The organism is Mogibacterium sp. CM50 (assembly GCF_000293155.1).
GTDB lineage: Bacteria > Bacillota > Clostridia > Peptostreptococcales > Anaerovoracaceae > Mogibacterium > Mogibacterium timidum.
Genome location: NZ_ALNL01000043.1, coordinates 57672 through 115342, shown reverse-complemented (window position 1 = coordinate 115342; position 57671 = coordinate 57672). Strand labels below are relative to the sequence as shown.

The 57671-nt window shown below is 46.3% G+C and carries 56 protein-coding genes (2 of these 56 cut by a window edge); 51 read left to right on the top strand and 5 right to left on the bottom strand.

Annotated elements, in window-relative coordinates:
* From HMPREF1152_RS07370 to HMPREF1152_RS07345, 6 genes are all read left to right on the top strand, one after another.
* Positions 1–462, top strand: the 3' end of a protein-coding gene (locus tag HMPREF1152_RS07370) for a hypothetical protein (RefSeq protein ID WP_009644567.1). 1107 nt of this gene lie to the left of the window's left edge; the window shows 462 of its 1569 coding nt (coding positions 1108–1569); its start codon lies beyond the left edge, outside the window; its stop codon occupies positions 460–462.
* A 15-nt stretch (positions 463–477) separates the two neighbouring features.
* Positions 478–843, top strand: coding sequence for a hypothetical protein (locus tag HMPREF1152_RS07365; RefSeq protein WP_009644500.1), 366 nt, complete (start codon positions 478–480; stop codon positions 841–843).
* A gap of 1057 nt (positions 844–1900) precedes the next feature.
* On the top strand, positions 1901–2473 hold the full coding sequence (locus tag HMPREF1152_RS07360; protein ID WP_009644477.1) for a nitroreductase family protein: 573 nt from the start codon (positions 1901–1903) through the stop codon (positions 2471–2473).
* 29 nt (positions 2474–2502) lie between these two features.
* The gene (locus HMPREF1152_RS07355) at positions 2503–2805 is read left to right on the top strand and encodes a hypothetical protein (protein WP_009644581.1); all 303 of its coding nucleotides are present in this window, start codon (positions 2503–2505) and stop codon (positions 2803–2805) included.
* Positions 2806–2949: 144 nt separating this feature from the next.
* Positions 2950–3273, top strand: a complete 324-nt coding sequence (locus HMPREF1152_RS07350) for a PadR family transcriptional regulator (protein ID WP_009644589.1) — start codon at positions 2950–2952, stop codon at positions 3271–3273.
* A complete protein-coding gene (locus HMPREF1152_RS07345; RefSeq protein ID WP_009644571.1) occupies positions 3266–3652 on the top strand; it encodes a DUF2812 domain-containing protein in 387 nt (128 codons plus the stop codon). The genes HMPREF1152_RS07350 and HMPREF1152_RS07345 overlap by 8 nt, the downstream gene beginning before the upstream one ends.
* Positions 3653–3694: 42 nt before the next feature.
* Here the strand turns inward: HMPREF1152_RS07345 and gpmI are convergent, their stop codons facing one another.
* Complete coding sequence (gene gpmI, locus HMPREF1152_RS07340) at positions 3695–5212, bottom strand: 2,3-bisphosphoglycerate-independent phosphoglycerate mutase (RefSeq protein ID WP_009644579.1); 1518 nt, start codon at positions 5210–5212, stop codon at positions 3695–3697.
* A gap of 282 nt (positions 5213–5494) precedes the next feature.
* Here gpmI and HMPREF1152_RS07335 point away from each other — a divergent pair, with 282 nt between their 5' ends.
* From HMPREF1152_RS07335 to HMPREF1152_RS07270, 14 genes are all read left to right on the top strand, one after another.
* Positions 5495–9196, top strand: coding sequence for a UvrD-helicase domain-containing protein (locus HMPREF1152_RS07335; RefSeq protein WP_009644555.1), 3702 nt, complete (start codon positions 5495–5497; stop codon positions 9194–9196).
* A gap of 132 nt (positions 9197–9328) precedes the next feature.
* Positions 9329–9850: a hypothetical protein gene (locus HMPREF1152_RS07330; RefSeq protein WP_009644548.1), complete on the top strand. Its 522-nt coding sequence runs from the start codon at positions 9329–9331 to the stop codon at positions 9848–9850.
* Between the two features lie 130 nt (positions 9851–9980).
* Positions 9981–11714, top strand: a complete 1734-nt coding sequence (locus tag HMPREF1152_RS07325) for a sortase B protein-sorting domain-containing protein (RefSeq protein ID WP_009644568.1) — start codon at positions 9981–9983, stop codon at positions 11712–11714.
* A 284-nt stretch (positions 11715–11998) separates the two neighbouring features.
* The gene (locus tag HMPREF1152_RS07320) at positions 11999–13282 is read left to right on the top strand and encodes an ABC transporter permease (protein ID WP_009644498.1); all 1284 of its coding nucleotides are present in this window, start codon (positions 11999–12001) and stop codon (positions 13280–13282) included.
* A gap of 12 nt (positions 13283–13294) precedes the next feature.
* Entirely contained in the window at positions 13295–13939 is a 645-nt protein-coding gene (locus HMPREF1152_RS07315; protein ID WP_009644558.1) for an ABC transporter ATP-binding protein, read from the top strand.
* 11 nt (positions 13940–13950) lie between these two features.
* Positions 13951–15327 (top strand): ABC transporter permease, encoded by a 1377-nt coding sequence (locus tag HMPREF1152_RS07310; protein ID WP_009644475.1) that lies wholly within the window; start codon positions 13951–13953, stop codon positions 15325–15327.
* Positions 15328–15339: 12 nt separating this feature from the next.
* Positions 15340–15996 carry a response regulator transcription factor gene (locus HMPREF1152_RS07305; RefSeq protein WP_009644476.1) on the top strand — a complete coding sequence of 219 codons (657 nt, stop codon included), beginning with the start codon at positions 15340–15342 and terminating at the stop codon, positions 15994–15996.
* The gene (locus HMPREF1152_RS07300; protein WP_009644480.1) at positions 15993–17318 is read left to right on the top strand and encodes a sensor histidine kinase; all 1326 of its coding nucleotides are present in this window, start codon (positions 15993–15995) and stop codon (positions 17316–17318) included. The genes HMPREF1152_RS07305 and HMPREF1152_RS07300 overlap by 4 nt, the downstream gene beginning before the upstream one ends.
* 269 nt (positions 17319–17587) lie before the next feature.
* Complete coding sequence (cdaA, locus tag HMPREF1152_RS07295; protein ID WP_009644511.1) at positions 17588–18436, top strand: diadenylate cyclase CdaA; 849 nt, start codon at positions 17588–17590, stop codon at positions 18434–18436.
* Positions 18426–19625 (top strand): CdaR family protein, encoded by a 1200-nt coding sequence (locus tag HMPREF1152_RS07290; protein WP_009644489.1) that lies wholly within the window; start codon positions 18426–18428, stop codon positions 19623–19625. The genes cdaA and HMPREF1152_RS07290 overlap by 11 nt, the downstream gene beginning before the upstream one ends.
* Before the next feature lie 323 nt (positions 19626–19948).
* The gene (glmM, locus tag HMPREF1152_RS07285) at positions 19949–21301 is read left to right on the top strand and encodes a phosphoglucosamine mutase (RefSeq protein ID WP_009644490.1); all 1353 of its coding nucleotides are present in this window, start codon (positions 19949–19951) and stop codon (positions 21299–21301) included.
* 96 nt (positions 21302–21397) lie between these two features.
* On the top strand, positions 21398–23230 hold the full coding sequence (gene glmS / locus HMPREF1152_RS07280) for a glutamine--fructose-6-phosphate transaminase (isomerizing) (RefSeq protein WP_009644514.1): 1833 nt from the start codon (positions 21398–21400) through the stop codon (positions 23228–23230).
* Positions 23231–23303: 73 nt separating this feature from the next.
* The gene (locus HMPREF1152_RS07275) at positions 23304–25004 is read left to right on the top strand and encodes a phospho-sugar mutase (protein ID WP_009644524.1); all 1701 of its coding nucleotides are present in this window, start codon (positions 23304–23306) and stop codon (positions 25002–25004) included.
* 1 nt (position 25005) lies between these two features.
* Positions 25006–25803: an NYN domain-containing protein gene (locus HMPREF1152_RS07270; protein WP_009644537.1), complete on the top strand. Its 798-nt coding sequence runs from the start codon at positions 25006–25008 to the stop codon at positions 25801–25803.
* Between the two features lie 48 nt (positions 25804–25851).
* On the opposite strand, the gene HMPREF1152_RS09620 is transcribed toward HMPREF1152_RS07270, so the two are convergent.
* Complete coding sequence (locus HMPREF1152_RS09620) at positions 25852–26025, bottom strand: hypothetical protein (protein ID WP_009644583.1); 174 nt, start codon at positions 26023–26025, stop codon at positions 25852–25854.
* Positions 26026–26140: 115 nt separating this feature from the next.
* Here HMPREF1152_RS09620 and HMPREF1152_RS07265 point away from each other — a divergent pair, with 115 nt between their 5' ends.
* The 7 genes from HMPREF1152_RS07265 (at position 26141) to HMPREF1152_RS07235 (ending at position 32640) form a co-directional block, all read left to right on the top strand.
* The gene (locus tag HMPREF1152_RS07265; RefSeq protein WP_009644561.1) at positions 26141–27031 is read left to right on the top strand and encodes a hypothetical protein; all 891 of its coding nucleotides are present in this window, start codon (positions 26141–26143) and stop codon (positions 27029–27031) included.
* A 145-nt stretch (positions 27032–27176) separates the two neighbouring features.
* Positions 27177–27791 (top strand): TetR/AcrR family transcriptional regulator, encoded by a 615-nt coding sequence (locus HMPREF1152_RS07260; protein WP_009644584.1) that lies wholly within the window; start codon positions 27177–27179, stop codon positions 27789–27791.
* A gap of 70 nt (positions 27792–27861) precedes the next feature.
* Complete coding sequence (locus HMPREF1152_RS07255) at positions 27862–28458, top strand: MptD family putative ECF transporter S component (RefSeq protein WP_009644539.1); 597 nt, start codon at positions 27862–27864, stop codon at positions 28456–28458.
* Entirely contained in the window at positions 28459–29163 is a 705-nt protein-coding gene (locus HMPREF1152_RS07250) for an energy-coupling factor transporter transmembrane component T (RefSeq protein WP_039883815.1), read from the top strand.
* On the top strand, positions 29160–30623 hold the full coding sequence (locus HMPREF1152_RS07245; RefSeq protein WP_009644542.1) for an ABC transporter ATP-binding protein: 1464 nt from the start codon (positions 29160–29162) through the stop codon (positions 30621–30623). Before HMPREF1152_RS07250 ends, HMPREF1152_RS07245 begins: the two co-directional genes overlap by 4 nt.
* Positions 30620–31207, top strand: a complete 588-nt coding sequence (locus HMPREF1152_RS07240) for an L-2-amino-thiazoline-4-carboxylic acid hydrolase (protein ID WP_009644473.1) — start codon at positions 30620–30622, stop codon at positions 31205–31207. The genes HMPREF1152_RS07245 and HMPREF1152_RS07240 overlap by 4 nt, the downstream gene beginning before the upstream one ends.
* A 53-nt stretch (positions 31208–31260) precedes the next feature.
* Positions 31261–32640 carry an MATE family efflux transporter gene (locus tag HMPREF1152_RS07235; protein ID WP_009644585.1) on the top strand — a complete coding sequence of 460 codons (1380 nt, stop codon included), beginning with the start codon at positions 31261–31263 and terminating at the stop codon, positions 32638–32640.
* Positions 32641–32762: 122 nt separating this feature from the next.
* Here HMPREF1152_RS07235 and trxA read toward each other — a convergent pair whose 3' ends face one another.
* Positions 32763–33071 (bottom strand): thioredoxin, encoded by a 309-nt coding sequence (gene trxA, locus HMPREF1152_RS07230; protein ID WP_009644509.1) that lies wholly within the window; start codon positions 33069–33071, stop codon positions 32763–32765.
* A gap of 187 nt (positions 33072–33258) precedes the next feature.
* On the opposite strand from trxA, the gene HMPREF1152_RS07225 reads away from it, so the two are divergent.
* The 3 genes from HMPREF1152_RS07225 (at position 33259) to HMPREF1152_RS07215 (ending at position 36771) form a co-directional block, all read left to right on the top strand.
* A complete protein-coding gene (locus tag HMPREF1152_RS07225) occupies positions 33259–33891 on the top strand; it encodes a hypothetical protein (RefSeq protein ID WP_009644525.1) in 633 nt (210 codons plus the stop codon).
* Complete coding sequence (locus HMPREF1152_RS07220; protein ID WP_009644540.1) at positions 33891–36149, top strand: Tex family protein; 2259 nt, start codon at positions 33891–33893, stop codon at positions 36147–36149. The genes HMPREF1152_RS07225 and HMPREF1152_RS07220 overlap by 1 nt, the downstream gene beginning before the upstream one ends.
* Positions 36150–36258: 109 nt before the next feature.
* Positions 36259–36771: a nitroreductase family protein gene (locus tag HMPREF1152_RS07215; RefSeq protein ID WP_009644576.1), complete on the top strand. Its 513-nt coding sequence runs from the start codon at positions 36259–36261 to the stop codon at positions 36769–36771.
* Positions 36772–36964: 193 nt separating this feature from the next.
* On the opposite strand, the gene HMPREF1152_RS07210 is transcribed toward HMPREF1152_RS07215, so the two are convergent.
* Positions 36965–38392 carry an NAD(P)/FAD-dependent oxidoreductase gene (locus HMPREF1152_RS07210; protein ID WP_009644531.1) on the bottom strand — a complete coding sequence of 476 codons (1428 nt, stop codon included), beginning with the start codon at positions 38390–38392 and terminating at the stop codon, positions 36965–36967.
* A gap of 103 nt (positions 38393–38495) precedes the next feature.
* Between HMPREF1152_RS07210 and HMPREF1152_RS07205 the strand changes: the two genes are divergently transcribed.
* The 21 genes from HMPREF1152_RS07205 to HMPREF1152_RS07115 all read left to right on the top strand — a co-directional run bounded on the left by HMPREF1152_RS07205 (position 38496) and on the right by HMPREF1152_RS07115 (position 57190).
* Positions 38496–39284, top strand: a complete 789-nt coding sequence (locus HMPREF1152_RS07205) for a ZIP family metal transporter (protein WP_009644562.1) — start codon at positions 38496–38498, stop codon at positions 39282–39284.
* 159 nt (positions 39285–39443) lie between these two features.
* Positions 39444–40037: a uracil-DNA glycosylase family protein gene (locus HMPREF1152_RS07200; protein ID WP_009644546.1), complete on the top strand. Its 594-nt coding sequence runs from the start codon at positions 39444–39446 to the stop codon at positions 40035–40037.
* A 138-nt stretch (positions 40038–40175) separates the two neighbouring features.
* On the top strand, positions 40176–41309 hold the full coding sequence (locus HMPREF1152_RS07195) for an aldo/keto reductase (RefSeq protein WP_009644577.1): 1134 nt from the start codon (positions 40176–40178) through the stop codon (positions 41307–41309).
* Positions 41310–41486: 177 nt separating this feature from the next.
* Positions 41487–41795 (top strand): hypothetical protein, encoded by a 309-nt coding sequence (locus tag HMPREF1152_RS07190; protein ID WP_009644494.1) that lies wholly within the window; start codon positions 41487–41489, stop codon positions 41793–41795.
* Between the two features lie 481 nt (positions 41796–42276).
* Positions 42277–42711, top strand: coding sequence for a metal-sensing transcriptional repressor (locus HMPREF1152_RS07185; protein WP_009644501.1), 435 nt, complete (start codon positions 42277–42279; stop codon positions 42709–42711).
* Between the two features lie 96 nt (positions 42712–42807).
* Positions 42808–45468 carry a heavy metal translocating P-type ATPase gene (locus tag HMPREF1152_RS07180; RefSeq protein ID WP_009644479.1) on the top strand — a complete coding sequence of 887 codons (2661 nt, stop codon included), beginning with the start codon at positions 42808–42810 and terminating at the stop codon, positions 45466–45468.
* A 75-nt stretch (positions 45469–45543) separates the two neighbouring features.
* Positions 45544–46734 carry a pyridoxal phosphate-dependent aminotransferase gene (locus tag HMPREF1152_RS07175; RefSeq protein ID WP_009644582.1) on the top strand — a complete coding sequence of 397 codons (1191 nt, stop codon included), beginning with the start codon at positions 45544–45546 and terminating at the stop codon, positions 46732–46734.
* 243 nt (positions 46735–46977) lie between these two features.
* Complete coding sequence (locus HMPREF1152_RS07170; protein ID WP_039883838.1) at positions 46978–47445, top strand: S-ribosylhomocysteine lyase; 468 nt, start codon at positions 46978–46980, stop codon at positions 47443–47445.
* Positions 47429–48223 (top strand): 5'-methylthioadenosine/adenosylhomocysteine nucleosidase, encoded by a 795-nt coding sequence (locus tag HMPREF1152_RS07165; protein ID WP_009644569.1) that lies wholly within the window; start codon positions 47429–47431, stop codon positions 48221–48223. Before HMPREF1152_RS07170 ends, HMPREF1152_RS07165 begins: the two co-directional genes overlap by 17 nt.
* 27 nt (positions 48224–48250) lie before the next feature.
* Complete coding sequence (gene cysK, locus HMPREF1152_RS07160) at positions 48251–49186, top strand: cysteine synthase A (RefSeq protein WP_009644474.1); 936 nt, start codon at positions 48251–48253, stop codon at positions 49184–49186.
* Positions 49187–49436: 250 nt separating this feature from the next.
* Positions 49437–49865, top strand: coding sequence for an RrF2 family transcriptional regulator (locus HMPREF1152_RS07155; RefSeq protein WP_009644565.1), 429 nt, complete (start codon positions 49437–49439; stop codon positions 49863–49865).
* 24 nt (positions 49866–49889) lie between these two features.
* A complete protein-coding gene (locus tag HMPREF1152_RS07150) occupies positions 49890–50582 on the top strand; it encodes a LytR/AlgR family response regulator transcription factor (protein WP_036381855.1) in 693 nt (230 codons plus the stop codon).
* A gap of 17 nt (positions 50583–50599) precedes the next feature.
* A complete protein-coding gene (locus tag HMPREF1152_RS07145; protein WP_156791983.1) occupies positions 50600–51619 on the top strand; it encodes a hypothetical protein in 1020 nt (339 codons plus the stop codon).
* A gap of 23 nt (positions 51620–51642) precedes the next feature.
* Positions 51643–51786: a hypothetical protein gene (locus HMPREF1152_RS09615; RefSeq protein WP_009644478.1), complete on the top strand. Its 144-nt coding sequence runs from the start codon at positions 51643–51645 to the stop codon at positions 51784–51786.
* 338 nt (positions 51787–52124) lie between these two features.
* The gene (locus HMPREF1152_RS07140; protein ID WP_009644499.1) at positions 52125–52337 is read left to right on the top strand and encodes a FeoA family protein; all 213 of its coding nucleotides are present in this window, start codon (positions 52125–52127) and stop codon (positions 52335–52337) included.
* 69 nt (positions 52338–52406) lie between these two features.
* The gene (locus HMPREF1152_RS07135; RefSeq protein ID WP_036381889.1) at positions 52407–52637 is read left to right on the top strand and encodes a FeoA family protein; all 231 of its coding nucleotides are present in this window, start codon (positions 52407–52409) and stop codon (positions 52635–52637) included.
* 148 nt (positions 52638–52785) lie between these two features.
* Entirely contained in the window at positions 52786–54942 is a 2157-nt protein-coding gene (gene feoB, locus HMPREF1152_RS07130; RefSeq protein WP_009644573.1) for a ferrous iron transport protein B, read from the top strand.
* A gap of 203 nt (positions 54943–55145) precedes the next feature.
* Complete coding sequence (locus HMPREF1152_RS09395) at positions 55146–55313, top strand: FeoB-associated Cys-rich membrane protein (protein ID WP_009644522.1); 168 nt, start codon at positions 55146–55148, stop codon at positions 55311–55313.
* A gap of 51 nt (positions 55314–55364) precedes the next feature.
* On the top strand, positions 55365–55613 hold the full coding sequence (locus tag HMPREF1152_RS07125) for a heavy-metal-associated domain-containing protein (protein ID WP_009644513.1): 249 nt from the start codon (positions 55365–55367) through the stop codon (positions 55611–55613).
* 281 nt (positions 55614–55894) lie between these two features.
* A complete protein-coding gene (locus HMPREF1152_RS07120) occupies positions 55895–56887 on the top strand; it encodes an SPFH domain-containing protein (protein ID WP_009644532.1) in 993 nt (330 codons plus the stop codon).
* A 105-nt stretch (positions 56888–56992) separates the two neighbouring features.
* Complete coding sequence (locus tag HMPREF1152_RS07115; protein ID WP_009644560.1) at positions 56993–57190, top strand: PTS ascorbate transporter subunit IIC; 198 nt, start codon at positions 56993–56995, stop codon at positions 57188–57190.
* 152 nt (positions 57191–57342) lie between these two features.
* Here the strand turns inward: HMPREF1152_RS07115 and HMPREF1152_RS07110 are convergent, their stop codons facing one another.
* Positions 57343–57671, bottom strand: the final stretch of a protein-coding gene (locus HMPREF1152_RS07110; RefSeq protein WP_009644551.1) for a hypothetical protein. Its footprint extends 499 nt past the window's final position; only the last 329 of its 828 coding nucleotides appear in the window; the start codon falls outside the window, past its right edge; it ends in the stop codon at positions 57343–57345.

Sequence of the window (57671 nt, the reverse complement as noted above, 5' to 3'; positions counted from 1 at the left end):
AATGATGTTGAATCTATATCTGCAATACATATACTACGTCAAGGCAAAACATTTAAAAAAATAGAAAAATGCAAGGCATTGTTTGTAACTACAAATCATAGCTTGGTTTATGCTACCCAAGAATTTATTAACAATACTTCTAGTTCAGTACCACTATTAATAAGTGATTTGGAGTTAACATCGCTTTTGTGGTTAAAAAATCCAAAAAGATTTTCTGATTTTCCAACATTAAAATTAATTGAAAGCGCACGCATATCATTAGAACCTACAGAACAAATTCGTACTGAATTCATTAAGAAAATTGAGCAATTTAAAAATGAGCCTACTGTAACCGAAGAACGTGCAGCAGCTTATAGGCAGTTAATATATACTGAAAAAGAGAAATTAATGGAACTTATAGACGCAAACCCTGAAAATATTTCAAATATACAACTTGCAGATTTAGAAGATATATCTCGATAGCATTATAGTTCGCAGTTGAACGATGAAAACAAAAAATTAAAACAGCAGCTAGAAGAAAGAGCGAGAAAAATACGAATAGAATCAAATGAAAAAGTAGAGCGTGTCAGGGAGATTACAGCAAAAATATTAAAAATTATCATTTGGATATTTTTTGCAATTGTGTTTATTGTGGGCATAATATCAATATATACTCAATGGAAAGAGAGTAATAATAACTACCGTTCATTTATTTTATTAGGATTTATTTTATTAGGAATTATAGATGCAATAGTTCCACGTTGTCGACGTGTTAACAAACTGATAATGATATTGGCTAATAAACGTAAAATGCAGGTTGCTAGAAAAGAACAAGAACGTATAAAAAAAATACTTGAAAACTGAGCATTAATTTTTCTGTGATAGAAAAGACTGAAAGGACATAGTCCCAGTTTTCCGGAAGTGAAAGCATTTGAGAAAGCAAGCCCTTTGCCTTTAAGGTCAGTTCCTTGTTTCGCAGGTGGTGATTGCTCATGACGGTATAGCCCTTGTTTTTCTCTACTCTGAAAACTGCCATGATCTCTGCTCCTTTCATTTTTATTTGTTACGCAGTTAAAGGGCGATTTTGAAAGAAAAGGTATATTCCCTTTGCTTTGTCAAAATCGCCCTCAAAAAGCCTTGTATTTCAAGCCTGTATATGCCTCTACTTCGTAACATGGGCATGAAAAAAGCGGTGTCCTTATGCTTCCTTTACAGAAGCAGAAGATCACCGCTTTTACGATTTCCTATTTAATTTTGATCTCTACAATATATCTTTTGTATCTGTGTAAAATACTTTTATCTGCAAGAGTTTTTACAGCACATCAAGGCTTTTTCCTCAAAAGTAGTAAATTGGTAGTAAATTCAACTTGTTCTCTTGCAAATATCCTTGTATTTCAAAGGGTTTGAGGGTTAATTATTAAAGTTTCATAATAAATTATATTGACAGTCGGTATTAAAGGAAACGTAAAGTGAGCATTGTTCTTCTTTTAAGTAATTGCGGAGGATAATTAAAAAAAGGCGTGAGGATAAAAACATGGACACATATTAAGATTCTAAAATGGGTAGACATATGTATTCAAGTTAACAACGAACAGAAGCGTTGAAGATGTATCATAGGAGAGGAGCCGTCACGGAGATTGCGTATTAACTTTGTTATCCAGGTCGAAAGCAAGTGTATTTTTGGACGAGCATGTGGGTACAGAATCGGTTGATATGTTTCTGCAAACAAATGAAACTTTTTTGATATCTTGCAGCATAATCAATGTAAGTTTCCAGTGACTGTCATCAATCAAGGACTATCGAGACAGTTCGTAGGGGAAGTTCGAGTACAATAAAGTCGTAGGATTTGAGACTGATTAAGAGATGGATAGTGTCAACTGATCTATGAAAACCGAGACATGATCGATTGGAGGAGTCAGATATGGATATTTACAAGGAACTCAAGTTGAGGCGGAGCTATTACCGGCTGGATAAGCAGCTGCCTGTCGGCAAGGATGTTGTGCAACAGCTGATCGAAGAGGTTACGGAGCTCGTCCCGGACGCGTTCAATATGAAGAGCGCGCGGGTTGTGGTGGCGTTCGGCAGCAAGCAGGATGAGCTGTGGGACGGCATTTATGAGACTTTTGGCGGCAAGGTGCCGAGGGATAAGATTGACGGATTTAAGGTGGCGGCCGGTACTGTGCTGTATTTCTATGACGAGGCTGTCGTGGAGAATATGCAGGGTAAATTTCCGCTATATGCCGAGAATTTCCCGACTTGGGCCAATCATGCAAACGGCATGCTGCAGATCAGCGTTTGGAGTGCGCTCAGGAAGCTCGGGATTGGAGCTAATCTCCAGCATTATAACCCGGTGATTGACAAGCTCGTGTGCGAGATGTTCGGCGTGCCGGAGAGCTGGAAGCTGGTGGCGGAGATGCCGTTTGGCGGAATCGTGGCTGAGCCGGATCCTAAGGAGAAAGAGGATATAAGCAAGAGGGTGAAGTTCTTCGAGTAACCATCATGAAACGCAAGTAGGGGTGAAGCATGTATCCGGGTATATTAATTGTGACGATAATTGCCGGTGTTATTTTTTATCTGGCATTTCAAATCGGTAAAGGGCATACGAACTTGATACATGATTATCATGTTAGAAATATAAAAGAGAAGGATATGCCTAAGTATGCAAAGCTTATTTCAAAGGGTTTGTATGTAATTGGTCTGGGGAGCTTGTTATCTGGGGGATTCATGTATTTGGAATCTGTTGTGGGGGTTTTGACTTCTATTTTTGCGGGACTGTTGATTGGCATAGTAATTATTGCCAATGCTCAGAAGAGGTTCAAGAAATGACGAGGCGGATAAGTTTAATATTAATTTTATTAACGTCGGAACTGCAGAAATGCAGTTCCTTTTTTATTTGACAAATATATCGAAGTGCGATATATGATATGCATCGAGGATCGATATATCGAAATTTGATGTAAGGAGGAATACATGGACTCAAAGCTTAAGAGGGTGTACATGCCTATGTCAGAGACGGCGTTTTATATATTGTACTGCCTGCAGAGCCCACAGCATGGGTATGGGATTAATCAGGAGGTTAATTCCATGACGGACGGGGAGGTGAGCATAGGTCCGGGAACGATGTACGGTACATTGTCTAAGATGGAGAAAGATGGCCTGATACGATTCGTGAACGAGGAGAGTAAGCGCAAGATTTACGAAAGCACAGACCTGGGCCGGGAGATACTGAGCCTGGAGCTGAAGAGGATCAAGAGATTATACTTAAACAGCCTTGGAGGAGAATATCATGGGTAAAAGGACGACAAAAGTAAGAGTCTTTACAATAGCAGACTACATTGAAGAGCAACAGTGGCTGGAACAGCAGCACAGGAGAGGATGGAGATTGGTAAAGGTCGTGCCGCCTTGCTTCTTCGTGTTCGAGGCATGTGAGCCTGAGGAGAGCGTATACCGGATCGAATACCATAACCGACGTGCGGCGGCCGATTATATTCAGATGTACGAGGACTATGGCTGGGAATATGTGTGCTCGTGTATGGGTTGGAATTACTTCTGCAAGAGCACCTGCGATATATCGGATGCGCGCGACAAGGAGATATTTTCGGATGCAGAGGATAAGCTGGCGATACACTGTGCCAGGAAGCTCCGGAAGCTGAGGAAGGAGCTGGAGAAATAGTTGCTGTAAACATGTAACGCGAAGGCGCGCGCATAACCTCTATTACACCAGCACCTCGCCCTTCATCTCCTGAGGCACATCCAGCCCCATCAGGGTCAGCAGCGTCGGAGCTATATCCGCCAGCTTGCCGTGAGATACATTGAATGGCCTTGGCTCATTTGCAATATGGCAGAGCGGCACAGGAGACAGCGAGTGCTTGGTCACCACATTGTCGTTGTCATCCAGCATGTAGTCTGCGTTTCCGTGATCTGCAGTGAGCAGTATCTGACCATCCTTGGACAGTACCCTTTCTGCGATTTGCTGCACTAGTCCGTCGAGCGTCTCAATAGCACTGACTGCAGCGTCAAATACTCCGGTGTGTCCTACCATGTCCGGGTTTGCAAAATTCAGGATTATCAGGTCATACTTATCCGAGTCGATTGCATCGAGCACTTTCTCGGTCAGGATTGGCGCACTCATCTCCGGCTGCAGATCGTAGGTTGTGACCTTAGGTGACGGCACGAGTATCCTGTCTTCACCTGCGACCGGAGCTTCAACGCCTCCGTTGAAGAAGAATGTCACATGCGCATACTTTTCGGTCTCCGCTATGCGGAGCTGTGTCAGGCCTGTGGCCGATACTACGCCTCCCAGCGTTGGCTCTACTACCTCCGGCGGGAACGCGACCTTGACATTCGGCATAGACACGTCGTACTCGGTCATGCAGACGTATGTGAGATTCTGTGGGAGCTTCTTTCTGTCAAATCCGTCAAAATCAGGATCCACGAGTGCCCGGGTTATCTCGCGTGCACGGTCAGGCCTGTAGTTAATGAACACGACGGAGTCACCGTCCCGGACAGGGGTGGCATCCACGACTGTCGGGCGCACAAATTCATCCGACTCGTTCTTGCCGTATGAAAGCCGGATGGCCTCGGCTGCGCCGGATGCATGTACACCTTCGGAGAGAGTGAGCGCGTCGTATGCCGACTCGAGCCTCTCCCAACGCTTATCTCTATCCATAGCATAGAATCTGCCTGAGATGATGCCTATTCGTCCGACACCGAGCTCATTGCATTTATCCTCCAGTGCACCGAGATATGTCATCGCACTGCGAGGCGGTACGTCACGTCCGTCGAGATAGCAGTGGATAACGACGTTTTTTACTTTTGAGCGCTTTGCCATCTCGAGGACTGCATATAGATGCTCGAGCTTGCTGTGAACTCCACCGTCAGAGCAGAGACCCATTATGTGGAGAGTGCAGCCGGAAGCTGCATTTTCCATAGCCTCGAGCAGCACCTTGTTGGTGTAGAATTCGCCGGTGCTGATCGACTTGTTGATGCGAGGCAGATCCTGCAGCACCACATTTCCGGCACCTATGTTGGTGTGTCCAACCTCGGAGTTGCCAATCTGCCCGTCGGGAAGTCCGACGTATTCACCGCTGGCTTCAAGGGTGATGAAAGGGTATTTGGCGAAAAGCCTGTCAAGGTTAGGCTTGTTAGCGGCAGCAATTGCGTTGCCGTGCGATTCCTCGCGGATGCCGTATCCGTCGAGGATCATCAGTATTGTTGGTCTATGCTTAATCATTGCTTACCTCCAAAGTGTGAAGTGTTTTTTTAAGCTCTCTGTGTTGGGCCGTAAGTGCACCTTTTCATAGCAATATATTTTAAATTCTGTTCATAGCAATATGCTTTAGAGTCTTTCTTGACTATTTACCGGATTGCTATACACACATAAGTATACACAAGAGGGGCAGGCTTTTCCAGGACTTCGAGTATGCGTGATTAAGTGCCTGCGAAGGATTCCCCGCTTGAACCTGCCGCTGAATAAAAATATAATATTATCATCATTGGGTAAGGAGAATTTACCATGGCAAACGTCAGATTTACACCGGATCAGCAGAAGGCTATAGATACGATAGACAAAAGTATCCTTGTATCGGCAGCCGCCGGCTCCGGCAAGACGGCGGTGCTTGTCGAGCGCATCATCAACATAATAGTGCAGGGCAAGGCGGACGTTGACCGCATGCTTGTCGTGACTTTTACCAACGCGGCAGCATCCGAGATGAGGCTCAAGCTCATCAGGGCTATCAACAAGGAAGTCAAAGCATGCAAGGATACTGACCCTGAACGCGCTGCCAGGCTCAGGCGGCAGCTCGGCAGGATGTACAGGTCGTACATTTCAACCGTGCACAGCTTCTGCAATCGCATCATCAAGGAATTCTTCTACCTGACCGACCTCGAGCCTGACTTTCGGATCTGTGATAATCTCAAGGCGGAGATAATGAGGAAGGAAGCGATTGAGGAGGTGTTTGAGCGTGGATTTGAGAAGGATGACTTCATTGAAGGGTGCTCTTTCCGCGATTTTCTGGACCGTTACAGCAAGGAGCGCGACGATAAGCTCCTTATGGAGGAAATGATAAAAGCGTATGACAGTCTGCGCAGTATGCCCGACTATTTTGAATGGGCGGGCCGTATGGCTGAGCAGCTGCGACTACCGGAGAGCGGTGATTACCGTGACAGTGAAATTTTTCACTCTATATGGGATGATGCAAAGGCGCTTGTGGACGAGACTCTCAATGAGGCGCTGGGCCTGCATGAACGGCTAACCGGCTATAAGCTTCCTAATACCGCAGCCAAGCTGGACCGGGAGATTGCCGCATTTCGCAGCTTAAATGCGGCGTTGTCCGGAGACATTTCGACAACAGATAAAATGCGAGAAGCCGAAGCAGCCGCCATGCAGGTATTGCAGACTGATATATTTGACACGTTTAGTTACGGCGCTAAAGAGAAGGACGCATACAATCAGGTGAAGGATTCCTGTAAACCTGTCAGAGATGCGTATAAGGAGAAATTTAAGGATTTCTTTAAGAGGAACAACTTCGCTACACTCGGTACGCTATTTGAAGAGCAGGCGGAGACCTACAAGTATACGATGTATTATTTGGAGCTGCTCAAGGAATTTGAGAAGATCTTTGACGCCGGGAAGCGCGAGCAGAAGGTCATTGACTACGGCGACATGGAGCACATCACGGCGGATATCTTGAAGAACGAAGAAGCGTGTAAGGTGCTGCGTGACAGGTTTGAATTCATATTTGTGGATGAATATCAGGACGTCAATTCTCTGCAGGAGTTCCTGGTGTCGCAGGTGTCAAGACCTGACAACGTGTTCAAGGTGGGCGATGTCAAGCAGAGCGTCTACAGGTTCAGGCAGGCCGAGCCGCACATATTTGAGGAGACAGCTGGGGAGTATAGGGATGAGAACAACACGGACGCAATTCAGATAAATCTCAATAGAAATTTCCGCAGCAACGGCGCGACGATAGATTATATCAACTATGTGTTCAAGGATCTCATGACCGGTTATGATGAGGACGAAAAGTTATATCGAGGGCTGCCCGGCAGTGATGAGTACAATTTCAAGCCGGAGGTGCACCTGCTGCTCACAGACGCAAAGGATCCGGACAGCGGTTATTCCGATGGAGACAACGAAGACGGCGAAGGCGTGGATCAGATCGGTATGGATCTTGAAGCTGCCGGAACTGTGGGAATCATGACTGATGACGATTCTGAGTCAGAGGCCGATGATGAGCTAAAGGCTCTGTCAAAAGCAGAGACGGAGGCTGTGCATGTTGCAAATATAGTCAGTCAGATAATCGGCAGCGAGTTTTACGACGGCAAGACCGGAAAGGTCAGGGCTGCTACCCCTAGGGATATAGCCATTCTGCTTCGCTCGACAAGAAATAAGTCGGACATGTACTACAAATCCCTGATGAGTAAGAGCATCTCCTCGCACATCGCAGATGACGGTGGATATTTCAACACTGTCGAGGTTGCTGTTGCGATGGCTATTCTCAAGGTTGTGGACAATCTGCATCAGGATGTTCCTCTTATAGCCGTGCTGCGATCGGAGATTTTCGGGTTCACACCGGAAAACCTCGCCGAAGTGAGGGCTTTTGCGAGGGAGCAGAATCAGCGCGAATGGACAGAAGCTGCGGACAGGGGTGAAGAGGTGACACGCAACCAGATGACCTACTGTGAGGCACTTAAGGCATATGCCGAGGCTGGGCTCGACGAGGAGCTCAGAGATCGTGTAAATGATGCGCTCGAGACTATCGCGAGATGGCACGTACGCGGTCAGATGATGCCTCTCGACGATTACATCTGGTATCTGCTCAACGACTCGAATTATTACATGTACGCAGGCGCGATGTACGGTGGCCGCCAGAGGCAGGCCAATCTGCGTGCCCTTGTCGAGAGAGCGAGAGCATTCAGGCAGTCGAGTATAGCTTCGCTTAGCAGCTATATCAGCTATCTCGAGGTGCTCAGAACGAAAAATGTCGAAATGGGACAGCCTTCCATGGTCAGCGAGGACGACGATGTCGTGAGGATCATGACCATTCACAAGAGTAAGGGTCTCGAGTTCCCGTTTGTAATAGTCGCCGGCATGGGTAATAAGCTGCAGTATTCGAAGGGCAGCCTGGGCTTCCAGTTCCATAACGAACTCGGTATAGCGCTCGGCTACGTCAATCCGGAGCAGCACTATTGGCGCAGGACGCTTATGCAGCAGCAGATTACCGCCAGGATCAGGGATGACGAGTATCAGGAGCAGCTCAGGGTTCTGTACGTAGCGATGACACGTGCAAGAGAGAAGCTATATCTAATCGGCTGTGACAAAAAGGAAGACTTTATATCTAATAATCTCCGCTCCAAGACAAGCTTTTTCAAAATCATGGGCAGTCTCTGTGATTCGGACACATTCAATGAGTACAAGTCCGTGGAAATGCACAAGGTAATGCACCCCGGGCTTCCTCGAGGACTTAACAATTTCTTGACTACAGACAAGCTGCCGATGGATATAGAGCTGAGTGAGGAATTTGCAGAAGTCAAGCGCAGACTCGATTACGAATATGCATACAAGGATGACCTGAACAGCAAGGCAAAGTATTCAGTCAGCGAGCTGCAGCGCGAGGCAAACGAAGCTCGGCATTTTGACAACAGAATAGAGGACAGAAGTACACGTGTGAAGCGCAGATCTACTGCGGATGCTGCCAACATCGGTACGGCCTATCACAGGATAATGGAATTCGTGGATTTCAAGCAGGCCGTAGGCGAATCCGGAGACGTGGATAGAACCTATATAGATGAAAGAGCCGCGAGGCTGCGTGACAATGGAGCCATTACCGCGCCTGTGTTTGCAGCGCTCGAGCTAGGCAAGATATATTCGTTCTTCGAATCGGAGATAGGCAGACGTGCAGCTGCCGCCGCCGGAGACGGCACGCTGGAAAAGGAAAAGCCCTTCACTCTACGGGTCGAGCACAATGATAAACAGGTGCTGGTGCAGGGTATTATCGACTGCTACTTCCGGGACGGGGACAAGCTCGTGCTGGTGGATTACAAGAGCAACCGCCTGAGCAGGAAGAATCAATCGGCAGATCTCGAACGCATCAAGGAAGACTATCGGGAGCAGATTGAACTATATAAGCGTGCCCTCGAGGAAGGGACAGGCTCAAGAGTCGAAGAGGCCTATCTCTATCTGTTCGATAAGCACATGTGTATTTCAATGATATAAGATCATATAGCTACGTGGAAAACAGAACGGTGCTTCAACCCTCTCATCCGGGCTTGATGGCTGAGAATGTTTAATTTAATATCGAATAATATCGAAAACGGGGATTATTGTGTTAAAGAGGAGGATGTAATTATGGTTATATTGACTGAACAGATTAATATTCCTGCGCCGTTCGAGAAGCTCTGCCTGTGGGCGGATAATTTTGAAGAGGAATTTGTCAAATGGAGTCCTTACCACTTGGCATGCCAGCTATTTGATGGCGGAATAAATGTCGGAGACAGGGTTCGGTTCTATGAGATTGTAATGGGGCTTGACTATGATGTGACCGGTAAGATAGTACATGCTGAGAGAGATGCGGATCACTTCATCTTTCAATTTGAAAGCGATAAAAAGACCGCTGTAATAACTTTTGAGGGAACCCGAACCCCTGAGGGCTGCCATTTCCGCCATACTGAAGCCTTCGGTATGCAGACTCCGGTCATAGGGGCAATCATAAATTTTCTGATATTCAAGGTGTTTTATAGAAAGAAGGCTAACTGGCAGCTTATTCGTGATGACATGATTTTGGATAATAAGTACCTTTCCGATATTTTAACGGAAGGCAAATATCCGGAGCGCATTTCCCCGGATGCTTTAAGGAATTCGGCAAAGTAGCAGATACTGTTTCAGCATATTTTTATTTGCTAATATCGGCAATTTTATATATTGCATATTTGCTTGTATGCAGAAAACAAGTATAATGTTCGTAATGGATATCGTATATTTATTTTGAGAGGAGAATCAAATGAGAACTTTGCATAGTTATGGCAAGAGCATGGCGGTGATTATAACCTTCTTGCTGGCACTAATGATGTTGATGCCGCCTAATATGGCATATGCAGCAAGCACCTATACGGCTACCGGAACTGAGTCAGGTGCAGATATTGCGGCGATAATTGCCGGCACTAAGCCGGATGCCTCAGGCAACCCGTATGACAGTGTTGAGTTCCCTGCAGGAAATTATAAATATGATCTTCCTGACCCCGTTATTATAAGCAGACCGGTAAAGGTAAAGGCTGACACCGGTGCCAAGGTTGAATTTAAGGGCGGAAGCTTTAGAGCGCATAACAATTCAGCAGACATTACCTTTACAGGTGCAGGCAGCTTTGAGATGAACAATTTGAACAGTTATGGCTTTTTTTCAAGCAATGTGAATGCTAAATTTAATTTCGACCACACTGATTTCACTATAGATGGAGCTAAGAATTTCGGAATTTATGCTTTTGGCGGTTGCACAATGAACATAAAGGGTGGAAGCTTTACCGTTAAAAACTGTTCCAATACAGGCAATGAAGGTGGGATTGAATTTGATAAAGGCAAGCTCAATGTTTCTGATGGAGCACAGTTGATTGTTGAGAATAACGGTAACGGTAATTTTGGTGATATTTACATGAATGGTGCAATGGAGGTTACCGGAGCTAAAACCAAGGTGATAATCAACGAGAGTAAGGCAGGTTTTTCAGGGTACGGTATGGTGCTTGCGGGAGGCGGAACGCTCAAGGTTGACGCCGGCTCAGTTGATATCAACACGAGTGCTGCAGGAAGAGGTATCAATGCAGGCAGTAACGCAACCAACACCATTGATCTTGTAAACGGTGCCAAGCTGAATGTCACAGCTAATGGCGGTATAGCTACGAGCGGCATAAGACGTGCAAAGGTATCCGTTAAAGGAGGCAGCGTCCTTGCTGTCAAAGGGTATTCTTATGCTTTTGACGGTAGCTTGCTCGAAGCTTCGGATCGTGCATTAGTTACGCTTAACGGTAAGGTTATGGATAATGCTTCCCTTAAGGTGTTTACAGGCGGTACTAACGGTTCGACCATTATGGGCGGCTCGGTTTTAGAAAACTACAAGACAAGCGTAGTTAACGGAGTAGTTACTGAAAATCCTGCCGGCAATCATCTCGACAATCAGCCTGTGAATGCAGCCGGTGAGAAGCTGATGCGTTTTGACCTCAAGAATTTCGAAAATTCAAATATTGATATCACAGCTGATCCGGGTAATGCAGCTCATCCTGCATATACGTACAGAGTAGGTAAAAATCATGACGGTACAGCGTACGTATGGGCTCCTGCAGTAGAGGTCAGATTCTGGCAGAGCAAGGAAGCTCTCGACAAAGATGAAGCTGATAAGATGATCGCGAGTCTGTCGACTATACGTGGCAATAAGCTCGGCTTTGTCGGAGCAAAAGTTCCTGAAGCACCAAAAGCTCCTGCAGGCAAAGTGTTCTCGCATTGGGTTAATGCCAATACAGGCAGAGCATTTGATTCTAACGCTGCTTTCAGCGAACAGCGCACAAATGTATATCCTGTATATAAGGACGTGCCTGCAGGTGGTAACAACTCAACGAAGAAGGTTGTTAAGGTTCACAAGGTAAGCCCTAGAACCGGAGATGCATCGATGATTTTCCTATATGGCGGATTGGTTGTAGGTGCCGTTGTGGTACTTATGGTTCTAATTAAGATAAGACGTCGTGCGTAGCTTGCGTTAGAGCATGATTGTAATAGGTAGAAGGACGGAATCTTCGGGTTTCGTCCTTTTAAATTACCTGCAGCAGATTAACCGGATTATACACAATTTTGAAGGCTCATCAGAAAGTTAAATCGTATAACGGGCGGATGCCTGATTAACAATTGATATACAAGCAATAAAATAATTTATTTTCCGATTTCATAAACGTTTCATAAATCTTCTGTAATATGCTCTTCGTAAAGAGGATATTCTCAATTTAGATTAAGAATTATTTAGAAGGAGTGATGTGTAAGGTGATTAGAAACGCGATAGCTTACGTTCTTAGGCGAAGGTACAGAACGTTTATAATCCTCATAATTTTGACCTTGGTTCTCACATGTATACATGTGTGCTTAAGCATAAAGAAATCAAGTGACAATCTGGAAAGGTCTCTCTACAAGACCTCAAATTCTTCATTGTCCATAACCGGGAAGGAGAACCAAGGTGCTTTTGAAATTGACAGGTTTAAAAGCTTAAAAAAAATCAATGGTATCAAGGAGATAGTTCCCGAGTATGACGGACTGGCTCGATTATCGGACAGTAACGTAATTGAGAGCAACCAGAAGGTAAAGCGAGATGATCTGCCGGGAGATTTAAAAAATATTGTATCGGTACAATTGACAAGTAATTCCGAAAGAAGCCTTTTATTCAACAGCGGGGTTTTTACGATGCAGAAGGGAAGGCATCTTAGGAAAAATGATGTAAACAAGGTACTCGTTCACAGCGAATTCGCCAAGAAAAACAATCTGAAATTGCATGATAAGGTGAGTCTGGGGTTCTTGAGTGAAAATAGAACCGACAGCAACGCCGGAAATCGGGAGTTTGAAATTGTCGGGATATTCAGCGGTAAAAAACAGGAAAAACACACAGGCCTGTCGTCAGATCTGAGTGAGAATACGATGTTTGCCGATTATGATTCCGGACAAAGGGCAATGAATCCGGCCGGCAATAGCAGAATTGCAAATAAACTGTCCATATTCACAGACAGCCCTGAAAATATGAATACTGTAATGAAAAGGATCAAGAAGCTCGATATAGAGTGGCAGAAGTATAAGGTGGAGAAGGATACGAGTGCCTTCAAGGAGGCCATTGCTTCATTAGCAAGCATCAAGCATATTATCAGAATCATGACATATTCTATAATGATAGGCGGATTGATAGTATTATCTCTGATCTTAATCCTGTGGCTGCGGGAAAGGATATATGAAATAGGGATACTGCTGTCTATCGGGATAAATAAAGCAAAGATTATGGCGCAATTTATATCAGAGCTGGTGCTCATATCTATGCCTGCGGCGATTATATCGCTGGTGCTTGGGAATGCTGTGTTTAAAAAAGTTATAGGCGGATTCGCCGGTGCAGATGGCAATGCGTCGATTACAAGCAGCTTTATAGAGAATGAAAGCATAGGCGATAATTTACTGACATTTGTGCAGAGCTACGGACTTCTGCTACTTATAATCGTCATATCTGTCGCCGCAACATCAGGGATAATTTTAGTAAGAAAACCGAAGGAAATTTTATCAAAAATAAGTTAGGGGAGGAAGATAATGGAGATACTCAGAATTAAGAATGTGACGTATAGCTACATAGGATCAAGAGAGAAAATTCTCTCATCAGTAAGCCGGAGCTTTGAGCTCGGGAAATTCTACGCAATCACCGGAAAGTCGGGAGCCGGAAAATCAACGATGTTGTCACTTCTTGCCGGATTGGACAGACCGAACAGCGGCGAGGTCATGTTCAGGGGTGAAAATATCGAGAGAAAGGGATATAGCAATCATAGAAAAAACAATATTTCACTGGTATTTCAGAACTATAATCTCATTGACTATCTCTCACCTCTGGAAAATATAAGGCTGGTAAACAGCAACGCTTCCGATGAGATGCTGCTTAAGCTCGGTCTCGACAAGAGCCAGATAAAGAGAAACGTAATGAAGCTTTCCGGCGGACAGCAGCAAAGAGTCGCCATAGCCAGAGCCTTGGCATCCGAGGCACCTGTAATATTGGCAGATGAGCCTACGGGAAATCTGGATCCCAATACAGCAGGAGAAATAATTGAGATGCTTAAGAAGCTGGCAAAAGAGCGCAACAAGTGCGTCATAGTAGTTACGCATAGTAAAGAAGTGGCCGCTGCAGCAGATACGATATTGGAATTGAGCAGCAAGAAATTAAAAGAAGTGCGCAAGGATAACTAGGAGGATAAGCAATGATAAGAAATGCTTTTGCATATGTCACAAGGAAGAGACTTAAATCGTTAATCATATTATTGGTGATCCTATCCATGTCTACCCTCAGTTTAATTGGATTATCGATCAAAGATGCTACGAACAGAGCTGCCAATAAGACCTTTGGAAGTATCACCAACAGCTTTACCATGGAAATAAACAGGCAGGTGAACCCCGGCACTCCGAGGGGCAGCGGCAATATACGCGGAGAGGATATCAAAAAAATCGTTGATTCCGGTCATATAGATAATTATATCAAGCGAATTGGAGCTGTGGCAGATCTGGTTGACCATGATATTATCAGAACTCAGGAGATTACGAACAGTGAGGATCCTGATCGAGCTGAAAAATTCAAGAGAACTACAATGATGACGGGCGTAAATGATTCTTCAAAGGAGACAAAATTCGTTTCGGGGGCATTCAAGCTAGTCGAAGGAAAGCATTTAGCCAAGGATGACAAAAATAAAATATTAATGCATAAAGCTCTGGCCGAAAAGAACAATTTGAAGGTCGGGGATAAGATTAAGATTAAATCCAATGTATACGATGCAGATAATGAAAAGCAGGCCAATGAGACCATAGAGGTTGAAATAAAAGGACTTTTTGACGGTCACAACAACGGAGGGGTTAGCGCGGCGACAGAGCTGTATGAAAACACCTTGATTGGCGACGTCCACACAGCTGCCAAGCTTTATGGAAATACTGAGCAGACAGCCGTGTACCAGGATGCAACCTTCTTCGTAAAGGGAAATAAGAATCTGGATAAGGTTATGAAGGATCTGGGTAAACTCAATATAAATTGGAATCAGTACAATCTGGTAAAGAGCTCATCGAATTACCCTGCATTGCAGCAGTCGATTTCGGGAATATATTCCATTGCCAATAAGCTGTTCGGAGGTTCTCTGATATTTGCCGGACTGGTGGTTTCGCTGTTGCTGTTCCTATGGATGAATGCTAGAAAGAAAGAGATTGCAGTACTGCTGTCTCTGGGAATATCCAAGGTGAGAATCTTCGGACAATTTGCCTTTGAGCTCCTATTCGTAGCTGTCCCCGCATTTGTAGCCTCGTATTTTGTAGCAGGAATTATGGGAAAGGCCATCGGAAACAATGTTTTACACAGGGTGACAGGCGGTATTGCAAGTCAGATTGCTAAGGAATCCGCTTCATCGGGACTTGGTGGTGGAGCCGAGGTCGACGGATTTAATAAAACTTTGACAAGCTTAGATGTTATGGTTAATCCAAAAGCTTTCGTTTATGTGGTATTATTCATGACAGTGATACTTGGAGTTTCGCTTCTCATAGCGACTTCAAAGATCCTGAGGAAGAGACCAAAGGAGCTGTTGATAGATACAAAATAATCAGGAGGGCTTATGAAAATTCTTGTTGTTGAAGATGATAAAATGATACGGGAAGGAGTCTGCGGATTTCTGTCTGAATTCGGATACGATACAATCGAAGCGGAGGATGGTCGTGAAGCCTTATCAAAATTTGAAGAGCAAGATGTTAATTTGGTAATTTTGGACATCCGGATTCCATTTATAAATGGTCTGGAAGTCCTGAAGGAAATCAGAAAGAAGAGTAAGCTGCCGGTTTTGATGCTAACAGCGTTTGGCGATGAGGAATATAAGATTGAGGCATTTTCGAGTCTGGCAGACGGATACATTGAGAAACCGTTTTCATTGCCTGTACTGAAGGTTCGCATCGATTCCCTGATTGAGAGACACTATAATAAAGTTGAGAGGTTGGAATACAAGAATACAGAGGTGAACTTTACGAGCTATACTGCCAAGGTTGATAATGAAAAAGTTGATGTGAACGCAAAGGAGCTCGAGATACTCAAGTGCCTATTGGATAATGAAGGCTATGCCTTGACAAGGGAACAGATAATAGACAAAGTGTGGAAAGAAACAGAAGAGCCGCCATTTGATCGGGTAATCGATGTATATATCAAAGAGCTTCGCAGAAAGCTGGGGCTGGACTGCATTGTCACCATAAGGAACGTGGGATATAAATTGGAGCGAAAATGAGAAATTTAAAAATATTTCCGAAAATGTTCTTAAATACATTTGCCATTCTCGGCATACTGATCGTTTTGGTACATCTCCTTATTTTCCTGGTTTTTCCGCGGACATATTTCGAGACGAGGAAGCAGGAGATTAACTCGAAGGCAAATGAAATTTCTCAAAGTCTCCAAGGCAAGGATGCTAAGTTCGTAGAGCAGTCTTTGGAAATCTATTCCAAGAGCAGCGAGATCAAAGCCTTTATAAGAGGAAATAGTGATAATAACGAGGTTCGGCTCGGAAATCATGATAACGTTGATCTGTCAAGCAATAACAATTCTCTGATAATCGAGGAAAGGGAAATAAAATTAAATAACGGCAGGAAGGTATCCGTGCAGTTCGTATCGACGGCGGATATGCAAAGGGATGCAAAGGAGCTGAGCTTTAAATTCCTGCCGCTTTCAATAACAATTTCGCTTCTGCTTTCAGTTGTTATTTCGCTGATTTATGCAAAGACAATAACAAATAATATTCAGGAAATCAAAGATGTTACCACAAAGATGATGGAGCTGGACAGGCGAGCACGTTTAAAGGTTGAGTCAACAAACGAGGTTGGGCAGCTCAAGGCGCATATTAATGATTTGTACGCGACGCTGTTGGAGCTCATAGACGACCTTGAAGTTAAGAATAGCGAAATACTGAAGCTGGAAAGGATAAAATATGATTTTTTCAGAGGGGCTTCTCACGAATTAAAAACACCTCTTGCCAGCCTCAAGATAATCCTGGAAAATATGAAGTTTAATATCGGCAAGTACAGGAATCGAGATGAATACATCGGAAGCTGCATTGATATAGTAGACGGTATGTCACAGAATATTTCGCAGATTTTATCAATTTCCTCTCTTGAGCATTTAAAGGATGACGAGGAGTGGCTGGAAGTGAACAGCGTGCTGCAGGATGTGATAGACAAGTATTCTCTGATGGCATCTAATAAAAAGATAGTCATTGCTAACCAAATTACAGATGAGAAAATGTATATCGGCAGAACAGCTCTTCAGATAGTTCTGTCAAATCTCATAAGCAATGCAGTGAAGTATTCCGACTCGCCGGGCAAAGTAACGATAGGTGTTACTGAGGAGTGGATATATGTGAATAACACCTGCAAGGATGCGGAACAGCTGGATATAGACAGGCTCTTTGAAGTGAATTTTGATCTGAGCAAGGATAACAGTAACGGTCTGGGTTTGTACATAGTACGAAATATTTTACTCAGCTACGGTATAGAGCACAAGGTTGTGCGTCGCAAATCGAGTGTGACATTTATGATAAAGCTGTCCGTGCCCGAATAACCGAATGAGAATTGAGGTCTGCCGGGTGCATGTGCATATGTAAATTAAATCCAACTCAAATCCGATGAATTTTGAACTTCGCTCGAGTGGGCCTGCCCCTGATTTCGTGTGATATCGACGGAGCCATGCGCAACGACGTGTGGCTCATTTTTGTTGTAATTTACACGAAAACCACACCTTAGGTCTTATTGATAAAAATCCTGCAAAATTGTATAATAATATGAATTATGCCATGTAGAATGGGTATTTGTGAGAGGAGGTAAGCCGATATGCTGAGCACAATTCAAAGTATTCTATCTAATTTTAGACCCGAAGATGCATTGGATATAGCTATCGTGTCTTACATCGTATATAAGATGCTCGGGTTCATCCAAGATACCAGGGCTATGCAGCTGGTTAAGGGCATCGTGATAATCGTGGTAGCATTCTTCGTGTCAGATATGTTCAATCTGTATCTGCTCAACTGGCTGCTCAAGAGTCTCGTAACCATGGGACTTTTTGCGGTCGTTGTGCTGTTCCAGCCGGAGCTGCGCAGAGCCCTGGAGCAGGTTGGGCGCAAGAATATCATGAATACAAACTCTTTTCGCAACATCGATAAGAGCAAAGCGGTGGAGGCTGTTGCTGCAATCGTAGCAGCCATCGACGATTTCTCGGCAACCAGGACGGGAGCACTCATTGCAATCGAACGCGAGACAATGCTCAATGACATCATCGAGACAGGCGTGGTCGTGGATGCGGAGATATCTGTGCGCCTTCTGGGCAATCTCTTCTACGAGGGCTCACCACTGCACGACGGCGGCGTGATCATACGTGGAGCCAGAATACATGCAGCTTCATGTGTATTCCCGTTGACAGAGAAAAAGAATATCGGCAGAAACCTCGGCACCAGACACCGCGCAGGTGTGGGACTGAGCGAGGTCTGTGATGCGCTGGTCATTATAGTATCTGAGGAGACAGGCGTAGTGTCAATATGCGAGGACGGCAAGATCCGCAGATTTGTGGACATGAAGACCATCGAAAAGACTCTTCTCAACATGTACCTGCCGTCCGAAACCGGTATGTACGGCAAGGTAGCACAGTTCGTACGCAGGAAGGGGGGAAAGCACGATGCAAAATAAAGTGTCAAGCGATAAGGGCATCAACAAGGTTAATCTTGTGCTTTCTATAGTGATTGCTTTTGCAGCGTGGGTGTACGTTGTATATAGCATCAACCCTACCGTTTCCAAGACTTACACAGATATACCTCTTACGGTTACCAATGCCAGGGATCTGGCCAAGAGCGACCTTGCGGTCAGTAAGATGGATATGGAGAAGATCAATGTCACGGTTCGCGGCAGGAGATCCTCGATTAATGAACTGGAGAAATCGGATATCGAGGCGACCGTGGATGCAGCTAATGCAGGCAAGGGTGAAAATGCGCTTGCAGTTCAGGTCAAGGTACCGAACGGCATAACCATAAAATCTCAGAGTGAAAATAATGTTGCTGTAACAGTCGAGGATCTCGAGGTCAAGAAGGTTTCCACATATGCAGCTTATAAGGACGGCCAGTCCGGTGAGCCGGTGGTCAAGAAGCAGGGGAATAAGGAAGTCGAGGTGCAGGGAGCGACAAGCCTAGTCAAGAACGTGGATGCGGTCAAGCTTGAGCTCGATGCTGATAAGGTTACAGATAAGGCGAGGGAGTTTAGCGCAAATGCAATTCCTGTAGATGGGAGCGGACGACAGATCAAGTACCTGATGACCGGTCCCGGCAGAGTGGCGGTAACAGCCTATAAGGGTGAGGTCAAGACGGTCAAGCTCAAGGTAAGCGTTACCAACAATTTGGACGGAACCTTGGATAGAACCTATTCTGCACCTAACACAATTTCGATTAAAGGAAGAAGCAAGGATATCAAGGATATCTCGGAGATTTCAACAGAGAATATGGATATCAGCTCCATTACCGAGACCGGTGATATAAATATTAAGTACGACCTGCCTAAGGGAGTAAGCATCGCCAATGAGTCTCGCAACGTCAAGCTCAAGATTAAGGTCAATCAGAATATACAGAAGACAGTAAATGTGCCGGCAGGATCTATTAAGATCAGCAACGTCGGCAGCGGGCTTACGGCGAGTGCTGACAGCGGTGTAAACATAATTGTGAAGGGCAGCCAATCCAGACTTGCCAATGTCGGTGCAGGCTCCTTCGTGGTCAGTGCAGATGCCGGAGGCCTTGGAGCGGGACAACATACTGTCACGGCATATCTCACCAACAATTCCGGGGCGACGGCTGTGCTTGAGCGTACGCAGATAACTATCACTATCCAGTAGGTGCTATTTCGGAAAGCTGCAGACTTCTGTGGGGGAGATATCAAGTAGCGTTATGTCGAAAGAAATATGATGTATGCAATTCTAAGTTTTGGATGCAGGGAGATATCAAGTAGCGCATGTCGAAAGGCTACTTACTGACGGCAGGATGTAATAGCGACAGGGGGAGATATCAGGTAGTGCCATGTCGAAAGCAGCCCGTTACATGTATATTCCGGAAAGCTGCGGATTTCTATGACGCAGATATACGCCTAGCGCCAATGTGCATGCAGTCGGTAAATGACAAGCTTTTTATATATTGCAGATAGATTATTAAGGAGAAGTTAATGGGTAGATTATTCGGAACAGACGGAGTGAGAGGCGTTGCCAACACAGAGCTGACAGCTTCGTTGGCGTTCGATATCGGTAGAGCTGCAGCGTTTGTGCTGGGTGAAAACAACAGGAGACCGGTGATGGTAGTCGGACGTGATACGAGAATTTCCGGTGACATGCTGGAGAATGCGCTTACGGCCGGAGTGCTGGCGGTTGGCGGAGACGTAATTAAGCTCGGAGTTATTCCGACACCGGCGGTTGCGTATCTCGTGAGGAAATACAATGCAGATGCGGGAGTCGTAATCTCGGCATCCCATAATCCGTTTGAATACAACGGCATCAAGTTGTTTAACGGCAAGGGCTACAAGCTTGACGACAGCGTTGAACAGGAGATAGAGTCAATCCTGCTGGGCGAGAAGGAGATCGGCACAGACGAGTTTGTCGGTGATAAGCTCGGCAGATGTCGCGAGGATGATACAAACGCTATCAAGCAGTACACAGACTTTTTGCTCACAACCATCGATAAGAAGCTGGACGGAGTCAAGGTCGTGCTGGATACTGCAAACGGAGCTTCATTTGAGACTGCTCATATCGTGTATGAGGTGCTCGGCGCAGACGTGACTGTGATCAGCGATGAACCGGACGGAATCAACATCAATAACGGATGCGGGTCTACACATCCGGAGAATCTACAGCGCAAGGTCGTAGAGATCGGTGCAGATGTGGGATTTGCCTACGACGGTGATGCTGACAGACTGATTGTTGTGGATGAGAAAGGCCGCATTATCGATGGTGACAGAGTTCTGTGTATCTGCGGCAAGTACCTCAAGGATATTGGCAAGCTTGCAGAGGGCAAGATTACAGCGACGGTGATGAGTAACATCGGACTGCACAAATATCTTGAGCAGCACGGAATTGATGTAGACGTAACCAAGGTCGGAGACAGGTATGTGCTGGAGTCGATGCTTCAGACCGGCTCGGTGCTGGGAGGTGAGCAGTCAGGACACATGATATTCCTGGACTACACGACTACAGGTGATGGAGTCCTCTCTTCACTGCAGTTCATGAAGGCATATCTTGCTTCAGGGAGCAAGCTGAGCGAGCTGCGGGATGAGATTCATATCTATCCACAGGCTCTCGTAAACGTCGGGGTGGATAACGCTTATAAGCAGGCTGCGCTCGAGGACGAGGAGGTGAAGGAGTTTATAGGCAAGGTTGAGGCCAAGCTGGAGGGCACCGGCAGAGTGCTCATCAGGCCTTCGGGTACCGAGCCTCTGATTAGGGTAATGCTGGAAGGCGAAGACAGTGAAGAGATCCGGGGATACGCTGAGCAGATAGCTGAGCTCATCCATAAGAAGTTCGGATAGGCTTATACATCTCTCATACAAATACAGAGTGATCGTTAGCGGTTCTCCGGCTCGCCGAAGGACTGCTATTTATAAGAATATATTGGAGGAAATATTATGTGCGGAATCGTAGGTTATGTAGGTAATGACGCGCCTCAGGGCATCGTTATCGAGGGACTTAAGAAACTGGAATATAGAGGATATGACTCTGCAGGCATCGCCGTTGTCAGCGACGGGGAGATTGAGCTCAGAAAGCATGTTGGCGCTATCGTCAACCTGGAGAAGCTTATCGGCAAGGAAAACCTCGGCGGTCATGTGGGAATAGGCCACACCAGGTGGGCTACTCACGGAGCTCCTTCGGATGTCAATTCTCATCCACATATGAGTGCCGACAACAGAGTTGCGCTCGTACATAACGGCACCATCGAAAACTACGTAGAGCTGAGAACAGCACTCGAGGACGAAGGCATCGGGTTTAAGAGTGACACGGATTCTGAGGTTGCTGCGGTTCTAATCGGCAAATACTACAACATGTCAGGCGACCTCAAGGCCGCTATGGACAAGGCTACCTCCGAGATGACAGGTACATTTGCACTGGCAGCAATCGCAGCAGATGAGCCTGACATGTTCGTAGCATATAGAAAGAATGCCCCTCTGATCGTCGGAAAGGGAGATGGCTGTAACTTTGTAGCTTCCGACTTTTCAGCGTTGCTCAAATACACCAAGGATGTGTATTTGCTGGAGAACGGGGACACGGTGGTGCTGACGCCTGACAGCGTTACAATTTACGATGAGACGGGCAAGGAAATAAAGCGTGAAACTATGCACATCAGCTGGGACGAGAGCGTTGCGGAGAAAGGTGATTTTGAGCATTTCATGCTCAAGGAGATTTACGATCAGCCGGAAGGAATCATGGAGACTCTTAAGCGAAATCTCAGCGACAACGGCAGAGTTGAGCTCTACGATATGACACTCACTAAGGAAGACTTTGCAAAGTTCAACAAGATTTGTATAGTGGCTTGCGGGACTGCATATCACGCCGGTTTAGTTGGAAGAAATATCATTGAGAAGCTTGTCAAAATCCCTGTAGAGGTCGATGTGGCGTCTGAGTTCAGGTACAGAGATCCGTTTGTAAATGAGCAGACCCTGTTTATCGCGATTTCCCAGTCCGGTGAGACCGCCGACACACTTGAGGCTCTCCGCGAGGCTAAGAGGAAGGGTGCAAGAGTTTTATCCATCGTCAATGTAGTTGGAAGCTCGGTGGCTCGTGAGTCCGATGACGTGTTCTATACATGGGCAGGACCGGAGATTTCGGTTGCTTCGACAAAGGCGTACACAACTCAGCTCTTGTCGCTGTATTTGCTGGCTCTATATCTCGGAGACCTAAAAGATACCATTACGCCGGAGTACTACAGCGAGATTATAGAGGAGCTCGCTGCAATTCCGGGCAAGCTTGAAGAAGTACTCAAGATGAGAGGCTCCATTGAGAAACTGGCCAAGAAGCTGTACGATAGAGATCAGGTTTTCTTCATTGGCAGAGGTATGGATTCCAGCGTTGCTTACGAGGGCTCACTTAAGCTCAAGGAGATTTCATATATAAATTCCTTTGCTATTGCCGCCGGAGAGCTCAAGCACGGAACCATTGCACTGATGGAGCCTAAGACAATAGTCGTTGCACTTGCAACACAGTCTAAGCTCTTTGACAAGATGGTATCTAATATACAAGAGGTTAAGGCTCGCAACGCCCATGTAATCTCCATCGCCAAGGAGGGCAATACAGCAATCGAGGAGCATTCGGATGAAACCTTCTACATCCCTAATTGCCTGGATGAGGTCACACCTCTGCTCAGCGTTATTCCTCTTCAAATCTACGCATACTATGTAGCTAAGGAGAAAGGCTGTGAGATCGATAGACCTCGCAACCTCGCCAAGAGCGTAACCGTAGAGTAGCAGGGGCGCAGTGAAGGTGTACGAGGGGATTGGACAGGACGTATTGCATTTAATTAAGAATTAGAGAATAGACATGGAAGAGAACAAGGCAATCAGGAATTATACAGAATGGATTAATGCCAAGGGAATCGATCCGAATATGAGGCAGGACCTCATGAACATGATATCCCGCCCCGATGATATCGAGGCGTGCTTCGGGGCAGAACTCAAATTCGGTACAGCCGGAATGAGAGCCGCCATGGGGCCCGGAGCATCTCGCATGAACATCTACACCGTAGCGACAGCTGCTTACGCTATGGCTGAGATGCTCGGGGAAAAGCAGCAGATTAAGGACGTTAGAATTGTCATTTCATACGATTCGCGCAATAATTCGAGAAAATTTGCGGAGGCAGCTGCGACTGCGATATGTACCGCAGGCGCACGGGTTATCTTCTCAGACAGATTGAGACCGGTGCCGATGCTCTCCTATGCTATCAGGCACTACAAGGCGGACGGCGGCATCATGATTACCGCCTCGCACAACCCTAAGGAGTACAATGGCTTCAAATCATATAGGGCTGACGGCGCTCAGATGATTGACTGTGAGACTGAGGATATCAAGTCTCGCATCAAGTCTCCGATTGAAGGCATTCAGATCATCGCATCGGCAGCATCCTTTGAGGAGCTCGTCGCATCGGGCAAGGTAGAGTACTTCGGTCGAGAGCTTGATGACAGCTATAACGCTATGGTCATCGAGTCCTTTAACAGCAGCAGCGTGAGCAGGAAGGCGCGCGCTTCGTTACGCATCGTGTACTCTCCTCTAAATGGCTCCGGCCGCGAGCCTGTAAGGCGCGCAATGAGAGAGCTCGGCTACGAGAAGGTCTTTGCGGTCGATGAGCAGGATCGGCCGGACGGAGATTTTCCGAGCCTCAGAGTGCCTAACCCTGAGTATGACGATACCTATGAACTCGCCATGAAATATGCCGATATGTCCATCGCTGATATCATTATCGTGACTGACCCTGATTCTGACAGGCTCGGAGTATCGGTGTACGACGAGGGCAAATACAAGAAATTAACCGGTAACCAGATTGGAGCGATTCTGCTCGAGTACCTGTTGTCCGAGTCCAAGAAGATGGGCAAGCTGCCTGCAAATGGATATGCGGTTACATCGATCGTCTCGACTCACCTCGCAAGAGCGATTGCTGCGAGATACGGTATCAAGCTGTATGAGACTTTGACCGGTATCAAGTACATCGCTGAGCAGATTAGAGAGCGTTCAGATGATGGCGATGAGTCATTCATGTTCGGCTTCGAGGAGAGTAACGGATATATGCTTAATGCGTCTGTTCGCGATAAGGATGGTGTTATGGCAGCTGTTGCTATTGCTGAGATCGCAGCTCTTTCAAAGTCAAAGGGCTTAACCCTGATAGATCAGCTGGATTCACTGCACAAGCTGTACGGATATGCTTCTGAAAAGAGCATCTGTATCGAGGGTGCGGGAGTTGGCGATAAATTTATGGAGCATCTGCGTTCACTTAATGGCACGCTAGGCGAGCCGGGGACTGAGCTCGGCATTCTGGATGTCAGGAATTACGCAGATTACATGCCTGAATCCAATGTGCTGCTATATGAGTTAAATGGACTGGACTGGATTGCTTTTAGACCTTCCGGCACTGAGCCGAAGTTTAAGATTTATTACGGGTTCTACGGCACGGAGTCAGCAGCAGAGAGCAGATTGGAGAGAATATCCAAGGCTGTGGTTGCAGAAATTAATAAATATAAGGAAAATTAAGATGGCAGATGATATTAGAATTGCTCTACTCATTGATGCGGAGAATATTTCGGCTCAATATGCAGGGGACATCATAGAAGAGATTGAGAAGTACGGAATCTGTTCCTACAAGCGTATCTATGGAAACTGGGAGCGCATTGTCAAGACGAGGTGGGAGCAGGAGATACGGAAGCATTCGCTTAAGCCGATGATGCAGGTCAACAATACCAGAGGTAAGAACGCCTCTGATTCGGCACTCATCATCGACGCGATGGATATACTCTATACAAGCAATGTCGAGGGCTTCTGCATAGTGTCTTCGGACAGTGATTTTACTTCGCTTGCCAGGAGACTGAGCGAGTCGGGCTGTCTCGTGCTCGGCATGGGAGAGTCGGACAAGGCAACAGAGGCACTTGAAAACGCATATGACAAGTTCATTTATATCGACCTTCTCGCCAAGCAGGCAGAAGAGGAGAGACTTGCAGAGGAAGAGCTGGAGGCTGAGTATAGGAAGCAGAAGCGCCAGGAGGAATACGAGCGCAGCCGTGAGGTGATTGAAAATACGGCCAATACTCCCAGCAAGAAGACGATTGAGTCCAGGATTCAACAGATTATCATGGAGAACAATGATAAGGGTAAGCCAACAGATCTCGGTCAGATTGGCAACGAGCTGAATCGCGTGTACAAGAACTTCGACGTCAGATACTACAGCATGAAGGGCGGCAAGCGCTATAAATACCTCAAGGAATTTGTAAACGACTTCAAGTCGCTTAGAGTAGAGGTGCACGGAGATCGCGGCATCTATGTTACAATCAAATAGCAATAAAAAACATCCTATTACAGCAATCGCTGAGATAGGATGTTTTGCTTAATTCTCATCAACGCTGAAGCTCAGCTCTGCACCGCACTCCGGACATAGTGCATCGCCCGGCGATGCCTGAAACTCCTTGCTGCATACAGGACATTTGATGATATATGTGTCGGCGTCGTAACCGTCAGGTACGTTATTGTTAAACGCTTCTCGATATTTCTTACCTTCCATAGCTCCTCCTAATTCTTAATTATTTATTATTTTACCTTATATCTGTTGTTTACTCAACTTGTTCGCACATATAATGATTTTATAGTTATCATTCAAAAACAGAAAGAAGGAAACCGTGAAGAACAATGCAGTTGGCCTTGGCGGGCTCAAAGTCGCGGTGACAGCAATTTGGATAGAGGTTGCATACACAGTATTCGGAGGGGCAACCGGGATAATAAGCCTGGGTGTGATGTCAGCGATGAGTGACACCACTGATTATTCATGTGCGTATACGACGGAAGTGACTTATGACGTAGTGATAATCCTGAAGATGGCAGAAGTTATTTTGCTGCTGATAGGGCTTGGCTATCTGCGAACAGTCAATCCGTTTTATAGAAGAGCCTTTAAATTCAATATCATAAACCTGATATTTGTCGTGACAGCGGTAAGTGCCGTGATAGCGATTGTAGTATCGTCTCTTGGATATCTGGTGCTGTCTGTTAAAAAAGAAGGTATCAATAATGCATCCGTAACTCATCTTGCATGCGTTGTGTTGACCATACTTATAGCGGTACAGCTTGTATCGAATGTACTCAAAATAATATATACCAGAAACATGATATTCGGAACACGAAGAGTTGTCGACGTAATAGGAAACAGCTTGCAGTCTCAAAACCTGACGACAGCGGAAAAATTCTATAGATATGGCATGATTGTCATAGCTGTGCTGCAGTCAATCGGCACGACAGGCGTTGTTTATATAGTTGCAAAGTACGGTTATAAGATTATTGGCGAAGGTACTGAAGCTTATCCGGCGCTGTATAGTGCCTTTAAAGAAATTCAGCTTTTCCTGTTTATGCTTATTATTGCGTTTATTGTCAGCCTTCTCATCCGGGTTGTGGTTGCAGTCAGGCTCATTCAGAGTGACGTTGTGATAGGGAAGCATGTGTTTAGCGAGGAAGAGAATGCAATGCTGCTGGAGGACAGACAGGCGGTAATCGAAGGTGTGAAGAGCAATGCGAAGTAGTGAGCTTTACGCCGGAAGAACACAGATAATAAAACGAAGCTGAGTATAAACTGTTTTATTGACACGAATTTTATTGACCAAAAGGAATAAGTATGTTAATATACCGGTGGTATATACCGCCGGTATATTAACGTGGAGAGATTGGATGAAAATATCAGAAACACAACAGAAAATATTAGAGGCCGGTAAACGCGAACTTTTGGAAAAAGGTTTTAAGGATGCGTCCCTTAGGAAAATTGTAGCGGAAGCGGGATTTACCAAAGGTGCTTTTTATGGATATTATCCGGATAAAGCAGCTTTGTTTGAGGCACTTGTTTCCGAGGCGGCGGATGGTTTGACGGAACAATTCAGAGCTGCACAGGATGCACATTTTGATTTAATTCCCGAAAATAAAACTTCAAAAAGCAGAGAGCTGTCTACGAAATATCTTCTGCATTTTGTGAATTATATCTATGATTATTTTGAAGAATTCAAGCTCGTGCTTTGTTGCTCTGAGGGCACAAAATATGCAGATTATATTCATGAACTTGTAGAACTGGAAGTATCCCGAACAGAAAAATACTACGCTGTTCTCAAAGAGAAGGGCAAAATAACAGGGAGCGTCAGTCATGATTTACATCACATGATCACCAGTGCATATTTTACAGCTGTATTTGAAACAGTAGTTCACGATATGACAAGAGAACAGGCGATCGAATATGTTGAAGAGCTTGCCGTTTTTTTCAATTCCGGATGGGAGGGGCTTTTAAGGCTTACGTAAGGTGCAAAAATTTTTTATAGCTTAGTTAGTTGCAACTAACATTTATATTATTATAAAGGATGTGCTGATTATGAAAAATGAAAACAAATTATTGACAAGAGACTATATTTCCATAGGCGTCTTCTCACTTATTTACTTTGTTATTGCATTCGTGATAGGCGGTATCGCACAGCTGACACCCGTAACTTTTCCGTTTATGCCAATGGTAGTCGCTTTATTTGCAGGCAGTGTTTTTATGCTGTATACCGCAAAAATACCGAAGAGAGGGTCGCTTGCCATACTCGGCATTCTCGCCGGAATCTTGCTATTTGTTACCGGTATGTTCTGGATGATGTCTGTATTTTTCGTCATATTTGGATTTATTGCGGATTTTATTTGCCGCACAGGAAATTTCAAATCATTCAGAAGGAATTTAATTGCATATTGTGTATTTGCACTATCTCCAATGGGAGCCTATATACCTATGGTACTAATGCCCGCACAGTTTGATGAATTCATGCGTAGAAAAGGCGATGTTTCCTCTTTTGAAGGAATCATCAATTCTATCAGAGTAAATTGGTGGGTTATCCCCCTGATGATTTTAGGGACAATTATCTGCGCCGTAATTGGAGGCCTTATCGGCAGAAAATTATTGAAAAAGCACTTCGAAAAAGTGGGGATCATATAGATGCTTTTGGATCCCAGAACAAAGCTTCTGATTCTGTCGATAACAAGTATTTCCGTTTTCCTGAATGAAAGTATAGTCATAGAATGCCTTTTCACGGCAATCCCCGTATTCTTGCTCTTGCAGGCAAGAGAACTCCGGACGGCTTCAAAATACGGAATTCTCTTTATTGTGTTATTGACAGTGCAGCTGCTGGTTATATTGAAATTGCCCGTTACGTTAGGGGGCATCATATATATGTTTGATGTCTATATAAGGAAGCTGATTCCTTGTTTTATGCTTGGCACATTTTTAATACGCACGACCAAGGTAAGCGCTTTTTTGGCTGCACTCAGTCGATTGCAGCTGCCCGAAGGCTTTACAATTGCACTTTCCGTTACATTGCGATATTTTCCGACAATGGCTGAGGAATGGAATTATATTAAAGATGCTATGGTTCTCCGAGGACTCTCTGCGTCTTTTGCAGGATTTCTGCGACAGCCGATCAAGATAATGGAGTATGTGTATGTGCCGATGCTGGTATCCGCTTCCAGAATCTCTGATGAAATCACGCAAGCCGCTATCACAAGGGGCATTGATCATGCAGGAAGACGCAGCTGTCTGGAGAAGGTTTGTTTTTCAATTTGGGATGCCCTGATGGTAATCATATATATAGGGATTATATGTATGATGACTTTTGATTTTTTACGAGGAGGTGTATTCCCTTGATTGAATTTATAAAACTCTCTTTTTCCTACAAGGAGTCGGCAAAAGGTTCTCTGCGGGAAGTGCACTTAGAGATTCCGAAAGGACAATGTGTTCTTTTATGCGGTGCATCCGGATGTGGAAAAACAACTCTTACGAGGCTGGTGAATGGGCTGATCCCTCATTTTTTTGAAGGAAGCCTTTTGGGAAAAGTAACTGTAGGAGGAATGAATGTTGCTGAAACTGAAATTTCAACTCTTTCCGATAGTGTCGGTACAGTTTTTCAAAATCCGCGAACACAATTTTTTAATACAGATACAGACAGTGAAATTGTTTTCGGACTGGAAAACAGAATGCTTGAGCCTGAAAAATTGAGACAGCAGCTTGAAAGAGTTACCAACGATTTACACATAGAAAAATTAAGAGGGCGCAATATTTTCGAGCTTTCCGGCGGAGAGAAACAGAAGATCGCATTTGCATCTGTATATGCCGCTAATCCGGATATCTTTGTATTGGATGAACCCTCTTCCAATCTGGATTTTCATTCTGTACTTGAACTGAAAAAACTTATAGAAAGAATAAAGCAGCAGGGGAAAACGATTATCATTGCCGAACATCGCTTGTGGTACTTAATAGAAATTGCAGATAGAGTCCTTTTGATGAAAGCCGGTCAAATCTTCAAGGATATGAGTATGCAGGACTTTTGCAGACTTCCTGTTAAACAGATACGGAATATGGGACTTAGGTGTCGAAACTTTTCTGAGATCGCAACAAATACCGATGATAAAAAAATTTCCGACCACACCTTGGAGTTAAAAGATATCCATGTCAAATATGGCGAAAAGACAATCCTGCAAAATATCTCTTTCACCGCAAACGGCGGAGAAATCGTCGCAATTACCGGTGCAAACGGAGCGGGGAAAACGACACTGGCACGTACTATCTGCGGACTTTTAAAACAAAAATCGGGGAATATATTTACAGACGGCATAAATTTGACTGCAAAAGCGCGAATTGAAAAATCTTATATGGTAATGCAGGATGTCGGCCATCAACTTTTTACAGATAGTGTAAAAACCGAATGCACACTTGGAACAAAAACACAAAATGGTACTCACGTTGATGAAACTCTATCGATACTGTCCCTTGCCGAATTGAAAGACAGACATCCCTTGTCACTTTCAGGCGGACAGAAGCAAAGGCTTGCAGTGGCAATCAGTTTACTCTGTGATAAAGAAATCCTTATTTTTGATGAACCGACCAGTGGGCTTGATTTAAAAAGCATGCGAGAAGTGGGAGCTCTGATAGAGCGTCTGTCTGCACAGGGTAAAATCCTGCTTGTTATTACACACGACATTGAATTTATAAAAACAATATGCTCCAGAGTCTTGCTTTTGTCAGGCGGTAAAATAATCGCCGATTTGAAAGGAGAAGAAAAGGAAGATATCGAAAATTATATTTTAGCAGGAGGGGATCGGGCATGACATACGAAAGATTTTACTTCGGAAGGTTAAATACACAAATATTAAAAGATATAGATGCAGAGCATAAAACGAAAATGAAGCAGCTTATCAAAGAAATCAATCAAGGGTCATGGACGGAAAAACAGAAAAAAAGGCAAAAAAACAGCATCATTTCAAATATAGCCTTGTACCGATGCTTCATAGATAAAGGGCTTTCAAAAAACGAGGCCAAAGAATTGGTAAAGGAGTATTCATTTTATGTTGCTGAAAAGGCACATAAGCTTTTGAAAACGTTTTTTCATATCCCCGGGTTTTTCCGTCTGTTCTGTCTGTTTATGAAAAAAGGGATGTCAGGTGATGAAATTTGGAAAAGCAGAATCCTGTCGGATGACGGTAGATGCTACCGCGTCGATGTGCTCAAGTGTCTTTGGGCGGATACCTGCAAGTTTTTTGAATGCCCGGAGCTTTGTGAAATATTCTGTCTGTGTGACCATATTGTATTCGGGAATATAAAGGGCTTGGTATTTGAGCGAAGCCGGACACTGGGGATGAACGGTGAAAAATGTGACTTTTGCTTTATGAACGGGAAAGGAAAAAACAGATGAATAAAGCTGAAAAATACAGACAAAATAATATGAAAAATTAAGGAGGGGGTATAATGGATGTTCGTGATAAATTACTTACGGAAAACTCCTGGAAATTGATGATTAAACTTAGTTTGCCTGCAATTCTAGGTCAACTGATAGTGGGATTATATGCCTTTGTCGATTCAATTTATGTCGGACAAATGGTGGGAACCGACGCCATGAGTGCAGTTTCGGCGGCATCTCCGTTTGTATTGATCAACAATGCAATTGCAGTTCTTCTTGGTATAGGTTCGGGCTCTGTGCTTTCTCGGGCAATCGGGAAAAAAGACAAAGCTACCGTTGATAAGATTATAGGGAATCTGACTTTTCTGGTAATCATTTTATCGTCAGCAGTTATGATTATCGGTATCATATTTGCTCCTGAATTTTTGCGTTTATCAGGTGCCGGCGGAGAGGTGCTGGAGATGGGTGTTTCTTATTTAAGAACAGTATATCTCGGCTCCATATTCGTAAATTTTATGCAGGGTGCAAACATGGTAATAAGGGCAGAAGGACGCATGGGAATTGCCATGGGGATCATGGCAGCCGGGGCCATTCTGAATATTATATTAGATCCTGTATTCATTCTGCTTATGCCGTCTCGAGGACCGCAGGCTGTTGCAATCGCAACTGTGATCTCTCAAATCAGTCAAGCTTTGGTTACCTTAATATACTTCCGGAAAAAAAGCCCGGTGGTTCGTTTTCACGGGATAAAACCCGCAAAAGACTTATTGCCTGAAATCTTTTCCGTGGGAATGAGTGCTATGCTCATGCAAATCATGATGTTGGTTCAAATGACAGTCGTATATAATACGGCGGTGCATTTTGGCGGAGAGAAACAAATAGCTCTTATGGGAGCCGCCCAAAGAGTTATGCAGCTTGCATTTGTTCCTATATGGGGCATGAGTCAAGGGCTGCAGCCTGCTGTCGGAACGAATTTCGGAGCAAAAGAGTATATGCGAGTTAAAAAGCTTACTAATGTATTTATTATAGGCTCCACTTGTCTTGCCGGATTTTTCTTTGCCATAATCGAAATTTTTTCGGTGCAGATATTATCTGCATTTATTACCGATTCAGCTATTGTAAGTTCGGGGCTAACTAATTTTCGCCTTATGTACTGCGTATTCCCTACTTACGGCATACTCATAATGACAGTTACTTATTTTCAGGCTGTCGGAAAAGCAAAACAGGCAGGAGTATTGGTTATCCTAAGACAGCTTGCACTGGTAGTTCCGTTAGTATTGCTGTTACCTCGTTTACTAAATGGAGATGTTCTCGGTGTATGGCTTGCATTGCCATTGAATGATGTCATTATAATTTTGATTGCAATTCTGTTGTTGATGGGTGAATACAAGCATCTTATTAAGCTTGCACAGGGAATAGGAGAGGTAAAAATCGACGAAATATCATGAAAGAGCTTCATTGTTTCTTCCAACATAGCAAACGCCTGATTATCAATAAATCAGGCGTTTGCTGCTACCTTATGAGATTGGCTCAATTAAAGTGATTCTGTATCTCAAATCTCGTATCGGCATTAACCGATGAGATCGAGAAGAGCCTTCTTGGGAACCGCTCCTACCGACTTGTTAACTTCCTCACCGCCCTTGATGACAAGAACTGTAGGGATGCTCATAACGCCGTATTTCTGAGCCAGCTCAGGCTGCTCGTCAACGTTGACCTTACCAACCTTGATGTCGTCTCTCTCTCCTGCGATTTCATCGATTACAGGCGATAGCATCTTACAAGGCCCGCACCATGAAGCCCAGAAATCAACCAGAACCGGCTTGTCTGCCTGTAGTACTTCCTGCTCAAAATTCTCTGTTGTCAATTCAATTGCTGCCATTTTATTTTCCTCCGTATTTACATTATTTTACATTACCAATTGCGTTAAGCGCCTCTGATTAATTGTGTACAATTTGTATATTTACACTTTACCATTTTTGCAGGCCTGTGTGTGATGATTCTGTGAGAAAATACAATATCATGCTATAATAAATAATCGGAATTTTAATAGAAATCGGAGATATGACATGTACATTGATGAGGCTGTTTTCAGAGAAATTTTCCATAAATTCATATATATCGAGTGCCCGGACGCAATCGAAGGACTTGCCGACACTCTCGAGATTATCGACGGAGCTACCGGAGTGCTTGCCTATTGCTTTTGCGAGGATCTGGTCGGCACCAGCTTTAACCTGCTGGCTTCCGTCAGGAAGGATGAGAAAGGCAAACTGGTTGTAGGCTCAAGGAGCAGCGAGCGATATGCAAGGGTTAGATTCAAGGATGTCAGAGACTATGAGTTTGAGATGGCAGAGGAGCTGGGGGCTGATCTATCTGAGTATGAAGATGTGCCGGAGGACATCCTGCACAACTTCGAGTCAGCAGATCAAAAGATGACGATGCTGCGAGAACTGGAGCTGCTGGATGGCGGACGCAATCTGGAGCTTCCGGACTTTATAAGCGTTATTGTGGCCCAAAAGGGGAGCCTGCCTGAGGTCGTATGGGTGAGGACGACGAGCTTCGGCGAAGACGAATTTCACGGAACTCTGCTTCAACCACCCACGCAGGGCTTTGGCCTCGAGGCAGGCCAGAAGGTTAGATATCGCGCATACAAAAACGAAGGGGAGATTGTGCTGATACTGGATAGCAGCATGCTGAGCTAATGGATATTACACACAAGATAACTGAAGAATTGGAGATTAAGAAATGGCAGGTCGAGGCGGTCATCAAGCTGATAGATGAGGGAAATACGATTCCGTTTATCGCCAGATACCGCAAGGAGGCTACCGGTGCGCTTGATGACGAGACGCTCCGTCGCTTCGATGAGAGGCTGCGCTATCTCCGCTCGTTGGAGGATAGGAAAGCGACAGTAATAGCTTCTATCGAATCGCAGGGCAAGCTAACGGACGAACTGCTCGCCAAGCTGGAGCAGGCCGAGACGATGGTTGCAGTGGAGGACATCTACAGACCGTACAAGCCTAAGAGACGCACTCGTGCCATGATAGCCAAGGAGAAAGGGCTGGAAGGCCTTGCAAAATACATATTGTCGGCAGATGCTGCGGTTCCTGTTCCCGAGGAGGCAGAGAAGTATCTGAACGAGGAGCACGAGGTCGTAGATGTAGAGACAGCGATCAAACTGGCTCAGGACATCATAGCCGGTGATGTGTCAGATGATGCTGATATCAGAACATGGGTCAGGGGCACAACATATAAGGAAGGCGTGCTGATTACATCGGTAATACCTGCGGCTAAGAAGAAGCTTGACGAAATCGGACAACGCAGCGTGTACGAGAACTATTTTGATTTTGCTGAGAAGGTGGATGGACTGCCCGGACACAGGATCCTGGCTATCAACCGCGGAGAAAACGAAAAAATGCTGAGTGTCAAGCTCGAAGCACCGGTGGACAAGATAGAGCAGCATATCTGTGCTGAGCTGGGAACCTGCAATAACAGGCTGACTCAGCAGTACAGCGAGGAGGCTTGCGTAGATGCGTATAAGCGTCTGATTGCACCATCTATCGAGACGGAGATCAGAAATGAACTGACACTCGGAGCACAGGAGGCAGCGATAAAGATATTTGCCAGCAACCTCGAACAGCTCCTCATGCAGCCACCGATTGAAGGCAAGACAGTTCTCGGTTGGGATCCCGCGTTTAGAACGGGCTGTAAGCTTGCAGCTGTAGACGCGACAGGCAAGATACTTGATACGACGGTCATCTACCCGACGGCGCCTCAGAACAAGGTCAAGGAAGCCAAGCAGGTGTTGGCCAAGCTGGTCAAACAATATGACATTGATATAATCTCGGTCGGAAACGGTACAGCTTCGCGCGAGTCTGAGCAGATTGTCGCCGAGTTTATCAAGGAGTACGAGCAAGGGCTATATGCCAACCCAAGCAAGAAACTGCAGTATGTGATAGTCAACGAGGCCGGTGCGTCTGTGTATTCGGCTAGCAAGCTGGCGACTGAGGAATATCCGGATCTCGATGTCGGCGAACGCAGCTCGGCATCTATTGCGCGCAGGCTTCAGGATCCGCTGGCGGAGCTGGTCAAGATAGATCCGCGTTCAATCGGGGTCGGACAGTATCAGCACGATATGGATCAGAAGAGGCTGTCAGAGGCGCTGGAGGCAGTTGTAGAGGCTTGTGTTAACAGTGTCGGAGTTGATCTGAATACAGCTTCCGCATCGCTGCTCGAATATGTCTCGGGCATCAGCAAGCCGATAGCGGCTAATATCGTGAAGTATCGTGAGGAAAACGGGCGATTTGACAGCAGAAGGCAGCTGCTCAAGGTTGCAAAGCTCGGACCGAAGGCTTATGAACAATGTGCCGGATTCCTCAGAATCAGGGACGGTAAAGAGCCTTTGGACTGCACGGCGGTTCACCCTGAGAGCTATGAGGCTGCCGGGAAAATTCTGGAGCTTATGGGTTACACCCCTGCCGACATCGTCACAGGCGCGGCAAAGGGAATCGCGGTCGATGTGAGTTCAATGAATAAGCTGCATGAGAAATATGGCAGCAAGCACGGAAATGGCAATGGCGATAAGCCTTCTCTGAAGCAATTGGCGGAGGACGCAGGCATTGGTGAATACACACTCAAGGATATCCTGTCCGAAATAGAAAAGCCGGGGCGCGACCCTAGAGATGAGGCGCAGGCGCCGTTGCTGAGGAGCGACGTGCTGGACATCAGCGACCTGAGACCGGATATGGAGCTGAAGGGTACGGTTAGGAATATCGTGGACTTCGGTGCATTTGTTGACATAGGCGTTCATCATGATGGACTCGTTCACATCTCCGAACTGTCCGATAGATTCGTAAAGCATCCGCTTGACATAGTGAAGGTTGGAGATATCGTAAATGTACGTGTGTTGTCGATCGATGAGAAACGCAAGAAAATATCACTCAGCATGAAAAAGAAACGATAATCGCAGTTATGAGCAGCTTAGCGTTGATATATCGATGGATGTAAATTGCCGACATCATGGTGTGAATAGCTGCAAATAAAGGGGTATGGCGAAAGCCAAGGAGGTTGAAATGGAATTCGGTAAGGTGGTAAGAGACAGGTATGCGTGCAAAAAATACAGCAGCAAGAAAGTTGAACGAGAAAAGCTTGAAGCTGTACTGGAAGCCGGAAGACTTGCTCCAACGGCGAAGAATCTTCAGGAACAGCATATCTACGTATTGGAGTCTCAGGAGGCTCTGGACAAATTTGATATAGAAACACCATGCAGATACGGTGCGAAGACGGTTATAGTAGTTGCTTTTGATAAGGATAATGTCTACAGATATCCCGGCGGACAGAGAGATTCGGGGATTGAGGATGCTTCAATTGTTGCAACTCATATGATGCTGGCTGCGACCGATCAGGGACTGAACAGCTGCTGGATTAACTTCCTTGATCCGGATAAATTAGCTAAAGCGCTGGAGCTTCCGGAAAACGAGGAGATATTGATGGCGCTCGATCTGGGGTATGCAGCGGAGGATGCGGAGCCTCTGGCAAATCATTTTAGCCGCAAGGAACTGAGCGAAACTATTTCATATCTGTAATAGGTACTAGGTTAATTATCGTCATAAGGACGTCATATAAAAAGCCTCGGGTGCAGCCCGAGGCCTTTTATATACGCCTGCACGGCAGCCTGGCTGCGCCTGTCCCCGGCCGGTTCCGATGATTGAAACGAGCAGGTGTGCAACGTATGCTGAGCGAAGCAAGGCTCCGGGAATTCTAATTCCTGTCCGTTGATCACTTCTCGCTGATTGAAGCTGCTGCCGCCCTGGCTGAAGACCATGCGAACTGCAGATTGTATCCGCCTGTTATGCCATCGACATCCAGAATTTCGCCGATGCAGTATATTTCGGGATCGGATTTTAGCTGCATCGATTTGCAGTCAAACTGTTCGAGGCGAAGGCCGCCCGCGGTGACCATCGCCTTGTCGAAGTCACCGCGCGATTCGATTTCGAATCGGTCCTCCGTCAGGAGGACGGCGGCCTTCTTATGACTGCCGGCGGCGCGCTTCGCCACTAGCTTGGCGAAGCGGCGAGGCAGGGCGAACTCGCTTGATATTCCGGTGGCGAGGTCGCCGCCGCCCGCCGGGATCCGCTTCCCGGTTTTCTGATTGAAGCTGCCGGCTCGTTTATCGCAGCTAACCCCGATTTTCTGATTCAGACTTTCAGCACTGCTGTCACAGCCGGTATAATTTACCCGGTTCAGAATGTCGGCCTTGCTGTCACCGCAGGTTCCGGCAAACGTATCGGGGTTCAACCTATCGGCAGCTTCTTCCCTGCTGATCCCTAGGTAGTTGAGCACCAGATAGCTGCCGGCTTCTGCATACTTAGAAGCGTTGAGGATAACCGGACCCGAGAAATTCTCATGCGTCAGCAGCACTGACCCGGACAGCTGTGCGAGGCGCCTTCCGACCTTCGGATAGATGCTGACAGAGATATTATCTATGGATATACCGGCTAGCTCGCCGTATGGGTAGTCAGCTACACTTAAAGGAGCAAGCGACGGTTGAAGAGTTGTATGTTCAATTCCGAGCGAAGCAGACAGGACGTCATACATCGAGCCGTCGGAACCGCTGCGAGGGTACGATCTGCCTCCGGCTGCCACTACGAGGTGCTTTGCAGCATAGCTGAAGGCTTGCCCGTCAGGAGCTGTGGCGAGAACAGTAATATATTCGCTATCGTGTTTAACATCGACAACCTTTCTGTTGGTTATAACTTTGAAGCCGTGCGATTCGGCCTCAGACAGCAGCAGATCCCGAATATCCTGTGCGCACATGCTTTCAGGAAATACTCGGTTCTCTTCGCTTGTGATGGTCTTGATTCCGTGCGATTCGAGGTAGCCTATGAGATCGTCGTTGCTATATTTGTAGAGTATCTTGCGGATGGAACGACCGGCCGAGCCGTAGCAGCTCGGGAAATCCTTGATGCTGCCGGCATGTGTGATATTACAATGGCCATTTCCGCTCATCAGGAGTTTTGTGCCTATTCTCGAGGTGGCCTCGAGGATAATGGCGCTGCCGTGCAGATTGGCAGCGCACATAAGTCCGGCTGCGCCGGCACCGATTATTATGGTATCGCTGTACGCAGTATTTACGAGGGTATCATCATGAAGTGTGATTTCTGCCGCTGTCCCGGTAGAGTTGTTTATATTTGTATTTTGTTTCAAATTCATCTCCTAGGTGTATAATGAAAGTCACACAATTATATCATAAGCTGCAGTCAGGTCGCCTGTCGCTCAATGGCCGACCGTGATAAGAACAGGAGGCCTTGTGGGCATCAATATCAACATCATTTATGGAGTGATGATCCCGTTTATCGGGACGACGCTCGGAGCGTTATGCGTCTACCTCATGAAGAATGAACTCAGCAAGAATATTGAACGAATGCTCAGCGGATTTGCAGCCGGCGTTATGGTAGCGGCTTCTATCTGGAGCTTGCTGATCCCGGCGATGGAGGACAGCAAGTCGCTGGGCAGGTTTGCGTTCATGCCGGCCATTATAGGATTTTGGATAGGTATCGGGTTCCTGCTGATGATGGATCATGTCGTGCCGCATTTGCACGCCGGCAGCAACGAGGTGGAAGGCCCCAAAGCAAGCTTGTCAAAGGAGATGATGCTCGTCTTGGCAGTTACGCTGCACAACATCCCGGAGGGAATGGCTGTTGGTGTTGTGTTCGCAGGCTGGCTTACCGGTGAGGCCAATATCTCGCTAGGCGGCGCATTCGCTTTGGCTATTGGAATTGCTATTCAGAATTTTCCTGAGGGTGCGATAATCTCCATGCCGCTATATTCCGCCGGCGCTTCGAAGCATCAGGCGTTTCGCAATGGCGTGTTGTCGGGAATTGTCGAGCCGATCGGCGCTATTCTTACGATTATATTTGCACAGGCTGTTACGCCGGTTTTGCCTTACATGCTCAGCTTTGCGGCGGGAGCTATGCTGTACGTTGTCGTAGAGGAGCTGATACCGGAGATGGCAGAAGGCGAGCATTCACATGGTGGTGTGATGATGTTTGCAGTCGGCTTTTCTCTGATGATGATGCTGGATGTTGCACTCGGATAACGGCAGGGAAATGAAATATATGAGCGGGAAATATTAACAGAACTATAGGTCCCGATGTGTGAACAAAAGAGAAGTCCTGATATGTGAACAAAAGGGAGTCTCCGACAAAGCGAATCAGAAATAGTGTAGAATGTAGAATATAGAGAGGTGGTGATTGGTATGTCGGTATCAGAGATTATAGAGAGAATTAAGGCGGATGAGAGGAATTCCGAGTATACAGAGCGCAACATTCCGCCTGTATTTCAGATCAACGAGAAAGCTCGAATCTTGGTGATCGGGCAGGCACCCGGACGAAAGGTAGAGGAGACGCTAATCCCGTTTAACGACAAGTCGGGCGAGAAGCTTATCTCGTGGATGGGCATAGACAAGGCCACATTTTATTCGGATGAGATTGCCATCATGCCTATGGATTTTTACTATCCCGGCAGGGGCAAGACAGGCGATTTGCCTCCAAGGAAGTTCATCGCCGAGGAGTATCATAGTGCACTGTTGGCTGAGCTCAGCCGCATCGAGATGACTCTGCTGGTAGGCAAGTATTCGATGGACTACTATCTCAAGGGCGAGATGAAGAGGAATCTGACTGAGACAGTTAGGAGCTATGAGGAGTATCTGCCTAAGTATTTTCCGCTTGTACACCCAAGTCCGCTCAATTTCCGCTGGCAGGCCAAGAACCCCTGGTTTGTGGAAGACGTGGTGCCTGTGCTGCAGAGGATGGTTGATGAGATCATCGGAAGCTATGCCGGGCGGATATGAAATTACAGGAAATCAACTGAACGATAGTGTCAACTGATCTATGAAAACCGAGACAGGCTATCAACCGGGATTTATAGATTAATATTGCGACTGTATTGCGACTTTAAAGATTAACAAATATGTATTATGGAGGGGGAAATGGACGGTAGATATAAGCTGGGATTTGGTCTGATGAGACTGCCGCAGACGAATCCCGATGACGCAGGCAGCATTGATATTGCTGAGAGCGGTCGTATGGCAGACGCTTTCATAGACAGGGGATTCACCTACTTCGATACAGCTTGGATGTATCACAACAGGCAGAGTGAACCGTCTGCCAAGGAGTTCCTCGTCAAGAGACATGACAGGAGCGAATACACCTTGTCTACCAAGCTGCACTCGGGGTTTTTCAACACAGAAGAGGAACGCGACGCGTATTTTGAGGCGCAACTCGAGAAGACAGGCGCAGGATATTTTGATTACTATCTGCTCCACGATGTCGGACGAGAAAATATCGGCAAGTTTGAGGAGCTGCACTGCTTCGAGTATCTGCAGCGCAAGAAGGATGAGGGTCTGATCAAGCACCTTGGGTTTTCTTCTCACGAGGACGCCGAGCATGTGGATAAATTTCTTACTGACCACCCCGAGCTCGAATTCATTCAGCTGCAGATCAATTATCTGGATTGGAACAGCGAGGGCGTGCAGTCCGGGCGTTGCTATGAGGCCGCGGTGCGACATGGCAAGGATGTAGTCGTCATGGAGCCGGTCAAGGGAGGTATTCTTGCAAATGTTCCTCCTGAGGCGGAGAAATTATTTAAGACTTACCGTCCCGACATGTCAGTGGCATCGTGGGCTATCCGGTTTGCAGCTAGCCTTGAGAACGTCAAGGTAGTGCTTAGCGGCATGAGCAGCATGGAGCAGCTGCTCGACAATACCTCATATATGCAGAACTTTGAACCGTTGAATGACGAGGAATATGAGATTATCGACAAGGTTGTTGAAATTATCAACAGATCAATCAGCATTCCTTGCACCGCATGTTCATACTGCACAGAGGGATGTCCGATGAACATTCCTATTCCAAGGTATTTCTCACTTTACAACACGGATAAGTTAGAGGATAGCAGCAGAGAATGGACGACGCAGCGCGAGTATTACGAGAGGTCGGCAATGAAGTTCGGTAAGGCTAGCGACTGTATAGGCTGCGGTCAGTGTGAGGCGATATGCCCACAGCACCTGCCGATAATCAAGGACTTGGCTATGGTAGCCGATTACTTTGAAGGAAATCAATAAATCGCCGGCTATGCCGGTGAGATTAGGATAGCTTTAGCCTTAAGAAAAAACCTCCCTTATTATAATATGTCGGTTCGCCAACCGCATATTATAACAAAGGAGGAACGCCGTCATGGATGACAAAAATACTCTGTCACATACAAGCCGGAGATGTAAATATCGAGGAGGAATAAGAAATTGACTCTTGAAAGAATAAAGGCTGTGTTCGCCGCTCTGCCGAATTGTGCGGCATGGTCTTTACAACTGCTGAAAATTAATACGTCTAAGCAGAATAGAACATCATATACGGGAAGGGAGATTGCTCTTTCTCCGGAAGGTACTCTGACAACATTTGTTGCAGAAATTTCTGACCGTTATATTGATGGAAGTAAAGGGATGCTTAACTCCTACCGCGATATTACTGAATATAATGGTTCCACAATGGATAGGGTTATTTGCCGGCTCAATAAGACAAACGAATTGATTGCAACCGTTGTTTGCCTTTGATTTTACGCAATGGAGTCAGGTTGTTTTATTCCTTGTATTCTATTTGACATCGGGATTCCTATGTATTCGACACAACTGTTTCAGTGTAAACATCATTTTAGAGGTTAAAAACTTTCGCTTTTACCGCTTTAAAATTGAAAATGAGGATGGGAAGTTCTTGGAACAAAGAATTCTCAGTCATCGCCGATTAAACGGATGCGTTGGCGAGACGCTGTATCTGAAGTCCCTTAATAATGAGTATAAGTTGGACATACAACAATAAGAACTACCATGCAGGAGCATTTGTATTATGGTTTTTCTCAGGAACTGTTCTGCTGATATTTCCTATTCCAATATTTTTTCAATTGTTAAGAAAGAATAACAGCTTTTAATAGAAAAATATAAAACGGTTAGACATACTTGACTTATAGGGGTAGGGGGTATATCCTAAATCCATCGGCAGATAAATCATGACAATATTTTAAGAGAGTGAGGATGGAATATGGCAGAGCTAAGCGATAGGAGAAGAGCCTGCAGAGGCTGTGCCAAAGGTAAGCCGAATTCAGCATTGGATCTAATCGGTCGCGTTTCTGACAGAGAAGAGAACAATACAGAGTATAGTGCCGCTTGTGCAGAACCGGATATTCCTGAGATGTCCGACAGACGCCGCAGGCGCTCTCATACGGAATATAGGAGTCTAATGAACAGACTCAAGAGGATAGAAGGTCAGATCAGAGGAATAGAGGGAATGCTTGAGAGAGATGCCTATTGTCCGGATATACTGATTCAGGTGTCTTCGGTTAACAGCGCGCTCAACAGCTTCAACAAGGAGCTGATGGCAAGTCACATCAAGGGCTGCGTAGCTAATGACATCAGAAACGGTGATGATGAAACTATCGACGAGCTGGTCAAGGTAATGCAGAAACTTATGAAATAGATCGGCTGAGAGAGGAACTCATTTGTAAGAACGACGCAATGGGGAATAATACACAAGTATATCATATAGATGATGCGGAAAGGGAGATGAGACAGGATGGATAGATATAACGTAACCGGCATGAGCTGTGCAGCCTGCCAGGCTCACGTCGAGAAGGCCGTCAGCAAGGTGCCGGGGGTTGAATCGGTATCGGTCAGCCTGCTCACCAATTCGATGGGAGTTGAAGGTAATGCCGATGCGGAGGATATAATCAAGGCTGTAGAGGACGCAGGCTATGGAGCTAGCCCGGAAAATTCCGCCGGAAACACGCAGTCCGGAACAGGTTTACTGGAGGCGCAGGAAAAGGCGCTCGAGGACACGGAGAGCCCCGTGCTCAGGAGGAGACTGATATCTTCAGTTGTTTTCCTGCTCGTGCTCATGTATTTTTCGATGGGACACACCATGCTCCACTTGCCGTTGCCAAGCTTCTTTGAAGGTAATTACGTCGGTATCGCGCTTGTACAGATGCTGCTGGCGATTATAGTCATGTTTATCAACAGAAGGTTCTTTGTCAGCGGATGGAAGAGCGTGCGCGCAGGAGCTCCAAATATGGACACTCTGGTAGCCATGGGCTCAATGACCTCGTTTCTATGGAGCTTATACATACTGTTTCGTATGACTGGAGACCTGACAGACGGCAATCCCGAGGCTGTGACGGCCGGAATGCACAACCTGTATTTTGAGTCGGCGGCGATGATTGTAACCCTGATTACGGTCGGCAAGTTGCTCGAGGCGTTATCCAAGGGCAGGACGACAGATGCGCTCAAGAGCCTGATGAAGCTCGCTCCTAAGATCGCGGTTCTCGAGAGAGATGGCGAGGAGGTAGAGGTGCCTGTTGCCGAGGTCAAGATGGGGGATGTGTTTGTTGTCAGACCCGGGGATAGCATTCCGGTGGACGGAGTGATTCTCGAGGGCGGTACAACCATAGACGAGTCAGCACTCACGGGCGAGAGCGTACCGGTAGATAAGGATGCCGGCGACGAGGTGTCGGCAGCTACGATTAACAGAACCGGATTTATCAGAGCGAAGGCAACGCGTGTCGGGGAGGATACGACGCTGTCGCAGATCATCAGAATGGTGAGCGATGCGGCAGCAACCAAGGCGCCGATCGCCAAGATTGCGGATAGGGTGTCGGGCGTGTTCGTGCCGGCAGTCATCATCATAGCGGCCTTGGTGACACTGATCTGGCTGCTTATCGGACAGCCGTTCGGATATGCGCTGTCGAGAGGCATAGCGGTACTGGTTGTCAGCTGCCCTTGTGCGCTCGGGCTGGCAACTCCTGTAGCTATCATGGTCGGCAGCGGCATGGGTGCCAAGAACGGTATTCTGTTCAAGACAGCAAGCTCGCTTGAAGAAACCGGACGCATCCGTATAGTTGCCCTCGACAAGACGGGAACCATCACCAAGGGTGAGCCGGCCGTTACCGATATCGTTCCGGCTGCAGGCGTTACAGAGTCGCAGCTGCTCAATATTGCAAATGCGATCGAGAAGCGCAGCGAGCATCCTTTCGCACTTGCCATTACCCGATTCTTCGATGAGAATCGCGAATCGCTGGGCCTTGCGGATGTCGAGATAGAGGCTTTTGAAGCGATTTCAGGAAGAGGTATCAGGGCTAAGCTGTCGGGTGCAAAGGATAACGGCGAGCTGTATGCAGGAAGTGTAAAGTTCCTTTCGGGCATAGCGGAAGTCGATACGAATATGAAGCTGAGAGCGGAATCACTGGCAATACAGGGCAAGACGCCGTTGATGTTTGCAGGCGGCGGCAAGCTCATCGGCATGATTGCTGTAGCGGACATAGTCAAGGACGACAGCAGGAGTGCAATCGCTGAGATGAAGAAGCAGGGCTTGCAGGTGGTGATGATTACCGGTGACAATGAGAAGACAGCCAAGGCTATAGGCGATCAGGCCGGCGTAGACCACGTGGTTGCCGGAGTGTTGCCTGACGGTAAGGAGAAGCTGATCCGTGAGCTTGGCACCCTAGGCAAGGTTGCCATGGTAGGTGACGGTATCAATGACGCGCCTGCACTGACCAGGGCAGATGTGGGGATCGCCATTGGAGCCGGCGCGGATGTTGCCGTAGATGTAGCTGATGTAGTGCTCATGAACAGCAAGCTGTCAGATGTGTCGGCAGCAATCAGACTCAGCCGGGCTACGTTGCGCAACATCCATGAGAATCTGTTTTGGGCGTTCTTCTACAACGTGCTGCTGATACCTCTGGCTGCGGGTGCTTACGTGCACATCATGAGAGGGTGGTCGATGAATCCTATGTGGGGCGCAGCCGCGATGAGTATATCGAGCTTCTGCGTATGCATGAATGCTTTGAGGCTCAATCTGTTCAAGGTGCATGATGCCAATAAGGATAGGAATATCAATTCCGGCATAGACGCCGCTGAACTCGGGGCACTGACAGGCAAGCTGTCGGAGGTCACTGTTGATGACAGGGAAGCGGCACAGGTCGTTAATGGTGATTTGGAAGCAAATGATAAATGTTTTAAGGAGGATATGGTAATGACTAAGACGATGAACATCGAAGGCATGATGTGCGGACACTGCGAGGCAACTGTCAAGAAAGCTCTGGAAGCGCTTGAGGGTGTCGCAAACGCAGAGGTCAGCCACGAGGCCGGAACTGCTGTAGTGGAGATGACAGATGAGGTTGAGGATTCTGAGCTTCGGAAGGCTGTCGAGGATAAGGATTACAAGGTCGTATCTATTGCATAGTGAATCTTGTGTGTTACAATGAAAACGTATGCGGTGCTATACCGATAACTATTAATTGATAGAGGAGAGGTAATTATGATTGCAAAAAGTATGGAACCATTCCTGGCAGGCAGCTCTGTTATCAGAGCAATGTTCGAAGAGGGTAAGAAGATGGCTAAGGTTTATGGAGCGGAAAATGTTTACGACTTCAGTGTCGGGAACCCCGGACTTCATCCACCTAAGGAATATAGAGACGCCATCAATTACGTTAACAACGAGATGGATCCTCACATCGTTCACGGTTATATGCCTAATGCGGGATTCGAGTCGACCAGAACAGCTGTAGCCGAGAACCTCAACAAGAGATTTGGTGCTAATTTCACTTTCGAAAACATCATCATGACAGTTGGAGCAGGTTCTTCAATCAACGTGATCATGAAGACAATCTTCGATCCCGGCGATAAGCAGATCGTATTTGCGCCATACTTCGTTGAGTATGCAAATTGGGCCGGCAATTACCACGCAGAGACCGTAGTTGTACCCCCTAACGAGGCAAACGGCTTCGAGCCGGATCCGGAGGCTCTCAAGAAGGCGCTAGACCCTAAAGTCAAGGCAGTCATCATCAACAACCCTAACAATCCAACAGGAGCGATTTACTCTCGTGAGACACTCGAGCAGATTGCAGCGGTTCTCAAGGATGCAGAGAAGGAGTACGGACACCCGATCTACATTATCACCGATGAGCCTTACAGAGAGCTGGTATATGTAGATAAGGAAATCGTGTTCATTCCTGACCTATATGACAACACAATCATCGCCTACTCTTGGTCAAAGTCGCTCTCAATCCCCGGAGACAGACTCGGATACCTCGCAGTTTCACCTAAGTCTGACAATGTAGAGGAGTTCATGGCTGCAGCTACGGTTGCAAACCGTATCTCCGGAGACACCAATGCCCCTTCGATGGTTCAGCTGGCAGTTGAGAGATGCATGGACGCACAGGTTGACGTTCCTTACTACAAGAAGAACGCAGAAGACCTATATAAGATTGTTACAGACGCCGGATTTACAGCAATTGTACCTCAGGGCGCATTCTATCTGTGGGTTAAGTCTCCGGTTGCAGACGAGAAAGAGCTCGTAGCAGCAGCCAAGGAGGAGAGAATCCTCATGGTTCCCGGCAGCGCATTTGCCTGCCCTGGTTACATCAGACTTTCTTTCTGCATCGCGAACGAGACTATCCGGAGATCCGCAGAGTCGTTTGCTAAGCTGGGCAAGAAGTTCTTCGGCTAAGACCCGGCACAGCGATATATTCCGTCGTGGTTTCTTGCAAAAATCCTGCAAAAATCCCGCAAGGTCTTACACATTTCCAACCGATTTCGCAGCCGGAACGCACTGTTCCGACTGCCTCGCAGGTGGGTGAGTGATAGTGACGATATAGACGGAAACTTAAGTACTGTGATAGAATAAGCGTGTGAGGCGAGGCCTTATGCGCTTATTATTTTTGTAACAAGAGAGGGTGCTCCAATGGTTAATATGGAGAGAATTGCAAGCTTCAGCGTCAATCATGACACGCTGCAGAAGGGTATGTATATTTCAAGAATAGATGGTGACGTGGTTACTTACGATATCAGGATGAAGAGGCCTAACGAGGGTGATTACGTTTCAAACGAGGCACTGCATACCTTTGAGCACCTCTTCGCGACATACGCCAGGAACAGCGGGCTGTCCGACAAGGTTATTTACATCGGGCCTATGGGCTGCAGGACCGGCTTCTATCTGTTGATGAGAGATACGGCTACAGGGCAGCAGGCGATCGATCTGGCTAGAGAGTCGTTTGCCTTTATCGTTGATTACGAGGGAGATATACCGGGAGCGGAGCATAGCGAGTGCGGTAACTACAAGGAGCACGACCTTGAGGCGGCCAAGGCTGTGGCCGGAGATATGATGGAAGTTCTCAGAGATTGGAACGAGGAGAGACTGGATTATGACTATAAAGGATAAGAGCATTGGAGCTGCCTTTTGTGACGCGGCAGCAGTTATCGGGGGAAATGCCAAGCTGGGCATCGTATGTGCGATGGATGTAGAGATGCAGGGTCTGCTGGACGCGATAAGAGGTGTTTCTGTCGAGGAGATTTATGGTTTTAAATTTTATGAGGGTGTACTGGAGCACACCAAGGTTGTGCTGGTCAGATGCGGCATCGGTAAGGTGAACGCAGCCAGAGGCACACAGCTCATGATAGATAAATACAAGCCAAGCTACATCATCAACAGCGGTGTGGCAGGTGCGCTCAATGTAGAGCTGAGGCCTATGGATATAGTGGTTGGCAATGACTTTGTGCAGCACGATTTCGACCTCACTCCTCTGGGATATGCAAAGGGCAATCTGGCTACCGGTGACCGAAGTAAGCCAACTGTTGTGAAGGCTGACGAACAGATGGTTGCGCTTCTGACAGAAGTGTCCAGGGACATCTCCGGTAGGCATGAAGAGGCCGGCACAGTTACGGTTGGCAGAATTGTCAGCGGAGATCAGTTTGTCAACACTCCGGAACTTAAGGCTGCGCTCAGAGATGATTTTGGCGGTGACGCAGCTGAGATGGAGGGTGCAGTGCTGGCTTATGTCGCAGGCTGTGCGGGTGTACCGTGCGCAGTGCTGAGAGTGATCTCGGATATGGCTGACGGCACCGGCAATGAATCATACCGGGTGTTCGAGCAGAAGGCTTCCAAGCTGTCCGCTGAGATAATCATCGAGCTGGTCAAACTGGCACCATCGCAGAATTAGAGCAGGATTTGAAAGGGGATTTACATCATGGCTACTAAGATTTATACTTCAGCCGATCAACTGATCGGCAAGACGCCGCTGCTCGAGCTGACAAGAATTGAAGAGGAGCTTGGTTTCAAGGCAAAGGTGCTCGCCAAGCTGGAGTACTTCAATCCGGCGGGATCCGTAAAGGATAGAATTGCCAAGAGAATGATTGAGGATGCAGAGGTAAGCGGCGAGCTAAAGCCGGGCGCGACGATTATTGAGCCGACATCCGGCAACACAGGTATCGGGCTTTCTTCCGTAGCAGCCTCAAAGGGATATAAGACAATCATTGTAATGCCGGAGACCATGTCTGTAGAGAGAAGACAGATCATGAAGGCATACGGTGCAAGGCTCGTGCTCACAGAAGGCTCTAAGGGTATGAAGGGTGCTATTGCTAAGGCTGAGGAGCTTGCAGCCGAAACAGAGAACAGTTACGTTCCGGGACAGTTTGTAAATCCGTCCAATCCGGCAGCTCACAGAGATACGACAGGACCGGAGATCTGGGAGGATACGGACGGTAAGGTTGATTACTTTGTAGCTGGCGTAGGTACAGGAGGTACACTGACAGGTGTTGGGGAATACCTCAAGTCACAGAACGCAGATATCAAGGTCGTGGCAGTTGAACCGGAGGGTTCACAGACTCTCGCTAAGGGTGAGGCGGGGCCACATAAGATTCAGGGTATCGGTGCCGGTTTTGTACCGGATACTCTCAACACTGAGGTGTATGACGAGGTTATTCCGGTAACAAACGATGATGCGTTTGAGACTGGAAGACTAATCGGTCGCAAGCAGGGTGTGCTCGTAGGAATTTCCGCGGGCGCAGCTCTGTGGGCAGCAATCGAACTGGCCAAGAAGCCTGAGAACGAAGGTAAGAACATCGTAGTACTGCTTCCTGACACAGGTGACAGATATCTGTCGACTCCGCTTTTCCGGGACTGATTGGAGCCCGATGTTACAGAAATACGCATAAACGGGCTTTAGGCAGCAAATGAAATAAATAAGATTATAAGATTTCAGTGAAAAGGCAAGACAGCTTAGTCAGGAATGGCTTCATATGCTGTAATAAACATACTGTAACAAGCGGAACAAACAATTGAATGAGGAGCGGCATCGCAATTACCGCTCCTTTTTTGCGTTTATTAGCAAGTTAATGTAGAATATAGAGAACTGTATATGCTGGGAGGAGGCTGTGTTAGTTTCAACAAGGGGAAGATATGCGATAAGAGTAATGATTGATTTGGCTGAGCATAGGCATGGCAAATTTATTCCTATGAAGGAAATTGCCGACAGACAGGAGGTTTCACTCAAGTACATGACAAAAATCATGCAGGCGCTGACGAAGTCGGGGTTGCTTGACGGACAGCACGGAAAAGGCGGCGGCTATAAGCTCAATAGAGAGCCGGCCGATTATCGTGTTGGTGATATTCTTCGGCTTACAGAGGGCACGCTTGCGCCGGTTGCCTGTCTGGATGTGACTGACTGCAGGTGTGACAGGGCTGCCGAGTGTCGTACGAGACCGATGTGGAACGAACTCGACAGGATAATTAACGAGTATTTGGATGGAATAACTATAGCTGACTTAATGGAGGAGGACGCTGCTGACAACTATATTATCTAGTGTTAGGTGGGGTAACGCTTGATTATGTATGTATTAATTTGTGATGACAACGCCCGGGAGCGCGAGTTGTGCTATAAGCAACTGCTACTCCATGAGGATTATTTTGATGAAGGATTAGAAGTGCGGGAGTTTGCATCCGGTAAAGAGCTGCTCTTTAAATTTCCTGATCTTGAAAACGAAGTAGACCTTATATTTTTAGATATTGTGATGCCTGATGTTGATGGTATCACAGTTGCAAAGAGTCTCCGCGAGATGAACTATACCGGTGAGATTGTGTTCTTCTCGAGCACAATTGATTATGCTATTAACGGGTACGATTATGAAGCGCTGGCATATCTTGTAAAAGGAAAGACGACGCCGGCGAGGTTCGACGACGTACTGAAGCATTTCCTGGTGCGCAGGAAAGAACGCACAGGAGCTGTTATTATCCTTCGATGTGCCGGTGAGACGCGCGTCATTGATGTAGCGTCAATTAGATATTTTGAAGTGTATAAGAGGTTGACAACCGTTTATTATGACGATTCAACCTTCAGCTTCTATTCGCCGCTAGCTAAGCTGAGTGAGGAACTGGAGGGCAAGAATTTCATCAGGATTCATAGAGCGTATCTTGTTAATCAAGACTACGTCTCTAAGATGACAATGCGTGATGTGACACTCCGCGATGGAACGGTGCTTCCGGCGGGTAGAAATTATATCAAGAAGATAAAAGAAGACTAGTTATGTTGAGGAAAGAATTGAACAAAAAAAATATTAGGAAGCTTATGATGGCGGGTGTGGCTGTCATAGTTGCTGCGGTCTGCACTATAACCGCTATGTCCGGTGCTGCTGTAAGTGCGTTTAGCGGAACAGTATCGCGGGGAAATGCGGACAATGCCGCTATAAACACCACAAAGGATAATACTTTATCTGCGAACGCGGCAAGTGACATTTCACAGCCGAATAGAGCAGGGGTAGCAGAGCCTTTTGGTAGACCTGCAACGGTGAAAATACCTGCCGCGCCCAATAATGAAAAGCACACACTGACAGTTACGAACAACGGAGTTGAGTATAAGGTTGGATATACTCTGCGAGCTCAATTAATATATCCCGAGGAGATAAGCGGGATGGATAGTGATCAGGCTCTGGAATATATAGCCAACAAGTGCATGACATTTTATTCGCTGGATGGAGGACTGCCGGATAATTTGGATATTGTGCTTGGCAGAGATTATTTTGCCAGAATTGATGGAACATCCCAGCTTAACCCGGAGCAGCTGCTGGGAACATATACGCTGGAGATAGCGGACAATTCGGACTTTACAAATTCTGTGACAACGCGTGTCACAATTGGAAATGGTGGAAATGGCAGTAACGACAATCCGCAGCCCGGCTCTAACCCCGGACATCAGGAGTCGACTCAGCCACATGCAGGTAAGCCGAGCGGCAATGTTCCGCATAATGGTGGAAATCCGACTGTCGACGCAGCGACTGCTTTCGCCGATGGCGCTGATGCTGTCATAAACAGAGACGCACATGAACAGGCCGGTAATGTTGACAGGAGCAGCCCGTCAGATAATTACGCTGCAGCGGGAAAGGCCGGAAGAGGTGCTGACGATGCAGGCGACCGCGCGCTTACAGTAGCGGCAAATGCAGCAACAGCCGGCGCAGGAGCAGGTTCGATTTGGCTGCTTGTGCTGATTATATCTGATATTCAACTGCTGCTGTGGTATAAGAAGCTCAAGGCAGCTAAGCTGAGTAAGGCCTTACATCACTAAAGCTCAGATGAGAGGTGACACTTATGAATTATAGGTTTATCGTGTGGGTTGTATTGGCTATACTGGTAGCCATAAAGTTCTATACGAAAAAGAAGGTAGACAATATCGATGGATTTGGAGGAATTACAACTCGCGATGAAATCGAGCAGGCTAAGAAAAAGCGCTAGACAGGATAACATGAGGTTGCGTATTTGGAGATGGATTTAGTATGCCCGCACATAACATATAGGGGCAATCCATGCGCAAATCACAGGAAATAGAGAGAGTTATTATAAAGCTTGTAAAATTTAAGTGCAGAGAGAATGGTTGTGACGAAATATCACAACCATTTTATGTTGAAAATGAATTTGAATTTCAATTAAAGCAACCAAACTGATTGACAAAACAAAACAGTTAATGTACACTAATTTAAGTTAAAAACACTTAACACGGTGTTGGCTATATAACTGACAACGCGGTTATTTGCCGCGTATTTTAAATTAAATTAGTGAAGGAGATGCACGATATGATACCAATCACGCTAGCTAAAGCAGGAGAACTTGTGACAGTGCGCAAGATTACAGGTAATGACGCTATTAGACAGCATCTCGCGGAACTCGGTTTTGTAGTAGATGCGAATGTTAAGGTAGTCAGTGCATACGAAGGTAACGTGATACTGCAGGTTCACGGTTCAAGGATTGCGCTGAATGAGACTATGGCAAGACGAATTATGATCTAGCACGGCTAGCACTAATTCTTCAGCATTACATATTATTTTATTAAGGAGGATAACAAAATGGCAAGTCAGATGACAACTCTTAATAATGTCAAAGTAGGTAAGACGGCCACTATTAAGAAGATCAACGGTGCCGGCGCAGTAAAGCGCAGAATCATGGACATGGGCCTGACTAAGGGCACTGACCTTTTTGTTAGAAAGGTTGCGCCTCTGGGTGATCCAATCGAGCTGACAGTTAGAGGCTATGAGCTTTCCGTAAGAAAGGCTGATGCAGCGCTAATCGATGTTGAAACCGAGGGCTAAGCCGGGTGAGATGAGCCTAAGAGTCGTTGATTAAGATAACAACCCTTGACCGAGAGACTTCATTAGGCACATATTTTTTTTAAAATCCGATTAGTTCAAGTTAACTACTTATATTTATTATTAAGTACCATGAAAGGAGTGTACTAACATGTCACTTAAGATCGCCCTCGCGGGTAATCCTAACTGTGGTAAAACCACACTATTTAATGATCTGACAGGTTCCGCTCAGTACGTTGGTAACTGGCCGGGTGTAACAGTAGAGAAGAAAGACGGTAAGCTTCGTGGACACAAGGAGGTTATTATTCAGGACCTGCCCGGTATCTACTCGTTGTCGCCATACACACTAGAGGAGGTTGTTTCCAGGAACTACCTCGTCAATGAGAAGCCGGATGCTATCATCAACATCATTGACGGAACGAATCTCGAGAGAAACCTATACCTTACAACTCAGCTGCTGGAGCTCAGCATCCCTGTAGTAATCGCAGTTAACATGATGGACCTCGTGGAGAAGGCCGGAGATACCATCAAGCTGGACAAGCTTAGCGAGGAGCTCGGATGCCCGGTGCTTCCAATCAGTGCTCTCAAGGGAACCGGAGCCGGCGAGTTGATCAAGAGCGCACTGGCTGCAGCAGAGTCTCACAAGCCGGGGGAGAGACCTCACGTGTTCAACGGCTCTGTAGAGCATGCGATTGCGCATATTGAGGAATCCATCGAGAATATCGTTAGCAAGGAAAATCTCAGATGGTATGCAATCAAACTGTTCGAGAGGGATGAGAAGGTTGTCGAGGAGCTGGCACTGGATGCAGACCTCAACAAGCACATTGAGGAGCATATTGCAGATTGTGAGAAGGAAATGGATGACGATGCGGAGAGCATCATCATCAACCAGAGATATGCATATATCAACAAGGTAGCTCCTAAGGCAATCACCAAGAAAGCTAATCGCGAGAAGCTGTCGACTTCCGATAAGATTGATAGAATCGTTACTAACAGAATCCTGGCGTTGCCGATCTTTGTAGCAGTCATGTTTATAGTTTACTATTTGGCTCTGACCAAGATTGGTACACCTGCAACTGACTGGGCTAACGATACACTGTTTGGCGAGTGGGTAATCCCCGGGGCCAGAAGCGGGCTCGAGCACCTCGGCGTTTCGGCTTGGATCGTTTCCCTGGTAGTTGACGGTATCATCAACGGTATCGGTACAGTGCTCGGATTCACGCCGCAGATGGCTTGCGTATTCCTGTTCCTTTCGATCCTGGAGGATTGCGGATACATGGCCAGAGTTGCGTTCATCATGGATAGAATTTTCAGAAGATTCGGTCTTTCGGGTAAATCCTTTATTCCGTTCCTCATATCTTCCGGCTGCGGTGTTCCGGGAATCATGGCGACCAGAACCATCGAAAACGAAAAGGATCGTCGAATGACGATGATGACGACAACATCTATTCCATGCGGAGCTAAGCTTCCGGTAATCGCAGCTATTTCAGCCTATCTGGTGGGCGGAAAATGGTGGATTGCACCTATGATGTACTTTGCAGGCATTCTTGTAGTTATTTGCTCATGCATCATCCTCAAGAAGACAAAGTCATTTGCAGGTGATCCCGCACCATTCATTATGGAGCTGCCTAATTACCATCTACCATCGGTTAAAGGCGTTTTGATTCACGTATGGGAAAGAGTATGGGCGTTTGTCAAGAAGGCGGGAACAATCCTTTTCCTCTGCGTAGTAGTAATGTGGGTGCTATCCAGCTATGGTTTCCACAACGGTTCATTCGGAGCAGTTGATCCCGACGATAGCCTTATGGCAACAATCGGTAGAGGACTTGCCTTCATCTTTGCACCGCTTGGGTTTGGAACATGGCAGGCAGTGGCAAGCTCAATCTCCGGCTTCGTTGCCAAGGAAGGAATTGTTTCAACGATGGGCGTTCTTTCCGGATTGGGTGAAATAGAAGGCTATGAGGTATCGATGAGGACAGCGTTTGATTCGTTCTTCCCAACTTCAATAGCAGCTGTTTCGTTCCTTATGTTCAATATGTTCGATTCTCCGTGCCTCGCCGCTATTTCGACGGTTGCAAAGGAAATGAACAACAGGAGATATTTCTGGTTTACAATCATATTCCAGAATGTATCGGCATACTTAATTGCACTGATGGTATATCAGCTGATCGGACTCGCTATAGGGCAGGTTGCATTCAGCATCTGGACTATCATCGCGGGTGTAATTGCTATCGCAATCCTGTATCTGCTGTTCAGACCGGATCCAAACAAGAAGGTTATGCTGGAGCCGCTTACAGAGAATAAGTAGCATATTAATGACAGCTTGAGCGTGCAGGTATGCTTGCTCAAGCTGCGTTATTAGAGAGGGTAATTATGAATATTGCAGATATAATTGTGCTCGGATTGGTTGTAGTAGCTTTTGTGATCGCTATTAGAGTTCTGATCAGCTTCTTCAAATAAACTTAGAGACATCACATATAAAGGCTAGAATATCAATAAGGAGGTAGAGATATGAGAGTAGTAGATATAATTATCATCGCTGCAATCGCCGTGATTGCGTTCCTGATTGTTAGAGACATGGTTAAAAAGCACAAGGCCGGTATTACCGGCTGCGGTTGCGGAGGCAGCTGTTCAGGCTGTTCGGGATGCAGCCTGCCACAGAAGCGTGATATGGAATAATGCCTGGCATAGATATTAACGAAGAAATGCAGCGGATAGGGGGTGTGCAGCATGATTAAGACTACTGTCAAGATAGATGGCATGCAGTGCAACATGTGCGAGACCCATGTCAGCGATATAATCAGAAAGAATTTTAAGGTCAAGAAGGTCAAAGCTTCTCACGTAAAGGGTGACTGTGTTATCGTTTCACCGGATGAGCTTCCAAGAGCCGAGTTAACCTATGAGCTGGGACAGATGGGTTATAAGGTTACTGATATGCAGTCGGAAGCTTATGTCAAGAAAGGGCTGTTTGGCTTATAGGACTGTGATTAGATTCTGAACTGACGACTATAAGAGGCGCATCAGCTAATGCTGGTGTGCCTTTTTCGAGCAAAAACATTTCGTGAGCCGCAGTGCTCCGGCAGTCGGAAATGTCACGTCGGTAGATAGCCGGAGCTCTGTAAGAAATGCAAGAAATAGGTCAGAGGGTATTTTCGGGGCTTTTCCGGAAGTTCTATTGACATATGATATTAAAATGATATCATATAACCATCAGGTAAGAAAATGATTTGCAATTAATCATAGTTAAAGGAGGAACTCCGATGGAAGAGAAAGTTTTGACCAATAAGAAGCACGGGATGTTGATGCTCGTTATCCTGCTCGCTCTATATGCGGTGTCAGTATTTATGTTGCTGAAATCAGCGATGAGTGATAATTTGGCAGTGATGGCAATATGTATAGCATATATAATCTTCGGACTGTTGTTATTCGCAGGCTTCAGAACCCTCAAGCCACAGGAAGCACTGGTTCTTACATTGTTTGGAAAGTACTACGGAACGCTCAAAGGCGAAGGCTTCTATTATGTCAATCCGTTCTGCTCCGCATTTAATCCAGCTGCTAATACCAGGCTGGGTCAATCGGGAGACATAAGCCCTAAAGGCAAGCTGGGTGTCGGTAGCGGTGAGTCGGATACAACCTCCGGCAAGAGGATTTCGCTCAAAATTATGACACTTAATAATGCGGTTCAGAAGATTAACGATGCACTCGGCAATCCTGTTGAGATAGGAATTGCTGTCATGTGGAGAGTTACAGATACTACGAAGGCGGTATTTAACGTAGACAACTTCAAAGAGTACCTGTCGCTACAGAGTGATTCTGCTCTCCGAAATGTTGTAAGGCTTTATCCATATGACGCAGCTCCCAATATCGATACTACCGGCGACGGTATGGCTGATGAAGGCTCCCTTCGCGGATCCAGTGATGTAGTTGCAGAGCGAATCAAGAACGACATACAGGAGCGGGTGGTAGAGGCCGGAATCGAGATTATAGAAGCTCGTATCACATACCTCGCATATGCTCCGGAAATCGCAGCGGTAATGCTGCAGAGACAACAGGCAAGCGCAGTTGTCGATGCTAGAGCGATGATAGTGGATGGAGCTGTCGGCATGGTCAAGCTCGCACTCGAGAAGCTCAATGAGGACGGAATTGTCGAGCTGGATGAGGAGCGTAAGGCTGCCATGGTGTCAAATCTGATGGTCGTGCTGTGCGGCAATCACGATGCGCAACCGATAGTTAATTCCGGCTCATTGTATTAAAAATAAACACGAAATTCGGAAGTTAAGGGATTAGAATAGCAGATAATTTCGTAGAATTGTATTACAATGAAAAGAAGATTATATTAATGGACGTGGACAAACCTAATGGCGAATAAGAAACAAATACCACTCAGAATATCGGAAAAGCTGTTCAAGGATATTCAGGCTTGGGCAGAGGACGATTTTCGCTCTGTTAACGGTCAAATCGAATATCTGTTGTCGGAGTGTGTCCGGCAGCGCCGCAAGAACGGTAAGTATGTCGGAGAGGAGATAGATAAGCCTCTCGACGTTGATATTGAATAGTGAAAGGCGGATGGGTAACAGCATCCGCCTTTTATCAACTATTTTTGTCCTATAATCATATAACTCTCCATTATGTCAATATGTCAATATTCAGAATGCACTCGCCGTGCAATCGATCCCGTTGAATATTGATTTGCGTGACGGCGCCGACTCTAGTATTTAGTATAGGTCCAGCCCGCGAACTGACCTGTGCCGACCAGAGTGTCCGAATCCTCGTTGTAGTTGAACACCCAGTCGTATGGTTTGTACCCTTCGTCAATTGTGTTTTTGGTGATATGCACAGTAACAGTTGTGTTATCCAGCTCCCACTTGCCTGTGAGATAACCGTGCGAACCGTTCATGTCTATCGGCATGATGAAGCTTCCATCCGGGCTGAGCTTGAAAGGATATTCTTCTGAATCCTTTATAGTCCATCTGGCTGCAATCTTGACCTTGCGAGCTTCTTCCTCCTCGTGCTGCTTGACAGTCTTGAACTTGAGAA

Excerpts from the sequence above, each read along its gene's own strand:
- HMPREF1152_RS07360 (WP_009644477.1), top strand. The coding sequence starts at position 1,901 with ATGGATATTTACAAGGAACTCAAGTTGAGGCGGAGCTATTACCGGCTG.
- HMPREF1152_RS07355 (WP_009644581.1), top strand. The coding sequence starts at position 2,503 with ATGTATCCGGGTATATTAATTGTGACGATAATTGCCGGTGTTATTTTT.
- HMPREF1152_RS07350 (WP_009644589.1), top strand. The coding sequence starts at position 2,950 with ATGGACTCAAAGCTTAAGAGGGTGTACATGCCTATGTCAGAGACGGCG.
- HMPREF1152_RS07345 (WP_009644571.1), top strand. The coding sequence starts at position 3,266 with ATGGGTAAAAGGACGACAAAAGTAAGAGTCTTTACAATAGCAGACTAC.
- gpmI (WP_009644579.1), bottom strand. The coding sequence starts at position 5,212 with ATGATTAAGCATAGACCAACAATACTGATGATCCTCGACGGATACGGC.
- HMPREF1152_RS07335 (WP_009644555.1), top strand. The coding sequence starts at position 5,495 with ATGGCAAACGTCAGATTTACACCGGATCAGCAGAAGGCTATAGATACG.
- HMPREF1152_RS07330 (WP_009644548.1), top strand. The coding sequence starts at position 9,329 with ATGGTTATATTGACTGAACAGATTAATATTCCTGCGCCGTTCGAGAAG.
- HMPREF1152_RS07325 (WP_009644568.1), top strand. The coding sequence starts at position 9,981 with ATGAGAACTTTGCATAGTTATGGCAAGAGCATGGCGGTGATTATAACC.
- HMPREF1152_RS07315 (WP_009644558.1), top strand. The coding sequence starts at position 13,295 with ATGGAGATACTCAGAATTAAGAATGTGACGTATAGCTACATAGGATCA.
- HMPREF1152_RS07310 (WP_009644475.1), top strand. The coding sequence starts at position 13,951 with ATGATAAGAAATGCTTTTGCATATGTCACAAGGAAGAGACTTAAATCG.
- HMPREF1152_RS07305 (WP_009644476.1), top strand. The coding sequence starts at position 15,340 with ATGAAAATTCTTGTTGTTGAAGATGATAAAATGATACGGGAAGGAGTC.
- HMPREF1152_RS07300 (WP_009644480.1), top strand. The coding sequence starts at position 15,993 with ATGAGAAATTTAAAAATATTTCCGAAAATGTTCTTAAATACATTTGCC.
- cdaA (WP_009644511.1), top strand. The coding sequence starts at position 17,588 with ATGCTGAGCACAATTCAAAGTATTCTATCTAATTTTAGACCCGAAGAT.
- HMPREF1152_RS07290 (WP_009644489.1), top strand. The coding sequence starts at position 18,426 with ATGCAAAATAAAGTGTCAAGCGATAAGGGCATCAACAAGGTTAATCTT.
- glmM (WP_009644490.1), top strand. The coding sequence starts at position 19,949 with ATGGGTAGATTATTCGGAACAGACGGAGTGAGAGGCGTTGCCAACACA.
- glmS (WP_009644514.1), top strand. The coding sequence starts at position 21,398 with ATGTGCGGAATCGTAGGTTATGTAGGTAATGACGCGCCTCAGGGCATC.
- HMPREF1152_RS07275 (WP_009644524.1), top strand. The coding sequence starts at position 23,304 with ATGGAAGAGAACAAGGCAATCAGGAATTATACAGAATGGATTAATGCC.
- HMPREF1152_RS07270 (WP_009644537.1), top strand. The coding sequence starts at position 25,006 with ATGGCAGATGATATTAGAATTGCTCTACTCATTGATGCGGAGAATATT.
- HMPREF1152_RS09620 (WP_009644583.1), bottom strand. The coding sequence starts at position 26,025 with ATGGAAGGTAAGAAATATCGAGAAGCGTTTAACAATAACGTACCTGAC.
- HMPREF1152_RS07260 (WP_009644584.1), top strand. The coding sequence starts at position 27,177 with ATGAAAATATCAGAAACACAACAGAAAATATTAGAGGCCGGTAAACGC.
- HMPREF1152_RS07255 (WP_009644539.1), top strand. The coding sequence starts at position 27,862 with ATGAAAAATGAAAACAAATTATTGACAAGAGACTATATTTCCATAGGC.
- HMPREF1152_RS07250 (WP_039883815.1), top strand. The coding sequence starts at position 28,459 with ATGCTTTTGGATCCCAGAACAAAGCTTCTGATTCTGTCGATAACAAGT.
- HMPREF1152_RS07240 (WP_009644473.1), top strand. The coding sequence starts at position 30,620 with ATGACATACGAAAGATTTTACTTCGGAAGGTTAAATACACAAATATTA.
- HMPREF1152_RS07235 (WP_009644585.1), top strand. The coding sequence starts at position 31,261 with ATGGATGTTCGTGATAAATTACTTACGGAAAACTCCTGGAAATTGATG.
- trxA (WP_009644509.1), bottom strand. The coding sequence starts at position 33,071 with ATGGCAGCAATTGAATTGACAACAGAGAATTTTGAGCAGGAAGTACTA.
- HMPREF1152_RS07225 (WP_009644525.1), top strand. The coding sequence starts at position 33,259 with ATGTACATTGATGAGGCTGTTTTCAGAGAAATTTTCCATAAATTCATA.
- HMPREF1152_RS07220 (WP_009644540.1), top strand. The coding sequence starts at position 33,891 with ATGGATATTACACACAAGATAACTGAAGAATTGGAGATTAAGAAATGG.
- HMPREF1152_RS07215 (WP_009644576.1), top strand. The coding sequence starts at position 36,259 with ATGGAATTCGGTAAGGTGGTAAGAGACAGGTATGCGTGCAAAAAATAC.
- HMPREF1152_RS07200 (WP_009644546.1), top strand. The coding sequence starts at position 39,444 with ATGTCGGTATCAGAGATTATAGAGAGAATTAAGGCGGATGAGAGGAAT.
- HMPREF1152_RS07195 (WP_009644577.1), top strand. The coding sequence starts at position 40,176 with ATGGACGGTAGATATAAGCTGGGATTTGGTCTGATGAGACTGCCGCAG.
- HMPREF1152_RS07185 (WP_009644501.1), top strand. The coding sequence starts at position 42,277 with ATGGCAGAGCTAAGCGATAGGAGAAGAGCCTGCAGAGGCTGTGCCAAA.
- HMPREF1152_RS07180 (WP_009644479.1), top strand. The coding sequence starts at position 42,808 with ATGGATAGATATAACGTAACCGGCATGAGCTGTGCAGCCTGCCAGGCT.
- HMPREF1152_RS07175 (WP_009644582.1), top strand. The coding sequence starts at position 45,544 with ATGATTGCAAAAAGTATGGAACCATTCCTGGCAGGCAGCTCTGTTATC.
- HMPREF1152_RS07170 (WP_039883838.1), top strand. The coding sequence starts at position 46,978 with ATGGAGAGAATTGCAAGCTTCAGCGTCAATCATGACACGCTGCAGAAG.
- HMPREF1152_RS07165 (WP_009644569.1), top strand. The coding sequence starts at position 47,429 with ATGACTATAAAGGATAAGAGCATTGGAGCTGCCTTTTGTGACGCGGCA.
- cysK (WP_009644474.1), top strand. The coding sequence starts at position 48,251 with ATGGCTACTAAGATTTATACTTCAGCCGATCAACTGATCGGCAAGACG.
- HMPREF1152_RS07150 (WP_036381855.1), top strand. The coding sequence starts at position 49,890 with ATGTATGTATTAATTTGTGATGACAACGCCCGGGAGCGCGAGTTGTGC.
- HMPREF1152_RS09615 (WP_009644478.1), top strand. The coding sequence starts at position 51,643 with ATGAATTATAGGTTTATCGTGTGGGTTGTATTGGCTATACTGGTAGCC.
- HMPREF1152_RS07140 (WP_009644499.1), top strand. The coding sequence starts at position 52,125 with ATGATACCAATCACGCTAGCTAAAGCAGGAGAACTTGTGACAGTGCGC.
- HMPREF1152_RS07135 (WP_036381889.1), top strand. The coding sequence starts at position 52,407 with ATGACAACTCTTAATAATGTCAAAGTAGGTAAGACGGCCACTATTAAG.
- feoB (WP_009644573.1), top strand. The coding sequence starts at position 52,786 with ATGTCACTTAAGATCGCCCTCGCGGGTAATCCTAACTGTGGTAAAACC.
- HMPREF1152_RS09395 (WP_009644522.1), top strand. The coding sequence starts at position 55,146 with ATGAGAGTAGTAGATATAATTATCATCGCTGCAATCGCCGTGATTGCG.
- HMPREF1152_RS07125 (WP_009644513.1), top strand. The coding sequence starts at position 55,365 with ATGATTAAGACTACTGTCAAGATAGATGGCATGCAGTGCAACATGTGC.
- HMPREF1152_RS07120 (WP_009644532.1), top strand. The coding sequence starts at position 55,895 with ATGGAAGAGAAAGTTTTGACCAATAAGAAGCACGGGATGTTGATGCTC.
- HMPREF1152_RS07115 (WP_009644560.1), top strand. The coding sequence starts at position 56,993 with ATGGCGAATAAGAAACAAATACCACTCAGAATATCGGAAAAGCTGTTC.